This is a genomic window from Alkalibacterium sp. AK22, assembly GCF_000585255.1.
Classification (GTDB): Bacteria; Bacillota; Bacilli; order Lactobacillales; family Carnobacteriaceae_A; genus Alkalibacterium.
Window position 1 is genome coordinate 1 of record NZ_JANL01000034.1, and the last position, 43,146, is coordinate 43,146.

The 43,146-nt window shown below is 47.5% G+C and carries 35 protein-coding genes, 1 riboswitch and 1 other annotated feature; of the genes, 28 read left to right on the plus strand and 7 right to left on the minus strand.

What is annotated here, in order from left to right:
- The 6 genes from ADIAL_RS06995 to ADIAL_RS07025 all read left to right on the plus strand — a co-directional run.
- Positions 1-407: LysM peptidoglycan-binding domain-containing protein (locus tag ADIAL_RS06995; RefSeq protein WP_034301854.1), on the plus strand; the 407-nt coding region annotated here is incomplete at its 5' end.
- A 40-nt stretch (positions 408-447) separates the two neighbouring features.
- Positions 448-900, plus strand: a complete 453-nt coding sequence (locus ADIAL_RS07000; protein WP_081757738.1) for a LysM peptidoglycan-binding domain-containing protein — start codon at positions 448-450, stop codon at positions 898-900.
- Positions 901-1,010: 110 nt separating this feature from the next.
- Positions 1,011-1,227: a binding site (T-box leader), on the plus strand.
- A gap of 55 nt (positions 1,228-1,282) precedes the next feature.
- Entirely contained in the window at positions 1,283-3,700 is a 2,418-nt protein-coding gene (gene leuS / locus ADIAL_RS07010) for a leucine--tRNA ligase (RefSeq protein ID WP_034301856.1), read from the plus strand.
- 67 nt (positions 3,701-3,767) lie between these two features.
- On the plus strand, positions 3,768-5,531 hold the full coding sequence (locus tag ADIAL_RS07015; protein WP_081757740.1) for an ABC transporter ATP-binding protein: 1,764 nt from the start codon (positions 3,768-3,770) through the stop codon (positions 5,529-5,531).
- A gap of 189 nt (positions 5,532-5,720) precedes the next feature.
- Positions 5,721-7,382, plus strand: a complete 1,662-nt coding sequence (locus tag ADIAL_RS07020; protein ID WP_034301857.1) for a putative polysaccharide biosynthesis protein — start codon at positions 5,721-5,723, stop codon at positions 7,380-7,382.
- A gap of 84 nt (positions 7,383-7,466) precedes the next feature.
- A complete protein-coding gene (locus ADIAL_RS07025; protein ID WP_034301858.1) occupies positions 7,467-8,186 on the plus strand; it encodes a pseudouridine synthase in 720 nt (239 codons plus the stop codon).
- Positions 8,187-8,269: 83 nt separating this feature from the next.
- Here the strand turns inward: ADIAL_RS07025 and ADIAL_RS07030 are convergent, their stop codons facing one another.
- A complete protein-coding gene (locus tag ADIAL_RS07030; RefSeq protein WP_034301861.1) occupies positions 8,270-8,533 on the minus strand; it encodes a hypothetical protein in 264 nt (87 codons plus the stop codon).
- A 96-nt stretch (positions 8,534-8,629) separates the two neighbouring features.
- On the minus strand, positions 8,630-9,478 hold the full coding sequence (locus ADIAL_RS07035; protein ID WP_034301863.1) for an NAD(P)H-hydrate dehydratase: 849 nt from the start codon (positions 9,476-9,478) through the stop codon (positions 8,630-8,632).
- A 262-nt stretch (positions 9,479-9,740) separates the two neighbouring features.
- Here ADIAL_RS07035 and pepV point away from each other — a divergent pair, with 262 nt between their 5' ends.
- Positions 9,741-11,150 carry a dipeptidase PepV gene (gene pepV / locus ADIAL_RS07040; protein ID WP_034301865.1) on the plus strand — a complete coding sequence of 470 codons (1,410 nt, stop codon included), beginning with the start codon at positions 9,741-9,743 and terminating at the stop codon, positions 11,148-11,150.
- 528 nt (positions 11,151-11,678) lie between these two features.
- On the opposite strand, the gene ADIAL_RS07045 is transcribed toward pepV, so the two are convergent.
- Positions 11,679-12,872: an iron-containing alcohol dehydrogenase gene (locus ADIAL_RS07045; protein ID WP_034301868.1), complete on the minus strand. Its 1,194-nt coding sequence runs from the start codon at positions 12,870-12,872 to the stop codon at positions 11,679-11,681.
- 268 nt (positions 12,873-13,140) lie between these two features.
- Here ADIAL_RS07045 and gcvT point away from each other — a divergent pair, with 268 nt between their 5' ends.
- The 7 genes from gcvT (at position 13,141) to ADIAL_RS07080 (ending at position 21,910) form a co-directional block, all read left to right on the plus strand.
- Positions 13,141-14,253, plus strand: coding sequence for a glycine cleavage system aminomethyltransferase GcvT (gene gcvT, locus ADIAL_RS07050; RefSeq protein WP_231492118.1), 1,113 nt, complete (start codon positions 13,141-13,143; stop codon positions 14,251-14,253).
- Between the two features lie 68 nt (positions 14,254-14,321).
- Positions 14,322-14,708: a glycine cleavage system protein GcvH gene (gcvH, locus tag ADIAL_RS07055; protein WP_034301871.1), complete on the plus strand. Its 387-nt coding sequence runs from the start codon at positions 14,322-14,324 to the stop codon at positions 14,706-14,708.
- A gap of 83 nt (positions 14,709-14,791) precedes the next feature.
- Positions 14,792-16,147 (plus strand): aminomethyl-transferring glycine dehydrogenase subunit GcvPA, encoded by a 1,356-nt coding sequence (gcvPA, locus tag ADIAL_RS07060; RefSeq protein ID WP_034301912.1) that lies wholly within the window; start codon positions 14,792-14,794, stop codon positions 16,145-16,147.
- Positions 16,148-17,626: an aminomethyl-transferring glycine dehydrogenase subunit GcvPB gene (gene gcvPB, locus ADIAL_RS07065; RefSeq protein WP_034301873.1), complete on the plus strand. Its 1,479-nt coding sequence runs from the start codon at positions 16,148-16,150 to the stop codon at positions 17,624-17,626.
- A 169-nt stretch (positions 17,627-17,795) separates the two neighbouring features.
- Positions 17,796-18,581 (plus strand): SDR family oxidoreductase, encoded by a 786-nt coding sequence (locus ADIAL_RS07070; RefSeq protein WP_034301875.1) that lies wholly within the window; start codon positions 17,796-17,798, stop codon positions 18,579-18,581.
- A gap of 500 nt (positions 18,582-19,081) precedes the next feature.
- Positions 19,082-19,250, plus strand: a riboswitch (Lysine riboswitch).
- A gap of 75 nt (positions 19,251-19,325) precedes the next feature.
- Complete coding sequence (locus ADIAL_RS07075; protein ID WP_034301877.1) at positions 19,326-21,050, plus strand: Na+/H+ antiporter NhaC family protein; 1,725 nt, start codon at positions 19,326-19,328, stop codon at positions 21,048-21,050.
- Between the two features lie 344 nt (positions 21,051-21,394).
- Complete coding sequence (locus ADIAL_RS07080; RefSeq protein WP_034301879.1) at positions 21,395-21,910, plus strand: O-acetyl-ADP-ribose deacetylase; 516 nt, start codon at positions 21,395-21,397, stop codon at positions 21,908-21,910.
- A 65-nt stretch (positions 21,911-21,975) separates the two neighbouring features.
- Here ADIAL_RS07080 and ADIAL_RS07085 read toward each other — a convergent pair whose 3' ends face one another.
- From ADIAL_RS07085 to ADIAL_RS07095, 3 genes are all read right to left on the minus strand, one after another.
- A complete protein-coding gene (locus tag ADIAL_RS07085) occupies positions 21,976-22,917 on the minus strand; it encodes a DUF368 domain-containing protein (protein ID WP_051503797.1) in 942 nt (313 codons plus the stop codon).
- Between the two features lie 301 nt (positions 22,918-23,218).
- Positions 23,219-24,742, minus strand: coding sequence for a ClC family H(+)/Cl(-) exchange transporter (locus ADIAL_RS07090; RefSeq protein WP_034301881.1), 1,524 nt, complete (start codon positions 24,740-24,742; stop codon positions 23,219-23,221).
- Positions 24,743-24,771: 29 nt separating this feature from the next.
- The gene (locus ADIAL_RS07095) at positions 24,772-26,295 is read right to left on the minus strand and encodes a ClC family H(+)/Cl(-) exchange transporter (RefSeq protein WP_034301883.1); all 1,524 of its coding nucleotides are present in this window, start codon (positions 26,293-26,295) and stop codon (positions 24,772-24,774) included.
- A 251-nt stretch (positions 26,296-26,546) separates the two neighbouring features.
- Between ADIAL_RS07095 and ADIAL_RS07100 the strand changes: the two genes are divergently transcribed.
- The 7 genes from ADIAL_RS07100 (at position 26,547) to ADIAL_RS07130 (ending at position 33,351) form a co-directional block, all read left to right on the plus strand.
- Positions 26,547-26,828 (plus strand): DUF503 domain-containing protein, encoded by a 282-nt coding sequence (locus tag ADIAL_RS07100; protein WP_034301885.1) that lies wholly within the window; start codon positions 26,547-26,549, stop codon positions 26,826-26,828.
- Positions 26,829-26,956: 128 nt separating this feature from the next.
- Entirely contained in the window at positions 26,957-27,559 is a 603-nt protein-coding gene (locus ADIAL_RS07105) for a hypothetical protein (protein ID WP_034301887.1), read from the plus strand.
- 24 nt (positions 27,560-27,583) lie between these two features.
- Entirely contained in the window at positions 27,584-28,462 is an 879-nt protein-coding gene (locus ADIAL_RS07110) for a DegV family protein (protein WP_034301889.1), read from the plus strand.
- Between the two features lie 284 nt (positions 28,463-28,746).
- Positions 28,747-29,175, plus strand: coding sequence for a CopY/TcrY family copper transport repressor (locus ADIAL_RS07115; protein WP_034301892.1), 429 nt, complete (start codon positions 28,747-28,749; stop codon positions 29,173-29,175).
- 12 nt (positions 29,176-29,187) lie between these two features.
- Entirely contained in the window at positions 29,188-31,674 is a 2,487-nt protein-coding gene (locus tag ADIAL_RS07120) for a heavy metal translocating P-type ATPase (protein ID WP_034301894.1), read from the plus strand.
- Positions 31,675-31,701: 27 nt separating this feature from the next.
- Positions 31,702-31,806, plus strand: coding sequence for a heavy-metal-associated domain-containing protein (locus ADIAL_RS11240; RefSeq protein ID WP_081757747.1), 105 nt, complete (start codon positions 31,702-31,704; stop codon positions 31,804-31,806).
- A gap of 273 nt (positions 31,807-32,079) precedes the next feature.
- Positions 32,080-33,351, plus strand: a complete 1,272-nt coding sequence (locus ADIAL_RS07130) for a mechanosensitive ion channel (protein WP_051503798.1) — start codon at positions 32,080-32,082, stop codon at positions 33,349-33,351.
- Positions 33,352-33,463: 112 nt separating this feature from the next.
- On the opposite strand, the gene ADIAL_RS07135 is transcribed toward ADIAL_RS07130, so the two are convergent.
- Positions 33,464-34,792 (minus strand): sodium-dependent transporter, encoded by a 1,329-nt coding sequence (locus ADIAL_RS07135; protein ID WP_034301896.1) that lies wholly within the window; start codon positions 34,790-34,792, stop codon positions 33,464-33,466.
- A 614-nt stretch (positions 34,793-35,406) separates the two neighbouring features.
- On the opposite strand from ADIAL_RS07135, the gene ADIAL_RS07140 reads away from it, so the two are divergent.
- The 7 genes from ADIAL_RS07140 to ADIAL_RS07170 all read left to right on the plus strand — a co-directional run bounded on the left by ADIAL_RS07140 (position 35,407) and on the right by ADIAL_RS07170 (position 42,740).
- On the plus strand, positions 35,407-35,673 hold the full coding sequence (locus tag ADIAL_RS07140; protein WP_034301898.1) for a hypothetical protein: 267 nt from the start codon (positions 35,407-35,409) through the stop codon (positions 35,671-35,673).
- A 276-nt stretch (positions 35,674-35,949) separates the two neighbouring features.
- Positions 35,950-36,795 carry a metallophosphoesterase gene (locus tag ADIAL_RS07145; protein WP_034301900.1) on the plus strand — a complete coding sequence of 282 codons (846 nt, stop codon included), beginning with the start codon at positions 35,950-35,952 and terminating at the stop codon, positions 36,793-36,795.
- 105 nt (positions 36,796-36,900) lie between these two features.
- Positions 36,901-37,884: a Gfo/Idh/MocA family protein gene (locus ADIAL_RS07150; protein ID WP_034301902.1), complete on the plus strand. Its 984-nt coding sequence runs from the start codon at positions 36,901-36,903 to the stop codon at positions 37,882-37,884.
- 146 nt (positions 37,885-38,030) lie between these two features.
- Positions 38,031-38,348: a PTS sugar transporter subunit IIB gene (locus tag ADIAL_RS07155; protein ID WP_034301904.1), complete on the plus strand. Its 318-nt coding sequence runs from the start codon at positions 38,031-38,033 to the stop codon at positions 38,346-38,348.
- A 22-nt stretch (positions 38,349-38,370) separates the two neighbouring features.
- Positions 38,371-38,697 (plus strand): PTS lactose/cellobiose transporter subunit IIA, encoded by a 327-nt coding sequence (locus ADIAL_RS07160; protein WP_155849200.1) that lies wholly within the window; start codon positions 38,371-38,373, stop codon positions 38,695-38,697.
- 501 nt (positions 38,698-39,198) lie between these two features.
- Positions 39,199-40,983, plus strand: coding sequence for an ABC transporter ATP-binding protein (locus ADIAL_RS07165; protein WP_051503799.1), 1,785 nt, complete (start codon positions 39,199-39,201; stop codon positions 40,981-40,983).
- Positions 40,980-42,740 (plus strand): ABC transporter ATP-binding protein, encoded by a 1,761-nt coding sequence (locus ADIAL_RS07170; protein WP_034301906.1) that lies wholly within the window; start codon positions 40,980-40,982, stop codon positions 42,738-42,740. Before ADIAL_RS07165 ends, ADIAL_RS07170 begins: the two co-directional genes overlap by 4 nt.
- Positions 42,741-43,146: the final 406 nt, after the last annotated feature.

Here is a 43,146-nt window from a genome sequence, read left to right on the forward strand (position 1 = left end):
GCGACACGCTGAGTAGAATCGCCCGCGACAACGGAACAACCGTATCGAGCCTGCTGGCTTTGAACAACTTGAGCAGCGACCGGATCTTTATCGGCCAGTCATTGAAAGTTAACAGCACAGTTGCGGCGCCAGAAACAGGCCAGCCTGAAGTGAAAGAGTCGGTATATACCGTACGCTCCGGTGACACATTGAGTAGAATCGCCCGCGACAACGGAACAACCGTATCGAGCCTGTTGGCTTTAAACAACTTGAGCAGCGACCGGATTTTTATCGGCCAGTCATTGAAAGTTAACGGCACAGTTGCGGCGCCAGAAACAAGCCAGCCTGAAGTGAAAGAGTCGGTATATACCGTACGCTCCGGCGACACGCTGAGTAGAATCGCCCGCGACAACGGAACAACCGTATAGAGCCCGCGACAACGGAACAACCGTATCGAGCCTGCTGGCTTTGAACAACTTGAGCAGCGACCGGATCTTTATCGGCCAGTCATTGAAAGTTAATGGCACAGTTGCGGCGCCAGTAACAGGTAAACCAGTTCAGGAAGCGGTTAGACCTGTACAGCAGCCTGCCCAAGAGTCTAGAGCGTCCGCCTACACGGTTAAAGCTGGGGATACGCTAAGTGGTATAGCGCGTTCCCTGAGTGTGACAGTGAATGAACTGAAAGAGTGGAATCAGCTTTCCAGTGACATCATTTTCGTCAACCAGAGACTGAGTATTCAAAAAGCGGATCAAAAACCGGTTGATAATACAATAAAAGTAACCAGCTACACTGTTCAGCCCGGCGACACACTCTCTCATCTAGCCAGACGCTTCAACACGACAGCCCGTGAATTGATGACAGTGAATAGTTTGTCGACCGACCTGATATTTGTGAATCAGCAGCTGCAGCTCCCACAGTAAACAGAAGCAGTACAAAGGACCAAGGCTTTGCAGTAGTTGCTGATACGCTTTTGACTGCAGTATTGCAGAAGGGGTCTGGCTCTGGTAAAATGAACAAGAATAGAAGAAAAAACAATACAGTGCGCAGGAGTATTAGGTCAGACTTTTTTCTAGAGAGTGTATGGGTGGTGGAAATACACAAAAAGTTAGCTGAACTCGCCTGCAAGTTGCTTTCGGGAATTAAAGTACCGTTAGCCGTTCTCCACGTTAAAGAGAAGAGGCTGTCGCCTTTTTTTATGAAGGTCGGCAGTGAACTTAGGTGGTACCGCGATGAATAACGCCCTATGGACGACAGGAAACTGTTGTCTGTAGGGTTTTTTAATATAAAAGGAGTGTTAGGATAATGACGTTTGATCATAAAACAATAGAAAAAAAGTGGCAGGACTTCTGGGATAAACACCAGACGTTTAAAACGACAGAAGAGGAAGATAAGGAGTATTTTTATGCACTGGACATGTTTCCTTATCCATCCGGTCAAGGTCTGCACGTAGGTCATCCAGAAGGGTATACGGCAACAGATATCGTATCACGAATGAAACGGGCTCAAGGCTATAACGTCTTGCACCCGATGGGGTGGGATGCGTTTGGCTTGCCGGCTGAGCAGTATGCACTGGATACCGGGAACGATCCGGCAGAATTTACTGAGCAGAATATCCAGACATTTAAGCGTCAAATCAAATCGCTTGGTTTCAGTTATGACTGGGAAAAAGAAATTAATACAACGGACCCTGACTATTACAAATGGACTCAGTGGATTTTTACGAAGCTGGTAGAAAAGGACCTGGCATATGAAGCAGAAGTTCCAGTCAACTGGTGTCCGGCATTAGGCACAGTATTGGCTAATGAAGAAGTCATCGACGGGAAATCAGAGCGTGGCGGACATCCGGTCTACCGCAAGCCAATGAAACAGTGGATGCTGAAAATTACGGCTTACGCGGACCGCCTGCTTGATGACTTGGAAGAAGTCAACTGGCCTGAACATATCAAAGACATGCAAAGAAACTGGATCGGCAAATCAGAAGGAGCGGAAATTACCTTTAAGGTTAAAGATTCCGAGCACACCTTTGATGTCTTTACTACGCGTCCGGACACGCTGTTCGGCGCAACCTACGCCGTACTGGCGCCAGAATCCGATCTGGTCGATCAGATCACCACACCAGAGCAAGCAGAAGCAGTAGAAGCTTACCGCAAAGAAGCCAATCTGAAATCTGATCTGGAACGAACTGACTTAAACAAAAACAAAACCGGAGTCTTTACAGGCGCGTATGCAGTCAATCCTGTCACTGATGAAACAATGCCGATCTGGATTGCCGACTATGTTCTTGCTTCCTACGGTACGGGTTCAATCATGGCAGTGCCGGCGCATGACGAGCGCGACTATGAATTTGCCCAAAAATACGACCTTGAAATCCGCCCAGTCATCGAGGGGGGGGACACGGATGAGGAGGCCTACACAGGTGATGGTCTGCACATCAATTCAGATTTTATTAACGGTCTGAATCAAAAAGAAGCGACTGATAAAATTATTTCTTTCCTTGAAGAAAAGCAGCTTGGAAGTCAGAAGACAACTTACCGTTTGAGAGACTGGCTGTTTGCCAGACAGCGTTACTGGGGCGAACCAATCCCGGTTATTCACTGGGAAGACGGCACGACTTCGACCGTTCCGGAAGAGGAACTGCCGGTTACTCTGCCGAAAACAAAAGAAATCAAACCATCCGGCACTGGAGAATCACCACTGGCGATCATTGACGAATGGGTTAATGTCGTGGATGAAAAAACTGGCCTGAAAGGCAAGCGGGATACCAATACGATGCCACAGTGGGCAGGCAGCTCCTGGTACTTCCTGCGCTTTATCGATCCGCATAACCCTGATCAGTTGGCAGATCCGGAAAAAATCAAGAAATGGCTGCCGGTCGATCTGTATATCGGTGGAGCCGAACACGCTGTACTACATCTCTTGTATGCCCGTTTCTGGCATAAATTCCTGTACGATCTGGGAATCGTGCCGACAAAGGAACCGTTTGAAAAGCTTTATAATCAGGGCATGATCCTGGGCGAAAATAATGAGAAAATGTCCAAGTCCAAAGGCAATGTAGTTAATCCGGATGTGGTCGTGGAAGCTTACGGGGCGGATACTTTGCGTTTATATGAAATGTTTATGGGCCCGCTGGATGCGGCAATTGCCTGGAGCGAAGACGGCCTGGAAGGCTCGCGCAAGTTTTTGGACCGGGTATGGCGTCTGTTTATCGATGAAAACGGTCGGGTAAGAGACCGCATCACGACCTACAACGACAAGTCCTTGGAAGTCGTCTACCACCAGACCGTCAAAAAAGTGACGGAAGACTACGATAACCTGCAGTTTAATACAGCTATTTCGCAGCTGATGGTCTTTGTCAATGCAGCCTACAAGGCCGATGGACTGCCGCTGGAATACGTGAAAGGCTTTATCCAGCTGCTGGCCCCGATTGCCCCCCATGTATCTGAAGAATTGTGGAGTCTGATCATTCAGTCGGGACTGAGTTTGGCTTATGAAAGCTGGCCAACTTATGATGAAACCAAGCTGGTCACAGATGAAGTGGAGGTTGTTTTCCAGGTTAATGGCAAGGTTCGTGCCCGGGCTCAGGCATCCAAGTCCGTGTCAAAAGATGCGCTTCAGGAAATGGCTATGCAAGACGGCAAGATCCAGGAAATGTTGGAAGGAAAAACGGTCCGTAAAGTGATTGTGGTTCCCGGTAAGCTGGTCAATATTGTTGCCAATTAAATAGAGGATAGAAAAAGGGGAGGCCATGTTCTTCCCTTTTTTATCCAGCATAAAGTGAGGAAAAGAAATGAAAAAGCAGGAAGGCTTGAAAACACCGACTAAGCAGGACCTGAAGCAGTTTGTGGAACTGGTTTGGTCTACCAATATATCAAAAGCGCTGATTGCTGTAGGACTGACCGGCAGTCTGCTCACTACAGCGACACAACTGGCTATTCCGCTGATTACGCAGCGCTTCATTGACGGGATTGCATTCGACCAATTTACTCCCTGGATGGCCATACTGATTTTGGGCATATTTATCGTACAAGTCGTATTCAACGGCTTTTCAAATTATGTACTGCATAAAATCGGGCAGAAAGTTGTTGCGGGTCTCAGACGCTTTTTATGGGAAAAAGTTATCAGACTGCCAGTTGATTTCTTTGACCGGCACGCATCCGGAGAAGTTGTAAGCCGGATCACCAATGATACAACAATCGTCCAGAATTTGATCTCGTCCTTTTTCCCCCAGTTTATTAATGGGATCCTGTCCTTAAGCGGTATCGTCATTATCCTAGTTCTGATGGACTGGCAGATGACTGTGGTGATGCTGACGGCTGTCCCCCTGGCTTTCGCCCTGACACGCCCCTTGGGTAGACGAATCTCTTTGGTTTCGCGTGAAATGCAGGATGAAACGGCAGCATTTTCTGGTAAAATCCAACAGACCATTGCTGAGATCCGGTTGATGAAATCATCGACGGCTGAGCAGTTTGAAAAAGAACGGGGCGAGGAAGACATTGCCCGCTTGTACCGCCTGGGTCTTAGGGAAGGAAAATACATGGCCATTATTGGGCCGCTTATCTATTCCATGATGCTCGGGGTAATTGTCTTTGTGATTGGATACGGAGGGGTGAGGGTTGCGCAGGGAGAAATGTCGACTGGCCAGCTGGTTGCTTTTTTACTGTATCTGTTTCAGATCACTTTTCCCATCACAGTATTCATGAACTTCTTTATGCAGATGCAGAAGGCAGCCGGGGCAACTGACCGCATTTCTTCGATTCTTAAAGAAGAGGAGGAAGTCAAGCAGCAAGGTCAGGATGCATCCTTGTCCGGTCAACCGATTATATTTGACCAGGTCAGTTTCGGCTACGCAAAAAACCAGGAAGTGATCCGGAATATATCTTTTGAGGCAAGGCCAGGTGAAAAAGTGGCTTTTGCCGGTCCCAGTGGTGGGGGGAAATCTACCTTGTTTGCTCTGCTGGAACGTTTTTATACACCGGACAGCGGAGAGATTCGACTAGGGAATCAATCTATAGAAGGTATTGCTTTGTCTTCCTGGAGAAAGCAGATTGGTTATGTCTCGCAGGAAAATGCCATGATGTCGGGCACAATCCGTTCCAATATCTGCTATGGTTTGCCGGCGGCCGATAAGATACCGGATGAGCGACTATGGGAAGTATTGGAGATGGCTTATGCCAAAGAATTTGTTGCCGGCCTTCCCGATCAGCTGGATGAAGTGATTGGGGAACGTGGAGTAAAACTTTCTGGCGGTCAGCGGCAGCGAATCAATATCGCTAGGGCCTTTTTAAGAGACCCGAAAGTGTTGATGATGGATGAAGCAACAGCTAATCTGGACAGCCGTTCAGAGAAAAAAGTGTCTCAGGCACTGAATAATCTGATGGAGGGCCGGACGACCTTTGTCATTGCCCACCGTCTCAGCACGATTGTAGATGCGGACATTATTCTCTTTGTAGAACAAGGAAGACTGACCGGTAAAGGAACACACCAGGAACTGATGGATTCACATAACATTTACCGGTCATTTGCTAGTCAGCAGCTGTCGGACGAAGTATAAGACAGTAATTTGTCAATCCATAGACAATTGACAAATTATCCTGTGAAAAGATTGCACCAGGAAATATAAAGCAGTAAAATAGAGTCTGCGATAAAAGGAGCATCAGGCTCCTTTTTTCTGTGAAAATAAATTGAGCATTTTAGCCTGCAGCAACTAGTCAGTAGGCATCATGTGAAAAGAGGGTACAAAATGGACGTGGAATCACCAAAAACAATGACAGACAAACGGTCCCATGATCAGAAAATGGTCAGTGGGACGGCCTGGATGACAGCCGGTAGTATGGTGTCAAGGATTCTCGGCGCACTATACATCATCCCCTGGTTCGCCTGGATGGGAGGTCAGGGTCCGGGAGATGCCGCTAACGCGCTTTATCAGATGGGGTATACACCATATGGTTTCTTTCTAGCGCTGGCAACAGCAGGAGTGCCCAGCGCGATTTCCAAGCAAGTCAGCTATTATAATGCTTTGGGAGAGTATGAAGTATCCAAGTCGATTTACAAACAAGGTCTGAAAATCATGGCCTTCACTGGCGTCTTGTCAGCAGTGGTGATGTTCATCATCGCTCCGGTTCTGGCTGAAGCCAGTCCTTCAGCTAATGCCGGTGAAGCGGTGCTGGTCATGCGGGCGTTGACGCCGGCTTTGCTGATCATTCCGGCGCAAAGTGTGACCAGGGGCTTTATTCAGGGGCATAATACTATGGCGCCGTCCGCGATCTCCCAGATTTTGGAGCAGCTGTCGCGGATCATCTTCCTGCTTTCCACAGTGTACTTGATTCGTCAGGTATACGGGGGAGAAGTTGTTACAGCTGTAGCCTTTTCGACTTTTGCTGCCTTTATCGGAGCTGTCTTTTCCCTGATATACCTTGGCTATACACTGAAGAGAATGAAGACAGCATTTAATTTTGACCCATCTGAGAGCAAAGGCGAAGTGTCGGTATCGCCCAACGAACTGATTGTCAACATCATCAAGACATCGATCCCCTTTATTGTAATCGCAACAGGGATTATTGTGTTCCAGATTGTAGACCAGCTGACTTACGGTCCGCTGATGAATCTGTTTTCTGATATGGATGAGGGGATGATCGAGCAGACTTACGGGATCACTCAGGCCAATGCGCATAAGCTGATTATGGTGCTGACGTCCTTCGGGACAGCGATGTCGATTGCATCTGTTCCATTAATCAGTGACCTGATTGCCAAAAATAATATGAATGAAGTCAGAAGGCAGTTTTCCAAAGGCATTCAGCTGCTGCTGTTTGCTATGTTCCCAGCGGCGATTGGTATGGCCGTCGTAGCTGAACCGCTGTACACGATTTTTTACGGTCATAACCCGTTGGGTACAGGCATTACTCAGGTTTCGGCCATCATGAGTATTTTTGTGGCCTTGTATGCAGTCCTGGGTAATATGCTGCAGGCAGCGAATTTGACGCGGCCCGCTATCAAAGCTTTATTTATCGGTCTTATCGTTAAGCTAGTCACACAAGTTGTCTTTGTCGGGCTAACGGGTCCTTACGGTATGCTGCTGTCGGCCATTGCCGGCTTTGGCGTCAGCTGTTTCCTGATGATGCGAATCATGCATAAGCACACACACTATTCGGCAAAAAGGCTGTTTAGACGGTCGCTTCTGATTCTGATCCTGTCTTTGGTGATGGGGTTAGGAACCTTTGCTGCCAAGCTGGGTCTTGGGATGATATTCAATTTCCAGATCCCGTTGCATTCACTCATCAGTCTGATGATACTGGCAGCGGTAGGCATGGCTATTTACGGCTATTTATCTTTAAAAACGAAACTTGCTGACCGGTTGATCGGGTCTCAGGCCAATCGTGTCCGGCGAAAATTGAGAATGAGCTGATTCTTTTACTGACCGCCCTTTCAGTCCTGTTTGTGGCTGAAAAGGGCGGTTTTTACAAAAATATGTGTAATGAAAGGTGTTTGTATGAGATTAGATAAACTGCTCGCGCATAGCGGGCTGGGGACAAGAAAAGAAGTCAAGAAACTGATGAAGACTAAGATTGTAAAAGTCAATGGGGAAGTCGTGACGGATCCGAAGGTCCATGTTGAACCTGACCAGGATCAGGTCTCTGTTGGAGGAGAGCCTCTGGATTATCAGGAATTTGTTTATTTTATGATGAACAAGCCTCAGGGTGTCATCAGTGCAACTGAAGATCTGATGCACGAGACAGTCCTGGACTTGCTTGAAATGCAGGACAGTCTGCAGGAGCCGCACCCGGTCGGAAGACTCGATATCGATACGGAAGGACTTTTGATCCTGACTAATGACGGCAAGCTGACACACCGCCTGCTGTCTCCCAAAAAGCATGTCGACAAACTTTACTATGCCAAGGTTGAAGGAGTTGTAACAGAAGCAGACGTAGACGCTTTCAAAGAAGGCGTCACCCTCGATGACGACTATCACACACTGCCAGCTGACCTTGAAATCGTCAGCATCGATGAGGAAAGGCAGCTGTCTGAGATCAGACTGACAATCAGGGAAGGTAAATTTCATCAGGTCAAGCGAATGATGCAGTCAGTCGGCAAGGAAGTTGTCTACCTCAAGCGCCTGTCAATGGGACCGTTGGAACTGGATGATAAGCTGGAACTGGGAACTTATCGCGAATTAACTAAAGAAGAAATCAGGCAGCTGAAAGAAGCCTGAAGCCTCAGGAACTGATCATAGAGCCGCACATAAGCAAAAGAGTCTGAACGATTCCCTTGGGGAAAACGTTCAGACTCTTTTGCTTACATAAAGAAGGTACTCAGGATCAAGGCAGCAAAACCGGCAGCGATATAGGTAAATGCCAAAGCCATCGTCCAGCGCATTTTTTTCTTGTCCTGTTCATGTTCCTCATGAGTCACATGGGTGCTGGCCTGGGGCATCGACCAGATAGAGAAGAGGAAGAAGCCGGCAATGCCAAAAAAGTACAGCAGCTGCAGATCCATTATCATCAGTAAGAAGCCCAGCAGGAAGACCCAGAGGCAGTTGATCCAAATATTCGTTTTCATCGTTCACAGTCCTTCGCTTGTTACTTGCTATCCTTTATTGTACCGTGCCGTCTGCCGGATGACAACTCCTTTAAAACAGGATCAACTGAGCTGGTTCTAGATAAAACTCAGCCGGCTTGAGCGCCTGGTGAATTCCTTCATCGTAAAGGGAATCTGGCGGATGATGTCGGTAGGCAGGGTAACGTACTGATTCCTTGCCAGTTCATCGGCGATATAGCTGTGTAGGAAGACGGCGGACAAAACAGCATGCTTCTGATTGCTGAATTGCGCCAGGAAGCCGGCTGTCATACCTGCCAGGGTGTCTCCCATGCCACCGGTAGCCATGGCGGGATTACCGGCAGTATTCTGCCAGATTTCATCACCATAGTAAACTTCCGTACGGCTTTTTTTAAGAACCACAATCGCCTCCAGTTCTCGGGCTTTGGCATGATTGGTCTCCAGATACTGCTCATCTATGGACAGCCCGGTCAAAGTCCGCCACTCTCCCAGATGAGGTGTAAAGACTAGCTGAGCCTGGGGCTTGGGCAGATCCTCGTTTACATGAAGATATATGGCATCCCCGTCCAGAAGCAGGATCTGATCCTCTTCAACGGATGCATAGACAGCTTTCAGAACTTCAAGCGACCGCTCATCCCGTCCTAGTCCGGGACCTACTACGATGACATCCATCGTATCGACCGTTTCCTTCAGCTTCTTTAAATCGTGCATGGACAGAAACATGGCTTCCGGCAGACGGGCATGCAGAGCGGACTGGTTGCTAAGGTCAGTCGCCACAGTCACCAGACCGGCCCCGCTATACACACCGGCCGAGGCTGACAGGATGATCGCCCCGCCCATCTGCTGATTGCCTCCGACAAACAGCACCCGTCCATAAGTGCCTTTGTAGCTTTCTTTTTTCCGCTTGGGAATAAAGCCCTCGACTTTTTCCCGGGTAATCTTATCCATCGAAAACCCTCCTTTCACTCAGTTTACTCCTTCCCAAGAAAACAGTCACGCCATAACACCGTCTGGAAAAAAGGGCGGACTGGCTGCCTAGCGTGAGCCGGGGGATTAAAAGGGTCTGGGTGTATGAGTGGACAGAAGCAACGCTGTCGTCAGCTTGAATCAGGTGTCACAAAGCAGGAGCCGCCTTTCTTTGATTGGAGTTTAAAGCGATTAATGATAAAATAGATAAAGAGACACGACTTTGTTTAGGAGGAATTAGAAGATGACAGAACATAAGATTGACTGGAAAGCGGAAGCGGCGAAGCGCAAGGAAGATTTCCTGAGTGATTTGTTCGACCTGCTGAAAATCGACAGTGTGCGTGATGATGACAAGGCGACGGCGGATGCACCGGTGGGGCCGGGTCCGAAAGAGGCGCTGGAAGCTTTTCTCAAGATTGGCGACCGAGACGGCTTTGTGACTAAAAATGTCGACAACTGGGCCGGCCATATCGAATATGGTGATGGAGATGAACTGATGGGTGTGCTCGCTCACGTGGACGTTGTGCCGACTGGAACAGGCTGGGATACGGATCCTTTTGAACCGGTCATCAAGGACGGACGTCTGTATGCGCGCGGATCAAGTGACGACAAGGGTCCTGGAGTAGCCGCTTACTATGCAATTAAAATGATCAAGGAACTGGATCTGCCAGTATCGAAAAAGGTCCGCTTCATAATCGGAACGGATGAAGAAAGTGAATGGAAAGGCATCAAGCATTATCTGGAAACTGAACCTGAGCCGGATTTTGGCTTTTCACCGGATGCGACCTTCCCGATTATCAATGGAGAAAAAGGAAACACAACGGTCTTCATTGAAACGCAGGCTGACGGCAGCGGAGCTGACAATGAACTGGTTCAGTTTGAATCCGGCTTGAGAGCCAATATGGTACCTCAGGATGCGGTAGCTGTCGTTCAAAGCAGCCAGCCGGAAGTGATTCAAGGTGCCCTGGACAGCTTCCTGAATGGCCTGCCGGTCAAAGGGGTAGCAGCTGTTGACGGAAACAGAGTGACACTGGAATTCACCGGTCAGGCGGCTCACGGAAGCAAGCCGGCAAGTGGAGTCAACGCGGCCACTTATCTGGCACGCTTCCTGAGCGACTTCTCTTTCGGCAAGGATGCCAAAGCTTTCCTGGAAATCATTGCGCTGTACTTGCATGACGATCCGGAAGGCAAGAAAATGGGGGTTGACCATGTCGATGCAGTGATGGGCGAGCTGACCTCCAACCCGGGCGTCTTCTCCTACAAAGCGGGAGAAAGCGGCAAAATTACGGTCAATATGCGCTATCCTCAAGGAACGACAGAAGATGAAATTTTCAGCACTTTCGAGAAGAAACTGTCCCAGTACGCTGTGACCTTGTCCCGATCAGAAGGTAAGGAGCCGCATTATGTGCCGGCCAATGATCCGCTGGTCACAACTCTGCTTGACGTCTACCACCGTCAGACCGGGCTGGAGGCACACGAAATGGTCATCGGCGGCGGAACCTACGGCCGTCTAATGGAGCGTGGAGTGGCTTATGGCGCGATGTTCCCGGACAGCGTGGACACAATGCACCAGGCCAATGAATTCATGGCCGTAGACGACCTGATGAACGCGATGGCAATCTACGCCGAAGCGATTTATGAACTGATCAAGTAAAAGGTAAGAAGAATAGGGAAAGAAGAGTCCGCTGGCTCTTCTTTTTATTTTTGGAAGGCTATGAGAAGAGGTTAGGAAGAGGCAGCGAGCCAACTTAAGAGGTAAAAGGTAGGCAAGCTGGCCCGCTAACGTGCTAGTGAGCTGACTCAAGAGGAAAAAGGTTGTCGAGTTGGCCGGCTGGTGTGCTGGCACGTCAACTCAACAAAAGCAGAGAATTATAAACGGCAAACAGCAGTGAGGTCTAGTTTAAAGGCATCTTTAACTGAGTAGGCTGCAAAGTAAAAATCGCCATGAGACGATTCTCAATTCAATTCAAACATCAAGTAAACAAAAGAGAAAAACCGCCTACATCCGAGCAGGCGGTTTTTTACATCTATGGATTAATATTGTTAACTGTTTTTTAGAAGTGAAGTCAGTCGACAGAAGCGATACCATCATTTCTCAGTAGCATCCGGCTGATTTCCTGCATTTTTTCTACACCGGGATCCGCATCATTTATGTGTTCACTCCTATTTATCTTCAGTCAGATTAGTAAGCAGTGTGAAGCGCGTGCAAGTAGATTTCTCTGGAAACGTCGAGTGTCTGGTCTCCTCTTTCGGAAATACTTACATTACCATGTTTTTCGAGCTGGTTGATCAGCGTATCGATGTCTGCTTCTGTCACACCGATTTCTTTAAGGTTCACTGGCATGTCGATAGATTTGAAGAAGATAATCGTCTTCAGGATGGCTGCATCGATTTTTTCTTCTTCTGTTCCCTCAGTGATGCCCCAGACATTCTCAGCGTACTGAACCAGTTTGTCCCATTTTTTAAGCTTACGCACAGTCATAACTGACGGCATCAAAGCGGACAGGGTACGGGCATGGTCTGTTCCATTCAAAGCTGTGAGTTCGTGTCCCAGAGCATGTGTAGACCAGTCTCCCGGTACACCAACTGACAGCAGGCGATTCAAGGCCATAGTCGCCGTCCACATAAAGTTGGCCCTGAGGTTGTAATCCAGACGGCGTTCATCGGTCACATCAGGTCCAATCTTAATCAGTATGCGCAAGAGACCTTCTGCCATTTCATCCTGCACCATACCGCCCACTGGATACGTAAGGTACTGCTCCAGAATATGGGTAAAGGCATCCATGACTCCATTCGCTAGCTGGCGCTTGGGGAGGGAATAGGTCAGCTCAGGTTCCAGGATAGAGAACTGGGGATACACTTTTGGACTGCCGAAGCCGACTTTGGACTTTTTCTCTTTAAAGGAAATGACAGAGCCGGAGTTCATTTCTGAACCGGTGGCCGGCAGGGTCAAAATCGTTCCAAATGGAAGGGCGGACTCGATGGGCTTGCCGGCTCCGATACCTTTGCCGAAGATATCAATCGGGTCACCGTTAAATTCGGCAGCCGCCGCAATAAACTTGGCTGCATCAATAACCGAACCGCCTCCGACGGCCAGCAGGTAGTTATAGTCTTCTGCCTTGATTTTCTCAACAGCTTTCATGCATGTTTCAAATGTCGGATTAGCTTCAATACCACCAAATTCTCCGATCGAGCGGTCTTTCAAGGCATCTTTGACCCGGTCGAACGTACCGAAACGCTTGACACTTCCGCCTCCATATAAGATGAGAACTTTCTTATCGGAAGGGATATGTGTGCCTAATTGTTCGATTTTCTGTTTCCCGAAGACCACTTTGACGGGATTGTGAAAAGTAAAGTCTGAAATGTGAGTGTTCATGAAATTCCTCCTTAAGGGTTGTGCTTCAAGTATAGCATATGCGTCTTTGAATGAGAAAAATGACGCTGGAAAGAAAGGAAATGAATAAGGAGCGCTACCACACGAACGTTTTAACCTTAATATTATTAAATCATTCGTTATATAAAAATGTAAACGGATTCTTTGTGCGTTTTGATGATTTTAACTGTTTGATAACGAATTAAATCATGTTAGAATGTAGGGGAAACGTGCTGGTGAACAGTACAAAAGAAGCAGTGGAGGGATGGCATTGGCGAAAGAAACAGTACAACTAAAACGGACACCTCTGTTCGACTACTATACAGACAAAGGAGTCAAGCTCGTGGATTTTGGGTCCTGGGCCCTACCGATCCAGTTTACGAAACTGATAGAAGAGCACCATGCAGTTAGAGAACATGCAGGACTGTTTGATGTCTCTCATATGGGGGAAATCGACGTCAAAGGCGAGCAGGCAACCGGCTGGCTGAATCGTTTGATTACCAATGACTTGTCAGCCATCACAAACGGTCAGGCGCTTTATACGCTTATTACCAATGAAGCAGGAGGCATTTTGGATGATGTCATCATTTTCAAGCGCAGCGAACAAGACTTTTTAGTAACACCCAATGCATCCAATACAGGCAAAATCAGAGACTGGTTTTTAAAGCATCAGGATGGCTCGGTCGACATTTCGGACCAGTCACTGGAAACAGGGCTGATTGCTCTTCAAGGTCCTAAGGCTGAAGCTGTAGCGGCAGAAGTGTTTGGTGAGTCAATCAGAGAGCTGAAAAATTATCATTTTCAGGCAGAAATAAATACTGCTGATTTTAAAAATGTACTGGTTTCCCGTACAGGCTATACCGGAGAAGACGGCTTTGAGTGCTATATCAGTTGGGATCAGACTGAAAAACTCTGGCTGGCTCTGCTGAAAGCGGGAGAAGCTTATCAGATTCAGGAATGTGGTTTGGGTGCGCGGGATACCTTGCGTCTGGAAGCCGGCATGCCTCTTTATGGACATGATTTGAGCGAGTCAGTGACGCCACTGGAAGCGGGCCTGAGATTTGCAGTCAAATGGGACAAGGAAGTTCCTTTTGTCGGACAGAAAGCTTTGGAAAAACAAAAAGCAGTTGGTGTAGAATACCTCTCCAGAGGCTTTGAACTTACCGAGCGGGGGATTGCTAGGGAAGGTTACCCTGTTTTCAGCGAAGCTGGAGAAGAGATTGGTGTCGTTACGTCCGGGACCCAGTCTCCAACTTTAAGCAAGAGTATTGGCTTTTTGCGCATGAAAAAAGAGGCTGCTAGGCTGGGGGAGACTGTCTTGATTCAGGTCAGGAAAAAGCAAATCCCGGCTAAACTAGTTAAAAAAACGTTTCTCAAGGTCTGACATGTTTTAAGGCCGTCACTGACCAACCACATGACTAAAACAACTTAAAAGAGAAAGCAGGAAATGATATGACAGATAAAGCCAAGCTATATTTTACCGAAGAACACGAATGGGTTGAGATTGTCAATGATACACTCGTGCGCATCGGAATATCAGACTATGCCGTTGAGCAGCTAGGAGATATTGTTTTTGTGGAATTGCCGGAAGCAGACACGGACTTGGGAGCCGGCGACGAATTTGCGACTGTTGAATCCGTCAAGTCAACTTCAGAAATCTATGCTCCAGTAGGCGGGGCAGTAGCCAGAGTGAACGATGCCCTGGAAGATGAACCAGAAAAACTGAATGAATCCCCGTTTGAAGACGGCTGGCTGATTGAGCTGAACGTGTCAGCAGATATAGATGTTTCCGGTCTAATGGATGCCGGTGCCTACGACGACTACGTTTCCAGCCTGTAAACATATGCAGAAAGAAGCGTATGCTAATGATACGCTTCTTTCTGCTCTTTTTTGATACTATCCAAATAAAAGGAGTGGCCTTTTTGACTAAACAACACCGCTATCTACCGACTACTGAACAGGACCGCAGGGAGATGCTTGATACTATTGGTGTCTCATCAATCAAGGATCTCTTTAAGGATATACCTGAATCCACCCGTGCGACCAAGGACAAGGCGATTGCTCTGGAAGACCCCCTGAGTGAACAGGCGCTCGTCAGACAGATGAAAGAACTAGCCGGCCAGAATGTGACCACCGATTCCCATGCTTACTTTCTTGGGGCCGGTGTTTATGACCATTATGCACCGAGCATCGTTAACCACGTTATATTAAGATCAGAGTTCATGACGGCCTATACGCCTTACCAGCCGGAGGCCAGCCAGGGTGAACTCCAGGCTCTCTTTGAATTCCAGACGATGATGTGTGAGCTGACAGGCATGGATGTGGCCAACTCAAGCCTCTACGACGGTTTTACTTCACTGGGAGAAGCCTGCAACCTGGCTGTATCCGCTACAAAAAAACAGGAAATCCTTTATTCCAAAGCACTGCATCCGCAGGCTAAGGAAGTGATCGGGACCTATGCATACGGCATGGAATATTCAGTCAATGAAATTGGACTGAACGGGACCCGGACCGATATGGAGGCTTTAAAAGCCGGTATTTCAGACGAGACAGCAGCAGTCATTATCCAGTATCCAAATTTCTTTGGGACAGTAGAGGACCTTAAGGAGATAAATGCCCTTATGGAAGCATCCAAAGGTCTGCTGATCGTCATGTCCAATCCGCTGTCCCTGGGCGTGCTTGAATCTCCCGGGAAACTGGGTGCGGACATCGTGGTCGGCGATACCCAGCCGTTTGGCCTGCCGATGAGCTTTGGCGGCCCGCACTGCGGCTACTTTGCGGTGAAGAAAAAATACATGCGAAAGATCCCGAGCCGAATCGTCGGTCAGACGGTGGATGCAGACGGCCAGCGCGGCTTTGTCATGACTCTGCAGACCCGGGAACAGCACATCAGACGGGAGAAAGCAACGTCCAACATGAGTTCCAACCAGGCGCTCTTTGCCCTGGCCACCTCTGTTTTTCTGGCCGCACTTGGTAAAGTCGGTGTCCAGGAAATGGCGGCCCAGAACATTAGTCATGCTCATTACCTGAAAAATCAGCTGAAGCAAAAAGGACTGACGGTCCTGTCAGAAGATGACTTTTTCAATGAGTTTGTCGTCCAGCTTGACCGCCCGGTAGCGGAAATAACCGAACAGCTCCTTGAAGAAGGCATTGTAGCCGGCCTGGATGTCTCAGAAGAACTGGGCTGGACTAATGCGATGCTGCTGTGTGCAACTGAAAAACGGACCAAGGAAGAGATGGACAAGCTCGTCTCACTGCTGACAGGGGAGGACAAGTAAATGACAACATACAACAGCCTGCTTTTTGAAATTTCCAAGCCTGGGCGTAAAGGATACAGCCTGCCGGAAACCGAAGTAGATCAGACAGCCGTCGCTGATATCTTACCGGCTCATTTAGTCAGAGAAGAACCGGCCGAACTGCCGGAACTGTCTGAGCTGCAGATCATGCGTCACTATACCGGTTTGTCAAATAAAAATTTTGGGATCGAGACCGGCTTTTATCCGCTCGGATCCTGCACAATGAAGTATAATCCTAAAATTAACGAAGATATTGCCCGCTACAGTGGTTTTGCCCATATCCATCCACTCCAGCCTGAACAGACTGCGCAAGGAGCTTTTGAGCTAATGCACCGGCTGGAAGAGAACCTTAAAGAAGTCACAGGAATGGATGCCATCTCCCTCCAACCGGCAGCCGGTGCCCAAGGAGAATGGGCCGGTCTTTTAATCTTCAAGGCCTATCATCAAGCAAACGGTGAAGGCGATAAAAGGCGCAAGATTCTGGTGCCGGATTCTGCGCACGGAACCAACCCGGCTAGTGCCGTTGTGGCCGGCTATGATGTTGTAGAAATCAAATCCAATGAGCACGGACGGGTCGGAATAGAAGCCCTCAAGGCTGCCGTTGGCCCGGATACAGCCGGCCTGATGCTGACAAATCCTAACACACTGGGTCTATTTGAAGTCGATATCGTGGAAATTGCCGAAATCGTTCACGAAGCGGGCGGCCTGCTTTATTATGATGGCGCCAACGCCAATGCCATCCTTGGTAAATCGACACCTGGGGAAATGGGCTTTGACGTAGTGCACCTGAACCTGCACAAGTCCTTCAGCACCCCGCACGGTGGCGGGGGACCCGGCTCAGGACCGATCGGCGTGAAAGATTACCTGAAGGCTTTTCTCCCGTCACCGCGTATCGAAAAAACAGCTGAGGGCTTCACGGTCAGCCGTGACCATCCTCAGGCAATTGGAAGGGTCAAAGGCTACTTTGGTAACTTTGGAGTGAATGTCAGAGCCTATTCCTACATCCGTTCCATGGGAGCAGAAGGACTGCAGCAGGTATCAGAAGATGCCGTGCTGCACGCCAACTACCTCAAAGCTCGACTGGCTCCTTACTATGACACGCCGTATCAGGACCACTGTAAGCACGAGTTTGTTCTTAGCGGGATGCGTCAGAAAAAGCAGGGGGTCCGAACGCTCGACATTGCCAAGCGTTTGCTGGATTACGGCTTTTACGCTCCGACAGTCTACTTCCCGCTGATTGTCGAGGAATGTCTGATGATTGAACCGACCGAAACAGAGGCCAAGGAAGAACTCGATGCCTTTGCCGATGCCATGATCGAAATCGCTAAGGATGCTGAAAATGATCCGGAAATCGTTACCGGTGCGCCGTATACCAAAGCCGTCCGACGTCTGGATGAGGTCACTGCCGCCCGCAAGCCGGTCGTGACGTTTCAGCGCAACTCTGCTGAACTGAAGAGATAGGCTCCGGGCTGTAGATAACAAGTTCCTGGTTAAGTTCACAGAGCACTAGCCAAAAGGTCAAGGTCAGCATGAGTGGAACCCTTATGCTATACTGAGATGACTACCCATTAAATTGAAAGACAGGTCGTTAAATGAAAATTTAAGGCCTGTTTTTTGCAAGGAGGAAATTATGGATCTTCAATTAAATGACAAGACAGCACTAGTGCTGGCATCCAGCTCTGGCCTGGGAAAGGCCATTGCCAAAGAACTGGCTTTGGAAGGTGCCAATGTAATGCTGACCAGCCGCAACAAAGACAAGCTGGTACAGGCCAAGAAAGAAATCGAACAAATGGCCAAAGGAAAAGTCGACTACATGGTAGCTGACGTTACGGACGCGGGCAGCATCAATGACTTGGTGGACGTTACCCGAAAAACATTCGGCAAGATCGATATCCTGGTTAACAATACCGGCGGCCCGCAAGCTGGAAGCTTCGACGACATGTCTGACTCAGACTGGCAGAAAGCTTTTGAATTGACTTTGCTCAGCTATATCCGCGCAGTCCGTGCAGTCCTGCCGGATCTTAAGGAGAATGGAGGACATATCCTCAATAATACCTCCTCCTCAGTCAAGCAGCCCATCGACGGACTCCTGCTGTCCAACGTTTTCCGGATGGGTGTTCAGGGACTATCGAAGAGCTTGTCTCAGGAACTGGCAGCTGACGGTATTATGGTTAATACAATCGGAGCCGGAAGAATTGAAACAGATCGTCTAAAAGAACTGGACGCCAAGCGGGCTGAAAAGCAGGGCATTTCTGTTGAAGAAGCCCAGGAAGCAATCAAGAAGCAGATTCCGGCCGGCCGTTACGGTGAGCTGAAGGAATTCGCCAAGATGGCTGCTTTCCTGGTCTCCGGAGTGAATACTTACATCACGGGTCAGACCCTTCTTGTGGATGGCGGACTGACCAAAGCCTTTTAAAAATAAAGTGGAAAGCTGGGAAAGATTCCCAGCTTTTTTTCTACCTTGCGTCATTTTAAAGAACGTCTAGCCTGCTGGGACTATGTCAAATAAAGAATTGCGGATGAACTCAGGAGATAAAAAGCAGCGAGCTAGCCCGCTAGCCTGAAGCGAGACAACTCAAGCAGCAAAAGAGCGACGAGTGGTGCCGGAAATACTGTAGCGTGCAAACTCACGGAGGAAACAGCAGCGAGCTGGCCCGCCAAATCCATAGCGAGACCATTCAAGCAACAAAAGAGGGATGAGCTGACCCAACCCAACCCAACCCATCCGACAGCGACTCTATCCAGGCAAATAAAGGCGAAAAGCAGCATCGTCAGCCGGCTAAACCAATCAGGAAGGGTGCAGAAATAAAGCACACACTAACGAGATAAGCAGAAACCAAACTAACGGGCGGGATTTCCAATCCATACCTTGAAATCTGTCCGGAAAAGGTGTATGATGTAAAAAGTTGTGAAAATTTAACAGATAGAGGCGCGAAGAAAAAGAGTACCGGTTTCGAGGAGGACATCCGAAGACGAACCGGGAAAGGGTTCTTTGCCGAAGGGCGGTCCGTTGTCAGCGGACTGTTCTGGGCCCGTGTTTAAAAGGCATGGGACTGTCACGATTTCGTGGAGCACTATCCTGATCTATGTGTAAGCATCTGGGACTGTGTGTGTCTGGGTGCTTTTTTCTATACAAAAAAAGAGGAAATGGAGAATCATTATGCAAAGAAAACTACAATGGTTTCTGCTGATTGGACTGCTGACATTTATTCCCAGTCCGGCTTTCGCTGCAGGTTCCAACGGCAATTTATCATCAACACTGGGGCCGGTCACGCTGATCCCGCCACTGGTAGCCATCGTTTTGGCTTTTATCACAAAAAACGTGGTTTTGTCATTATTTATTGGTATTTTTTCAGGCACAATCATTGCTCAATATGCGCAAGGGGCCAATATTCTTGGCGGGCTGATATTCGGCTTTACAGACATCGTCGACTACATTCTAGAATCCCTGTCCGACCCCTGGAACGCCGGGATCATTCTCCAGGTCCTCGTTATTGGCGGACTGATTGCTTTGATCACAAGTTCCGGAGGCGCCCGTGCAATTGCAGAAGCTCTGGCCAAGCGAGCCAAAGGACCGGTTAGTACCCAGCTGGTGACGTGGGCTCTGGGGTTGCTGATCTTTTTTGATGACTATGCCAATGCGCTGATCGTCGGTCCCATCATGCGTCCCGTATCGGACAAGATGAAAATTTCTAGAGAACGACTGGCTTTTGTCATCGATGCAACGGCGGCTCCGATTGCTGGAATTGCTCTGATTTCGACCTGGATCGGCTATGAAGTCGGCCTGATTAATGACGCCTACCAGTCGATCGGACAAAACGTCAATGCCTACGGGGTCTTCTTGCAGACCATTCCTTACCGCTTTTACAATATTCTGATGCTGCTCTTTGTTGTTGTGACATCAATCACTTTGAGAGAATTCGGATCTATGAAAAAAGCTCAGGAACGGGCACGGGATACGCACCAGCTGATTGCCCACGGGTCTTCCGCTGAAAGCCAGGAAGAAGAGCTGGAAGTCATTGCCAAAGGTAAGCCGTCTGTCTGGAGTGCTCTGCTACCAATCGGCGCCCTGATTCTGTTCAGCTTTATTGGCTTCTATACCAACGGCCGTCAGGCCATCATGGCGGGCGACAACGACTCTCTGATTCAGGCTATCCAGGCTGCACCGTTCTCATTTGTGGCCCTGCGTGAAACCTTCGGCGCGTCGGATGCGTCGGTTGTGCTCTTCCAGTCTGCACTGGTCGCCAGCATTATTGCCTTGATTATGGGCGTCGTTCAGGGACACTTCACATTCGGTAAAGGGATAGACATTTGGGTCACAGGCATGAAAACCCTGATGATCACCGGTGTGATCCTGCTGCTAGCCTGGTCTCTGTCCGGAGTCATGGGTGAGCTGGGAACAGCAGATTACCTGGTCTCCCTCCTGAGTGACCGCATGCCGCCGATCCTGCTGCCGACAGTGATATTCCTGCTTGGAGCCGTTATTTCCTTTGCAACAGGTACATCCTACGGGACAATGGGGATCCTGATGCCCTTAGCCATCCCGCTGGCTGTAGCCATGCAGCCTGAAAATGCGGACTTTGTGGTCATGTCTGCGGGAGCTGTTCTAACGGGTGCAATCTTCGGGGACCACTCATCACCGATTTCTGATACAACAATCCTGTCATCGATGGGAGCCGGTTCCAACCTGCTGGATCACGTCAAGACCCAGCTGCCTTATGCCGTCGCCATAGCCATCGTATCGGTATTTTTCGGCTACTTGCCGACTGCCTTCGGTCTGAACGTCTTTATCGTACTGCCCCTAGCTTCAGTAGTCGTTATCGGAATCGTCTTTGTTTTTGGTAAAAAAGTGGATACCACCGAGCACCAGAAACCTGTGGAATAAACAGACAGGTTATCGGCCTCTCCGGTCAAAACGGAGAGGCTTTTTTTCTACTTTTTCAACAAGACTCCACGTTTTTTCGTTTCTCTTGTATACGCCTCACAAGACCAGTTTGCCTCCTTGTTCTTTTCTGAGGATTTGGTTCTTTGGTAATGAAGCCTATTTAAAACATTCACCGGCAGTTGAATGCTGTAGCCTTGAATACCTCAACAGGCCAGTGAATAAGGGCGACTTTGCTGTTCATAGGTGAAGACAAGGGGACAAGGAGCGTATTGATTGCTTAATGTTAGCCGGAAGCTTACCCTTAAAAGGAGAAAACACTTGAACAAAAAAAGGGGTGACTGAGGATGAAGATAGAAGTGGTTAAAGGAGATATTACTGAACTGGAGATCGATGTCATTGTTAATGCAGCCAACAAGAGCCTGATGGGAGGCGGAGGTGTTGACGGGGCAATCCACCGGGCAGCGGGACCTGAACTAAAGGAAGCGTGCAGAAAACTGAATGGGGCAGCAACGGGTGAAGCCAAGCTGACTAAAGGATTCGACCTACCGGCCAAATACGTTATCCACACGGTTGGACCGGTTTTCAAGGATGGCAGACAGGGTGAAGCAGACAAGTTAAGGGCATGCTACTGGAACAGTCTCCAACTTGCTCACAAGTATCAGCTGGAGTCGATTGCCTTTCCAGCCATCAGTACCGGCATTTACGGTTATCCTATGGAAGAAGCTGCTCGGATTGCGGTAAAGACGGCGCAGGCCTTCAAGGAAAATGGCCCGTCAACAATCAAGACCATTCTTTTTGTGGCCTATGATCATGAGACTGAAAAAGTCATCAGACGCCACTTGCAGCTAAATAAAAACTGAAAGCAGCTGTATATGTAAAGCTCCCCCTGACCGTCAACTGAAAAAACGGTCAGGGGGAGCTTTTTTTACTGATTAGAAATCGGCTTGGATTCTTGGGGAATGGCCTCTGTAGAATCTTTTGTACGCCCTAAACCATAAGTCATGGCGTAGCAGCCGACTGCGAGCAAGAGGGCAATCAACAACCGGATAATTCCAGCACCTGTTAGCTGAGTGTGAGCCAGGGCTTGAGTGTTGGAGATGACGGCAATGGGTGAGGCCATGACCAGCCCAAGGATCCCGGCATAAGTGTAGCCAGGCTGTGTTTTAAAGAAATAGTCAATCAGCTTGCTAATCAGGATGATGCCGACGACCATACCTGCGGCATATGCTATGAGCAGAATAGTAAAGGGAATTAAAGCATCCATATCAAAGGTCCGAAGCGACTCTGTGAAACCGTTGATTGTATATATCACGGCATGGTAGTAGCCGATGATCAGCATCAGCAGGGAGCCACTGACGCCTGGAATAACCATGGCTGCAGCAGCAATCACGCCGACCAGAAACAGGGCCATCAGAGGACCGGCACCAAGTGAGACAGTCTGAACGCCTCCGCCGGCCACTTCAGCTACCCCCATCCAGGCTACAATCAGGAAGAAGACTAAAGCCAGTCCGATATGTACCGGTCCGATTGTTTTGTTTTCGGCCTTTAAGCTTTTAGTAAATGCCTTGTTCAGTATCGGCAAGCCACCGAGGATCAGGCCGACAAAGGCAAAGGTGGTATATAAAGGATAGCTGTCGAGCAGCCATTCAATCACAATGGAAAAACCAGCGACTCCAGCCAATGCGCCGACAATCAGAGGGATCAGTATTTTGAGGCTGGCTTTCGGTTCTTTTCGTATATGTGTGAAGGCATGAATCACATCATCGTAAATACCAAAAGATACTGCCATGGTCCCCCCAGATACCCCGGGAATGATGTTAGAGATCCCAATAAAAATTCCTTTTACAGCCATCCAAAAATAATTCATTTCAAATCTCCTTTGCATAGTAAGCACCTATTGTGCATCTTTAAGACTGCTTAATTTTACCATATATGAGAATTAATGATAGCAAAAAATCTATAAGAACCGAGCTATTGGCTGGTTAAATACTAAAAGAGCCCTGTAGTGACACTGGAGTCAAGAGGCTATGCCAACTGCTCCTGAAATATACTGAAAAAATTAGGCACAGCGTTCGCTAAACGGGCAAGGAAAATACAGAAACTAAACAGCCTTTTGAAAAGTTGCGAGTGGCTACTCTTCAAAAGGCTGCTATCTACATTTGGCCAAATCAGTTCAGCTTATCGATATATTTTTTGACTTGCGCAACAAAGCCCTGATCACAGGCGATTTGTATTTCATCTCCTGGCAAAAGGACTGTATCACGGTGAGGCATAAATTCATTGCTGTGGCGCTTGACCCGGATGCACTTGGCGTTATAGGGAAGGGCTAGATGATTCATCAGCATGCCGTCTAGGTAGCTGTTTGGCTCGACAAAAATATCCATATGAATCAGCTTGCCTTCAAAAACAGTCGGGAAGCGGTTGGTTTTATTGTACAAAGTGATTTCATCAATCGGTTCCAGACCCAGCAGATCGGCAAAAATATAGGCCGTTAGACACACGACAGCAATTGGCATCATCTGAGTGATTGAACCGGTAATTTCCGTAATCAAAACAATGGCTGTCAGGGGAGCTTTGGAAATGGCAGTAAAAAAGCCACCCATAGAAAAAATAACAAAATTGCGGATAAATTCATCTTCCATCCCGGTACCGGCAAGGGCCAGATTACCGAAAATACCTCCAAGAATCGCTCCAATAGTTAGCATGGGAATCAGCATGCCGCCTGGAATACCCGTACCGTATGCTATATGAAACGTTACAAAGCGAAAGACAAGAATACCCAGCAGGAAGACCGTAGCTGTCCGCACAGATGCAATCTCGCTGATGACGCCTGTTCCTCCTCCAAGCATATCGCCCCAGAACAAGCCCGTCGGGATGACCAGCAGGAAGGGAATAAAACCGAGCAGGTAGGAAGGAATCGGCATCTTCGCATACAGTCTCGGCATGACGAAAAGCATTTTCTGAAAGATCCAACCGGTTAGGGCTAAAATGATACCGAGGATGACCAGATAAATATAATGTTCCAAAGGAAACTCAGCCATTCGGCCAAGTGCCAAGGCTGGCTGAGAGCCGAAAATGTAAAAAGCCAGAAAATTGGCTGTGACTGAAGCGGAAAAGACAGTCAGAATCAGGATACCTGAAAAGCGGTGGTGGACCTCCTCCAAAATAATGACCAGGCCGGACAGGGGCGCGTTAAAAGCCGCAGACAGGCCGGCAGCCGCACCACTGGAAATCAAAATGTTTTCCTGAGACTTGTTGCCTTTCAGCAGCTTGTTCAGTCCCTGACCAACTACTCCCCCAATCTGGATTGACGGGCCCTCACGACCGACAGGAATTCCGGTTCCTAAAACAAGTGTGCTCGCAATAAATTTACGCCAGAGGATCGACCACCAGTTTAGGCTGAGCGTTCCTTGCAGCTGACCTTTCAACTCAGCGACACCGTTTCCCTGAATGTCCGGGTCGTCCCGACCCATGAGGATCACCAGAAAGCCAATCAACAGCATCACGAAAGTCCAGCCCGCGATGCGCAGGGGACTGTCTGCAATAGACCGGTAGACTGCCGGCATGAGGTCCAGTGTGATATAAATAGACATTCTAAAGGCACTAACGACTGCACCGGCAACCGCCCCAACTAGGATTCCTTTTAGAACATAACTGATTTTTGACCAGTCAACAAATGGTTTCTGTTGCATACAGATCTCCTTATTAATACGAAAGTCAGTTAATTGATTTTATTTAAATACTTTTTAACCTCGGCTACAAAGCCACTGTCGGCTGTAAAGAAGAGTTCATCTCCAGCCCAGAACACGGTGTCCTGATGAGGAATAAACTCATTTTGATGACGCTTGACCTTGATCAGGCGCGACCCATAAGGCAAGTGCAAATAGCGTGCCATCATACCGTCCAGATCACTGTCCGGCTCGACTGACAGTTCAAACTCAGTTACTTCTCCTTCAAACACTTTCGGGATCTGGTGAACCTTCTGCTGGAGTAGCTCTTCATAAACAGGATCTGAACCGAGGAAGTCAGCCACGACATAGGATGTCAGACAGACAACAGCCAATGGCATCAGCTGTGTGACGTTACCAGTCATTTCAGTAATCAGCATCACGGCTGTCAGTGGCGCTTTAGTGACCGCTGTGAGCAGCCCGCCCATGGCGTAGATAATAAAGCTGCGAAGCAGGATATCGTCAATACCCGTTACCCAAAGAGCTCCGTTTCCGTAAATCGCTCCAAGCAGAGCTCCCAGGGAAAGTACAGGGATGAAAATTCCGCCAGGCAGGCCCGAACCGTAGGAAATGTGCGAGTAGATAAATCGGAAAACAAAAATACCAATCAGAATCCCCGTCGTATAGCCATTGGAACTGATATTGGTGATTATCGTTGTACCGCCTCCCATCAGGCTGGGTAGAAAGAGGCCGACCGGAATCAGCATAATAAAGGGGACAAAGCCGTTCAGGTAAGGTGGAATTGGCAGTTTCTTATATAAAACAGGCATGTACATAAGCGTTTCTTGATAAGCCCAGCCGCCTAAAGCAAGAAAGATTCCCAGAAAAACCAGGTGAGCATAATGCTCAAGCGGGAAGATAGCCATGGATCCCAAATCTAGAGCCGGCTGCACACCGAAAATTTGATAAGCAATAAAATTGGCGGTAATGGATGCGGAAAAGGCGGTAAGCAGAAGCACACCAGAAAACTTGTGATGGACCTCTTCCAGAATAAACATGATTCCTGAGACCGGTGCGTTGAATGCAGCCGACAAACCGGCACTTGCGCCCGCGGAGATCAGGATATTCTGCTGCGATTTGTTGCCTTTCATAAAATGATTGACACCCTGTCCGACAGCACCACCCAGCTGGATGGAGGGACCTTCACGTCCCAGAGCCAGTCCCGAACCGATACTGAGGACGCCACCGATAAATTTTCTCCAAAGAATGGAAAACCAGTCAAGCTTCAAAACACCATGCAGCTGGCCTTCGATATCCTGAATCCCTGACCCTCTGATATCTGGCTCATCTCTGACCATGATAGCAATAATGAAGGCCATCAGCAGGATCACAAAAACCCAGCCGATAAGCCAGATAGGTTCAGTACGCAAAAAAGCATACACATCCGCCATGGTTGTCGAGAGAATCTCGATTGACACTCTGAACAAACTGACGATGATGCCGACCAAGATACCAACTAGGATACCTTTGGCGACATAAGATATTTTTGACCATTCAAATAAATTTAGTTTCTTCATAAAAAGCTCCCACTTGTATCAATAATTAATGCATACATAAGTAATAAGATAACTAAACTGAGATTGAAAAGCAACACAACTGACCCGATTTACACAAGAATCTGGAAAGATTTAGAATAAAAGGAAAAAAATATCAAGAAAGAGCAGTAAGAGCTCAAAAAAGCAGGAAAAAAGCAAAAAAATAAACGCTTTATTGCATGCCGAGAGAAAGCATGCTACGATTTATGAAAGTTTAGTAGGAGGAGAACGGGATGGTCCTGATGGGGGTAGAACTGACTCTGTTAATTTTTGATACGTATTCCTTAAAGGAAAAACGGAGTACAGTGAAAAGTATTCTGCACCGAACTCAAAACCGTCACCACCTTTCTACAGCAGAGGTAGATGACTGGGATATCCACAACAAGACGGTTCTGGCTTTGGGTGTCGTGGGCAGTGACCGCACGGTTTGCAGAAAGCAGCTGGAAGCGGCAATGAAAGAGATAGAGGCTAACTATGAAGTGGACATTATCGATACATGCTGGCTGGAAGCTTGACAGATTGATTGGATTAGATAAGCTGCGACGTATGCAGGAAAGAGCGGCTGGATGCAGCCTATACAGAACCAGGAGACAAGAAGAAAGTAAGATAGTATCTAGTGATACCACACCGAAGGAGGATGTGCATGTCAGAAGAAACACTCTACACAATCAGGCTGCCCAAAGACGAAATCAGCTTAAACGCTTTGCTTAAGGGCTATACTAAAACGAAACTGAAGGCTATCGGGGAAGGCCATGGTCTAATGATTTCGAGTAGCTGGACAAAAGAAAAGCAGGTAGATAGGTTAACGCCAGCCATTATAAAACAGGCACAAACGATCTACCAGGAAGTGCTGGAAGAAGTGGTTAGGACCCTTGTGACAGGCGAGGAACGTATCTTTGAGCTTGAACATTTAGATGCAGTGAGAGGGTTGTTCCCTCTGTTCCAAAAAGGTTTCTTGTTTGCAGCTAAAACGAACAAAAGCGTTCTGTTGGTCATACCTGAAGAAGTTGCAGAAGCGGTGAAACATAAACAGCATCTGTCAGCTGAACCAAGAGCGGATGATTTAGACGGACAACATAAGCGGCAGGCAGAAATGCCCCCATCACATCAGCTGCTTCGGGAATGGAGAGACCGTCTCGTAAAAATTTATGGAACCTGTTCACCGGACCACTTGGAAAAGGTATGGAATCGATTCTACCCTGATAAACTGAGTGCAACTGAAGTTCAGGCGATACTGTCAGAATAAACGATGAAAAATGAGGAGAAATCAATGATAAGAGTACTGATTGATTCTGGAATAGACCAGAACGCTTATATGAAAGAGCACTATGACTATGGTTTTCTGCCGCTGAGTGTGATTATCGACGAAACCGATTATCTGGACCAGGTTGAAATTTCGCTGGAAAAGGTACATGACTATATGAAAGAAGGTGTACTTCCGAAAACCTCCCAAGTTTCTCCTAGGACGATTTTAGAAAATCTTGATGCCTGCCGAGAGCGGGGAGAAGACGTTATTTATATAACCATCTACAGTCAGTTTTCCGGTACATACCAGGTGGCCCAGTCTACAGTCGATACTTACAAGCAAGAACATCCGGACATGAATATTGCGGTTATCGACTCCAAAGGTGGGTCCGGTGGAGGCGCTTTGCTGGCTTTGCAGGCAATGGAAATGGCCAGCAGAAGTGAAGACTTTGATAGGATTGTGAGCCAGACAATCGACAATACCAAGCATATTCAATATCATTTCACGCTCAATAATTTAAAATGGCTCGTAAAAGGTGGGCGTCTGCCTAAAGCAGCGGGTGCAGCGGGGGATGCCTTAAACATCAAACCCTACTTGTCCGTGAACGATACAGGCATTTACTTGAAAAAACTTGTTCGGGGTCAGGACCGGATATACAAGCGAATCATCAAGGATGTCAAAAAAGGGGTGGGAAGCTTCAATGATCAGCTGATAACAATCAGTCATGTCAATGATCCTCAAACCGCCCGCATGCTTGAAGCCATGGTCAAAGAAGCATTGCCGGAGGTATCCACGCAGATTTTCGATATCGGAGCCGTACTCGCTGCCCATCTGGGTATCGGTGGGGTCGGTGTGTTCTATTTTGACCGCAAGCCAGACCGTTATATGTATATAGAAGACTAAATGGTACACTGTATCACCGGGTATAGAGTGATATTAACGAGTAATAAAACTAGCCGTCAAGCGGGAAAGGGACTTATGTCCTTTAAGTGCCACTGCTGATCAGCCTGTAACCGTAGATGAGCCTGTAAAAAGCTTTCTTCACTATGAAGAAAGCTTTATTTTGTTGGATAGAAATAAACAGCCTGTATCCCAAAAAAGAAAGGAAGGGTTGACTTATTACGATTACAGTTGTAAACTTAAATTAGAAATTACGATTACAATTGTAAACAAAAAGGAGTGAGAGCATGCAGGAAAAGCATATTTCAGAGGCTGAATGGGAAGTGATGCGTGTTGTATGGACCACGCACCCAATTACTAGCAAAGACATAGGAGCTGTTTTAGAAGATAAAAGGCAGTGGAAACTGGCAACAACCAAAACATTGCTTGGCCGGCTGGTAAAAAAAGGCATGCTGAAAACAGAATCCCGAGGCCGTCAATTCGACTACTATCCGGCGATCTCAGAAGAAAGCAGTGTAAAAGAGGCGGCAGATGCTCTTTTATCCCAAGTCTGCACAAAAAAAGTAGGCAGCACGATTAAAATGATGATGGAAGACAGTGTTCTCAGTCAAAGTGATTTAAGCGAACTGGAACAACTTATTAAAGAAAAGAAAAAAACAGCACCCACTGAAGTAGCATGTAACTGCACACCAGGGCAGTGTTCTTGTAGACATTAGGAGGAAGAGATGATGAGTAAGCAAACTTATCCAGTAGAGGGCATGACTTGTGCGTCCTGTTCGGCTATGGTTGAAAAAACGGCAAGCAAAGTAGAAGGCGTCAAGCAGGCGACTGTCAACTTGGCGGCAGAAAAACTGACCCTCGAAGTGGATGAAGCTGTATTCGACCCGCAAACACTTGAAAAACAGATGGATGCCACGGGCTATCAGCTAGTCATGCCGCAGATGGTCACAAAAACCTTTGATATTGAAGGAATGACCTGCGCATCCTGCTCGGCAACGGTTGAAAAAACAGCGGGCAAACTGAACGGAATGGAATCAGCTTCAGTTAATCTGGCCGCTGAGAAACTGACAGCCACCTATGATCCGCTGACTGTATCGGTCAGAGACATAGCGGATGCCATCAGCCAGACAGGCTACAAGGCTGTTCCACGTGGCGAGGGAAAATCGCAGACAGAAGAAGGCGTTCAAGAGCCGGAAGAATCGAAAGAAGACATAATTAAAAGACGGACTATTCTGATTGCTCTGTTCACCATCCCACTGTTCTATATTTCGATGGCCCCCATGGTGGGTATCGGCATACCCGCTGTTATTGATCATATGGTGTATCCGGTCCGCTATGCGGTAGCCCAGCTTCTGTTGACCTTGCCGGTTATGTGGCACGGGCGGCCATACTTTCAGCAAGGATTCAAGACCCTATCCAAAGGTCATCCAAATATGAACTCGCTTATTTCTCTAGGGACTGTAGCAGCCTTTATGTACAGCCTGGGAGCGACTTACGCCATCATGTTCAACGGTGCAGATCTGGCTATGATGCTCTACTATGAGACAGCGGCGGTGATTTTGGCTTTTCATACCCTGGGCAAATACCTCGAAGAACGGTCCAAAGGCCGGATGTCAGAAGCCATTCAGAAACTGATGGATTTGGCCCCTAAAACAGCGCGAATCGTGCATAAGGGCAAAGAGGAAGAAGTAGGCATTGAAGAAGTTGCCCCGGGAGATATTGTCCGTGTGCGGCCGGGAGAAAAGATGCCAGTGGATGGGGTAATCATCAAAGGACGGACAGCTGTAGACGAAGCCATGCTGACTGGAGAAAGCATGCCGGTTGAAAAGGCAGAAGGAGACAGTATCATTGGAGCCAGCATAAATAAAAACGGCTCGATTGACTACAGGGCGACGAAAGTAGGCAAGGACACCACCTTATCTCAAATCATTCAGCTCGTAGAAGAAGCCCAGGGATCAAAGGCACCGATTGCCAAGCTGGCAGATATTATCACCGGTTACTTTGTACCGATCGTCATGGCCCTGGCGTTCATTTCCGGAGTGGTCTGGCTGATTGCCGGACAGAGTTTCGTCTTTGCGCTGACTATTCTGATATCTGTTCTCGTGATTGCCTGTCCTTGTGCACTGGGACTGGCCACTCCGACGGCCATTATGGTCGGGACCGGAAAGGGAGCGGAACATGGCGTCCTCATCAAAAGTGGGGATGCACTGGAAAGCATTCATAATATCCAGACGGTCGTGTTTGACAAGACAGGAACACTGACTGAAGGCAAACCAGTAGTGACCGACACCGTTTTATCTCAGCAAGCAACAGTTTCAGAAAATAGGCTGCTCAAAATCGCGGCTTCTGCTGAAAAGGGAAGTGAACACCCGCTTGGAGAGGCCATTGTCAAAGAAGCGGAAGACAAAGGGATCGATGCGCAAGAGGCTTCTGACTTTGAAGCGATTCCAGGCCAGGGATTGAAAGCTGTTGTTGAGGCCAAGACAATTTTCTTTGGAAACAAAAAGCTGATGACCGAACAGAAACTAGACTATCACTCCCTAAAAGAGCAAGCGGACCGCTTGGCAGATGAAGGAAAAACTCCGATGTATCTGGCGATTGACGGGAAGGTTGAAGGACTGATAGCTGTGGCCGACACGCTCAAGGAAAACAGCAAGGAAACCATTCAAGCCTTGCAGAAGCGGGGCATAGAGGTGGCGATGATCACAGGAGACAACACACGGACCGCCAAGGCTGTGGCTGAATTAGCAGGGATTGACCGTGTGTTGAGCGACGTTCTTCCTGAGGACAAAGCAAATGAAGTTAAGAAACTTCAGGCAGAAGGCAAGAAAGTCGCCATGGTCGGTGACGGCATCAATGATGCGCCGGCACTGGCTCAGTCAGACATTGGGATTGCAATCGGCTCCGGTACCGATGTCGCTGTTGAATCGGCAGATGTTGTACTGATGAGAAGCGATGTCAAGGAAGTGCTGACAGCGATTGAACTGAGTGAAGATACCTTGAAAAATATCAAGCAGAACCTGTTTTGGGCCTTTGCCTATAATATTATCGGTATACCCATCGCCATGGGTCTGCTGTTTTTGTTAGGCGGACCCCTATTGAATCCCGTCTTTGCAGCAGCAGCGATGAGTTTCAGTTCCGTATCGGTTCTGCTGAATGCCCTGCGTCTGAAAAATTTTCAGCCCACTTCGGCAGAGACAGCTGTAGCCAGCTGATCGCAATTGATAGAGGAGAGTGTTTATATGAAAGACACAGCCATCGTTGAGGGCATGAGCTGCCAGGGATGTGCAAACGCAGTCAAAGCAGCATTTACTCAAGTAAAAGGTGTTGAGAAAGTAGAGGTATAGCTGGATGCCAAAGAAGTGACCGTGACGTCTCAAGTAGGACTATCCGAAGCGGAATTAAGCCAGGCTCTCGAAGATACAAGGTATACGCTAATCTCACTAAACTAATAATATTGACAAGTAAAGAACATTCCTCAAGGGGGAATGTTCTTTACTTATATGATTAGCTAGAGAATTCATTTATATATTTACAGCACTGATGCATATCATTTGTCCTTTTTTAACCCTACTACTATACTTGGAGAGTAAGAATAAAAGAAAAAGGAGAGAATGTGTATGAACAATGTTGGAGATTCCTTCCAGCGCGGACTGGACAGTTTTTTAGAGTTTCTTCCACGACTGGTCATGGGAATATTACTTATCGTCGCAGCGTGGGTCGTAGCGACTTTGGTAATGAAAGCAATCAGTAAAGGACTGAAGGCTGCTGGTGTAGCAAGTCGCCTGCAGAAATGGGGGGCAGCCAATACAGAAGAACAGGGACACGCCCTCATCAATGCGTTAGGTAAAGTCGGCTATTTCTTAGTCTGGGTCCTCTTTTTACCAGGCATTTTTTATACATTTGGTCTAGAAGCCATAGGTCAGCCCATCCAGAACATGCTGGATAATGCCCTGTCCTTCCTGCCGAATATCATCTCAGCAGCTGTAATCTTATTCCTCGGTTTCTTTGCTGCCAGACTGGTTAAAAATCTGATTTACAATTTAGCTGTAGCTGCTAATCTTGACCGTTTTCTGGATAAAATTTCCGGAGTCGATACCGAAGCAGTAGAAGAAAACAAGGGCACACTGGCGTCCGTATTAGCCAATATCGTGTACTTTATTATCATCGTACCAATCATTCTGGTTGCTCTGGATGTACTGAATATTGACACAATCGCTCAGCCTGTCAGTGATGTACTGAACACCATTCTACAGGCGATTCCAAACATCCTGGTTGCCATTGTTCTATTGACAATCGGTATTGTCCTGGCAAAATTTGCCAAGGATATCATAACCGATCTGCTCAGAGGCACTGGCTTCAACCGGTATTCTTCTTACCTGAAAAAATCAGGAAACGTGAATATCGACCTGGCTAAAATTGCTGGACAGCTAGTCAGCCTGCTGATTGTTCTGTTTTTCCTCGTTGAAGCACTAAATGTCTTGAATCTGGCTATGCTCAATACAATCGTAGCAGCGTTCATTGCTTACTTGCCAAACGTTCTGTTTGCCGCCATAATTATTGCGGTGGCTTTCGTTGGAGGACAGGCGCTTGCTTCAGGTATTAAAAATGCAACAGGTAGCCCATTTGCCGGCCTTACAGTCAAGTATATTCTAATTGTATTTGCTGTCTTTATGGCTCTGGATCAGCTTGAGTTTGGTTCAAATATCGTAACCTTTGCCTTCCTGTTTATTATTGGAGGACTGTCCGTTGCCTTTGCTATTTCTTTTGGCCTAGGTGGCCGCGATTTCGCCAGAAAACAGCTGGAACGCGCAGACCAAAAAATAGATAAAGAAACAGCCAAGAATGATGCGCATGCAAGTATCGAAGCAAATGATCCACTGGATCAGTAAAGTGAAAGCCTGCTGAAGTTGACTGAAACAAGTTGATGAAGCAATTAAAAACAGGAAAAAGGTACCCCGTCTGCATTATAGACGGGGTACCTTTTTCTATGATTGTTGCTTCTTACCAGTTGATCATGCCAATAATCAATACAAGCAGGATAGCGACGGGAGCAACAAATTTTGCAGTCAGGACATAAAGCGGTCCCCAGGACTGATCGGCGACGTCACCGTGATCAAGAATTTCTTTCTTCGTCCAAGTCCAGCCCACAAACAGGACCATGATAAGTCCACCGAGTGGCAGAACTAAATTACCAGTAAAGGCATCCATAAAGTCAAGGAAAGAGTCACCTAAAATAGTGATGTCCATCGCTCCCTGACTTAATGAAGACGGTACGCCCAGAAGAAAAATCACTAGGCCGACAACGAGTGTCATTGCTTTACGCGACGCATTCAGACGTCGCATAAAATAAGCGACAGCGACTTCCAGAAGCGAGATAGCAGAAGACAAGGCAGCCATTGAAAGAAGAACAAAGAAAACAACTCCGGCGAGCGTACCGATGCCTCCCAGGGCTTCAAAGATATTAGGAAGAACCATGAAGACCAGACCAGCACCTTCTGAAGGATCCAGACCAAAAGCGAACAGGGCTGGGAATATAACCAGACCTGACACAAGAGCAAACAGCGTATCCAGTACAATAATGATGGCTGCAGAAGAGGTCAGGCGTTCTTCAGGATCCAGATAGCTCGCATAAGTCAGCATAGCACCCATTCCCAGGCTTAAAGTAAAGAACGCCTGTCCCATCGCTGAAATATAGACACTCGGATCAGTGAAAGCGTCCCAGTCAGGCTGGAACATGAAAGCGAAGGCTTCCTCTGCTCCACCTAGTGTCAGGCTGTAAGCAGCCAGTCCGATTAAAAGGATACTCAGTACCGGCATCATGACTTTGCTGGATAATTCGATTCCTTTTTGAACCCCTAAAAAGACGATACCGACGGTAAGAGCCATAAAGACAAACTGCCAGAAAACAGGAGATGCAGGGTCACTGATAAAGCCAACAAAAAAGTCCTGAGGGTCACCCGTGATTCCACCGGTCATATATTCAAACATATAGCGAAGAGACCAGCCGCCAATAACACCATAAAAAGACAGAATCAGAAAAGCAGCCAGGACGCCGAGTCCGCCGGCAACCAGCCAGCCTGATTTGGGTGCGAGCTTCTTGAAAGCATCGACCGCATCAGTCTGTGTTCGTCGTCCAATCGAAAATTCAATCAGCATGACAGGGAAGCCGATAACTAACACACTTACTAGGTAAATGATCAGGAAAGCTGAACCTCCACCTTCACCCATGGCATATGAAAATCGCCAGATATTACCTAAACCAACGGCAGACCCCATGGCTGCCAGAATAAATCCCCAGCGGGAACCCCACTGTTCTCTTTTTTGTTGCATATAAATCCTCTCCTCCAAAATATACCCGCTTAAATTAAAAATAAGTGAGAAAATGTGATGTCTCTCATTCTAATTGACATAACTCTAAAATACAACAGTTATTTTGGAATAAAATCAAAGAAAACGTTTTTATTTTTTGAAGAACTTTTTCAGACGGATACTCACCTATTCAGGTGATAAAATAACTGACGGGACGTCTCGTGATCGTTTATCTAACGGTTCAGAACGGTGTCAGTCTTAATTGGGAATAACTAAGAAAGCGGTAAGCTGGATAACTGATTATTTGTTAAAATAAAATCAGTTATCCAGCTAGCCTGCGCTTTTGAGCAAGGGAAATACTACGGCAAACATAACTAAGATTAAAATTTCACAATGGTGGGGTAAGTATACAGTAACAGCAAATGAACTGGATGATAATTGAAGAGTAAAATCCATCTTAAACCGGATGGAATTCCCGGATTATGTCATAAATATGGCTAAAATCCTTCTTAAAATCGCCTTAATTCAGACACAGACATGGCAGAATGAGTCTTGTATAATCAGGGTATAGCAATGATAGGAAGCACACGAATGGCCCTATTAATAGAAAGTGTACTTAAGGAAGTAGGGATGACATGAGCAAGCTGAAAAGGCGATTCGTCTACGTGATTGACACGCCGACGGAATCTAGGGAACTGCTGATCAGGGACAATGAACTGATTGAAAATGCTGACGGGGAACTGGACTGTCCGCTAGATCTAATCCTTAACCGCTATCACATGCAATGGGATGATTTGTTTCAAATGAACACGGCTTCTGTTTCGCTTGTGGAGGAGGATCCCGGGGAAAGAAAAATGATTCGGTCCATTTCATTTGAACATTTACGCTATTACAAAAACTGACAGAGAAGCCAGGAAGACTGTGAAGATCTTCTGGCTTCTTTTTTGCCGGCCAATACGCACAAGCTCACAAACAAGCTGAGTAGGGATTCATCTTGCTTTTAGTCTGATCAGCAGGGCAAAGGTTGAGGCCAAAAGAGCGGCTAAGCACTCAGTAAGGGGTCATATCAGGTGGGCAGAATTATTTCTTCTCCATGCAAGCTGAGAGAGTCTTTCCGCTCTTGTTCTATGATACAATAGTGTTACCATTTAAAACGTACAGTAGCGGGAGGAAGAAATATGATATGGATTGTTGTGTCACTACTGATTACAGCTTGTGTTTATCTTTATGTCCAAAATTACCTGATTGAGGTGTCCGAATATGAAATCACTGTGCCAAAGCTTGCCGCGGCCATTAAAGGGAAAAGAATCGTTCACCTGACAGATCTGCACTTACGCAGCAAAACGAACAAAAGTTATGTTGAAACAGTGATTTCAAAAACAAAAGCGCAGCAGCCGGATATGATCCTGCTTACTGGAGACCTGGTACAGGCCGGTATGAAAGATCTAAACGATACGCTTTTAAAGCATTTTGCAGAGCTGTGCAGTCAAATCGCACCGACCTATGCAGTAACAGGCAATCACGATATCGGCAGCGGCAAACAGGATCAGTTTAAAGAGATTCTGACCAAGGCAGGAGTTCGTCTTCTAGATAATGAGGCGGAAGTGCTTAGGGGAACAGACGGAAAGGAAAGTCTGGTACTCATGGGTTTGTCGGAAAGCAGAAATCGGACCAATCTACCCAAGCCTGCCTTGAAACACATCGAACTGTCTGCTGACATGGAAAGGCTGCCTAAGATTCTGCTGGCTCACCGTCCGGAATACTTTGAAGAGTATATGGACGACCGGACTAAGGCACCGGCTCTGGTCCTGAGCGGACATACTCACGCAGGTCAAGTTAGGGTCCCTTATTTTGGGGGACTGTTTGCACCTGGCCAAGGCTTGCTGCCTCAGTATGACTACGGTGTGTTTGTGTACAAGACAGATCGGCTGCGCAAAATGGTGGTATCGAGAGGTCTGGGTAATTCTACTTTTCCTGTTCGGGTAAATAACCGGCCGGAAATTGTTTCAATCACACTCAAATAATAAACAGATTCAGTTATTTGAATAAGCGCTGCAGACTTAGAGCGTAACGGTCAGACAAGTGACTGGAAAAAGAATGCAGTACCAACAGGTAGAGGAGAATGGCACATGGCAGCATTGAGGTTAGCAACAATTGGAACAAGCATGATCACTAAACAGTTTATCGAAGCGGCGATTGAAAGCGGCCGCTATACACTCGAGGCAGTATATTCACGTTCACAAGTTAAAGCGGAAGAATTCAAGAAAGCGTACCGTTCGAAAAAGGCTTATACTGATTTGACACAGATGCTGGAAGATTCAGAAATCGATGTCGTGTATATTGCTTCGCCCAACAGTCTGCATTATCCTCAAGCGGTCGAAGTGCTGAAGCATGAGAAGCATGCCATAGTGGAAAAACCAATGGTGACAAGGTCAAAAGACTGGGATCAGCTGATAAAGCTGGCAGAGAAGCAGGGGAAAGTAGTCGTGGAAGCTGCCCGGCATATCTACGAACCAAACTTTATCCATATCACTCAGGTGATTCGTACAATACCTGAAGTCCTGGGTGCTTCCCTGACCTACAGCAAATACTCTTCCCGGTATGATCAGGTCAAAAGCGGGGAAGAGCCACCCATCTTTTCTCCACGCTTTGCAGGAGGTGCCGCCAATGATCTGGGGATTTACGTCATCTATGCGGCCGTGGCCTGGTTTGGAGAGCCCAAGTCGGTTCATGCTTTCTCGCAGCAGATCAAAACAGGAGTAGACGGAAAAGGAACGGTTGTCTTACGCTACGACAGTTTTGACGTGACCCTTCATTATGGGAAAATTAACACGTCAATGCATTCGGTGGAAGTGTACGGGGAAGACCGGACGCTAATTCTTGACGCTGTTACCGGCTTGTCCAAAGCCAGCTGGCTCGATGCGTGCTCGAAACAAGTAACGCCAGTAGAGCTGGACTCTGCTGCCCCGAACCCGCTAAAATGGGAAGCCAAGGCCTTTGCTGATTTAATAGAAGAGCCGTCTGCACCGGACAACCACAGTCTGAAAGTTAGGAATCAGGAGCTGTCCCGGACAGTGCACCAGATACTGGAGGACATCAGGCAGCAGCACTAACGGCTTCCATGCGCACCGTGTTGCTTTAAAAAAAGTGACAAAATAGGGCACAGTGGACAAGGTTTTCTGATAGGTGTATGATGAAATACAGGAAGGACAGGTCTGGAGCGTTCAGTCTGTTCAATCATAGTATAGGGGGAATTGTGATGGCAACGAAAGGAATCATGCTGGTGTGTTCAGCAGGGATGTCTACAAGCATGCTGGTTTCCAAAATGAAAAAAGCGGCAGAAGAAAAGGGAATTGATGCAGATATTTTTGCTGTTTCTGCCAGTGAAGCGGAAACCAAGCTAGAAACAAGACCGGTGGATATCATGCTGTTGGGCCCGCAGGTCCGTTATATGAAAGACAAGTTCCGTCAGAAAGCAGCAAAGTATGATATTGCAATCGACATCATTAATATGAAGGATTATGGCACCATGAATGGGGAAAATGTCCTGGACAGTGCGCTGGCACTGCTTGACTGATCAGTGAAGCGGGAGGTGCAAAATGAGCGAAGGCAAAAGTAGCAAGGAAAACAGTATGGAAACGGTCATGACGTTGATTATGCATGGCGGGGATGCGCGCAGCAGTGCGATGGAAGCTGTTCAGGCGGCTAAAAAGGGCAGATTTGAACAGTCTCAGCAAAAGCTGAAGCAGGCTGATGCTTCCATCAGCAAAGCGCATCAAGTGCAGATGAGCCTTCTAAGCAGGGAAGCGTCGGGTGAGTCTGTGGAACTGAATCTGCTGATGGTGCATGCACAGGATCATCTGATGAACGCCATGACTTACCGCGATTTGGCTGAAGAGCTGATCGAGCTGTATGAGCGGGTCTAAGCTATTCACCATGACGGGCCACCTTTGGCATGTAGGAAGTGAAAGCACAGTATGGTCTGTTTAACAGCATAAAGGCCGGACATAAAGCAGGGTTATGACAGCTTGCTATAAAAATGGTCAGAAGATACAGCAGCACAGCGATACTTACTGTTTGATACAGGGGATGAAAGCCTGTTCAAACAATAGGCATCGCTTTTTTGCGATATATATGCTAACTTTGTTCTATTTGTCTTGTAAAGGCATTTATTTAGGTGTATAGTTTAAAAGACAAAAAGATGTCAGAAATTGACAAAGAGAAAGGGGCTGTGCATCATGCAGGCATTAATCAATGATTCATACGACACCAACTGCATAGCGGCAAGATTCAGCTTTAAGACTGCTGTCTAAGCCGCCTCTTCTCATCTACAATAGAACATGTTCCTGACAGTGAGGCAAATAAATTTCTGGACAGTCTATTCTCTATTGGGGTAGACTGTCTTTTTTTGTGAAAGGTTTGATTGAATGTTTGAAGTACTAATAAAGTTAAAATTTTTCTTTAAAGAAAACAAGTGGCAGTATATTATTTCTTTTATCGCTTTAGCCGTATCCAATATCTTTGCGGTGATTATTCCTTATATTATTGGCCGGTTTATTGACGCCATCATAACCGGGGAAATGAACCGCGACCTGCTGATGACATACAGCCTGCAGTTCGGGGCTCTAGTCTTTATTACCTATGCTCTGGATTTTCTTTGGGGCTACGGCCTTTTTTCCGGAGCCTACAAGCTGCAGAAGCAGATGCGCAGCAAACTAATGCACCACTTCCTTAGAATGCGGGCCCCTTATTTTGAAAAGTTCCGTACAGGCGATCTGATGGCCCGGTCAACTCAGGATACGAGTGCACTAGCTGATACAGCTGGCTACGGTATGCTTGTTCTGATGAGTGCCACGGGCTTCACCGCGACCCTGGTCATCATGATGGGGGTGTCGGTCAACTGGGGTCTGACTTTGGCAGCCGTTTTGCCGTTGGCACCAATGGCCTACGTCATTAAGGTAAAAGGAGCCCAAGTGGATAAGGCCTACGAAATTGCCCAGAAATCTTTCTCGTCAGTGAATGATGATGTGCTAGAGATGATTGACGGTATGCGCGTAATCCGCGCCTATGTCAAGGAAGAACATTTTATAGACAAATTCAAAGATCAAACGAGCGGTCTACTGAAGAAAAATAACCGCGTATCAGAAATTGCAGCGATTTTTTCGCCTACCGTAAAAGCTTTTGAGGGACTCAGCATTATGATTGCGCTCAGTTACGGCGCTGTTCTTGTTGCTCAAGGGGTCTTGTCTGTCGGCGATATTGTCGCTTTTCAGATGTATTTAGGCATGATGATTTGGCCGATTATTTCCGTTTCAGAACTGGTTCTGATCCTCAGACAAGGCAGTGCATCGATGCGCCGGATTGAGGATATCTCGCTGACGACCGATGACCTGGATTTCAAAGGACAGGTCGAAGCAAAGGCCGTCGACGATTTCCACTTTGACCAGTTTACTTTCCGTTATGGTGGCAGCGAAACAATCAATCTGGATGACATCGACTTGTCTCTGGATAAAGGCAAGACGCTGGGGATTGTGGGCAAGACGGGTTCAGGCAAGACCACCCTGATTCGCCAGTTGCTGAACCAATTCCCAATGGGATCAGGAACCTTTGACATGGGTTCGCGGGCGTATGCCGAATACCAGGATCCGTCTTTAAGAAAACTGATTGGCTATGTTCCACAGGACCATGTTCTGTTCAGTCGCAGTGTCCGTGATAACATCGCCTTTGGGAAAGAAGGCGCCTCGGATAATGACATACTGGAGAGTATCCGTCTGGCCGCTTTTGAAGCAGATCTGGACAAGATGGCCAAAGGTCTGGATACGATGATTGGCGAAAAAGGGGTATCGATTTCGGGCGGTCAGAAGCAGCGTATATCCATTGCCCGGGCCTTGCTGAAAGATCCGCAAATTCTGATACTTGATGATTCATTGTCCGCAGTAGACGCCAAGACAGAGCAGTCAATTATTCACAATATCCAGCAGGTGCGCGCGGGCAAGACCACCATCATCTCCACGCACCGGCTCTCAGCAGTCAAGGAAGCCGATGAAATCATCGTTTTGGAAAACGGCAGAATCATTGAGCGCGGAACACATGACGAACTGATCCGACTTAACGGCTGGTATTTTGAACAGTTCAGTAAGCAAGAAATAAAGGAATACACGGATGACCATAAAATAGAAAAAACTGATCCATACAAAAGGAGGGACCACTGATGAGAACCGTCAAACGGCTACTATCCTACATGAAATACTTTAAACTTCATTTTGCGATTGGGATCGGTCTGGTTATGCTGTCCATGGTCACTGACTTGGGAGCACCCATCATTGCCCAGCGAGTGATTGACCAAGTGATTACGCCTGCTGCCGCTGAAGGTGAAGCGGTTACGGAGGTGCTGGTCTGGCTGATTGCGATCTACTTCGGTTTGATGGTCTCGACCGTCATTACCCGCTATATATCCGCTCTTTACCGTATGCGGGCAGCTAATGGAATTATTAAGATCTTGAGAGATCAGCTTTACCGGCACGTTCAGGAGCTGCCGATCAGCTATTTTGACGACCAACCGGCCGGAAAAATCGTAGCCCGCATTACTAATGATACAGAAAGTCTGAGACAGCAGTTTTATGTTGCCACCGTTGGACAGATTCTAATCAACGTTTTTTATGTCATTGGGGCCTATACAGCTATTGCCATTTTTCATCAGGGACTGGCTCTGGCGCTTTTAGTGCTGATTCCGCTGATGTATTTCTGGAACAAATTTTATACCAAGTACGCGCGGGCCTTTCACCGCAAGGAGCGTGAGCTGAACTCGGACATCAATGGCAAGCTGAACGAATCGATTCAGGGGATGCAGATTGTCCAAGCGTTCGGACAGGAAGACCGGATCAGTGGAGAATTCGAAGAAATCAACGAAAAGTGGTACGAGGTGATGCGCAAGTATGTCATTTTGGATTCCGCCTTTCAGTGGACTTTTGCCGACTTCCTGCGCCGTCTGTCCTTGCTGCTTTTGATGGTCTACTTCAGTACCCAGTACATCAACGGGATGCTGGGAGTATCCGTAGGGATGCTGTTTTTGTTTGGCGACTATATTAGCCGACTCTATGAGCCAATTAAAGGTATCATCCAGCAGATGGCTTTCGTCCAGCAGGCCATTGCTGCCGGGGATCGGGTCTTTGAACTGATGGACATGAACAAGGAAGACAATCCCAAGGCTGAATTATCCGTCAAGGAAGGCCGGGTCCGCTTTGATCAGGTCACTTTCGGTTACACGGAAGAAAAAGATGTGCTGAAGCGTATTGACTTTGAAGCTGAGCCAGGTCAGACCATTGCTCTTGTCGGGCATACCGGTTCTGGTAAAAGTTCAATCATGAATCTGCTCTTCCGCTTCTATGATCCGCAGACGGGAAAAATTACTGTTGACGGGCAAAACACTAAGCATTATTCCAGACAGTCTGTGCGGGAAGAAATGGGTATTGTTCTTCAAGATCCTTTCTTGTTCACCGGCTCGATTTATTCAAACATCACCATGGACAATCCCGCAATCACCAAAAAGGAAGCAACCAAAGCTCTCAAGGATGTGGGAGGAGAAGACTTGCTTGACAAATTTGAGAAAGGCATTGATGAACCGGTTGTTGAAAAAGGGAGTACGCTTAGTTCCGGTCAGCGTCAGCTAATCTCCTTTGCCCGGGCGCTGGCTTTTAATCCCAAGATTTTGATCCTGGATGAAGCCACCTCCTCAATCGATACTGAAACAGAAGAAATCATCCAGCATGCCATGAATGTGCTTAAAGAAGGACGTACAACGTTCATTATCGCACACCGCCTGTCAACGATTCAGCATGCCGACCAGATTCTTGTTCTAGATCAAGGGGAAATCGTTGAGCGCGGCACCCACGAGCGCCTGCTCGATCAGAACGGCGCTTATGCCGAAATGTACGAGATGCAAAAAAAAGGTCAGGCTCTTGCTTCCTGAAAGCAGCCAAGAGACTATTAAAAAAGCGGAAAAGAGGACTTCGGTCCTCTTTTTTCTTTGTACAAAAACAGTGAGCTTGCTAACAGAAGTCACTGGATATGATGCGATGGTTTAAACAGAAAGAGGTGAGGCAGCTGTACAGCTGCCTTCCTTTAACCGCTCTGGTTGAATGGCTGAACAATTGGGAATTTTAGAAGCTGCGGCGCAAGTGGGGGAGAAGGTGGGCGGAGTTGCCGCGGAAACTTGATTTGCGGCGCAAGTGGGGGAGAAGGTGGGTGGAGTTGCCGCGGAAACTGGATTTGCGGCGCAAGTGGAGGAGAAGGTGGATGGAGTTGCCGCGGAAAATGGATTTGCGGCGCAAGTGGGAGAGAAGGTGGATGGAGTTGCCGCGGAAAGTGGATTTGCG

Excerpts from the sequence above, each read along its gene's own strand:
- ADIAL_RS07150 (WP_034301902.1), top strand. The coding sequence starts at position 36,901 with ATGGCAGCATTGAGGTTAGCAACAATTGGAACAAGCATGATCACTAAA.
- ADIAL_RS07115 (WP_034301892.1), top strand. The coding sequence starts at position 28,747 with ATGCAGGAAAAGCATATTTCAGAGGCTGAATGGGAAGTGATGCGTGTT.
- ADIAL_RS07105 (WP_034301887.1), top strand. The coding sequence starts at position 26,957 with ATGTCAGAAGAAACACTCTACACAATCAGGCTGCCCAAAGACGAAATC.
- ADIAL_RS07130 (WP_051503798.1), top strand. The coding sequence starts at position 32,080 with ATGAACAATGTTGGAGATTCCTTCCAGCGCGGACTGGACAGTTTTTTA.
- ADIAL_RS07035 (WP_034301863.1), bottom strand. The coding sequence starts at position 9,478 with ATGGATAAGATTACCCGGGAAAAAGTCGAGGGCTTTATTCCCAAGCGG.
- ADIAL_RS07080 (WP_034301879.1), top strand. The coding sequence starts at position 21,395 with ATGAAGATAGAAGTGGTTAAAGGAGATATTACTGAACTGGAGATCGAT.
- leuS (WP_034301856.1), top strand. The coding sequence starts at position 1,283 with ATGACGTTTGATCATAAAACAATAGAAAAAAAGTGGCAGGACTTCTGG.
- ADIAL_RS07140 (WP_034301898.1), top strand. The coding sequence starts at position 35,407 with ATGAGCAAGCTGAAAAGGCGATTCGTCTACGTGATTGACACGCCGACG.
- ADIAL_RS07165 (WP_051503799.1), top strand. The coding sequence starts at position 39,199 with ATGTTTGAAGTACTAATAAAGTTAAAATTTTTCTTTAAAGAAAACAAG.
- ADIAL_RS07110 (WP_034301889.1), top strand. The coding sequence starts at position 27,584 with ATGATAAGAGTACTGATTGATTCTGGAATAGACCAGAACGCTTATATG.
- gcvPB (WP_034301873.1), top strand. The coding sequence starts at position 16,148 with ATGACAACATACAACAGCCTGCTTTTTGAAATTTCCAAGCCTGGGCGT.
- ADIAL_RS07135 (WP_034301896.1), bottom strand. The coding sequence starts at position 34,792 with ATGCAACAAAAAAGAGAACAGTGGGGTTCCCGCTGGGGATTTATTCTG.
- ADIAL_RS11240 (WP_081757747.1), top strand. The coding sequence starts at position 31,702 with ATGAAAGACACAGCCATCGTTGAGGGCATGAGCTGCCAGGGATGTGCA.
- ADIAL_RS07145 (WP_034301900.1), top strand. The coding sequence starts at position 35,950 with ATGATATGGATTGTTGTGTCACTACTGATTACAGCTTGTGTTTATCTT.
- ADIAL_RS07015 (WP_081757740.1), top strand. The coding sequence starts at position 3,768 with ATGAAAAAGCAGGAAGGCTTGAAAACACCGACTAAGCAGGACCTGAAG.
- ADIAL_RS07100 (WP_034301885.1), top strand. The coding sequence starts at position 26,547 with ATGGTCCTGATGGGGGTAGAACTGACTCTGTTAATTTTTGATACGTAT.
- ADIAL_RS07095 (WP_034301883.1), bottom strand. The coding sequence starts at position 26,295 with ATGAAGAAACTAAATTTATTTGAATGGTCAAAAATATCTTATGTCGCC.
- ADIAL_RS07160 (WP_155849200.1), top strand. The coding sequence starts at position 38,371 with ATGAGCGAAGGCAAAAGTAGCAAGGAAAACAGTATGGAAACGGTCATG.
- ADIAL_RS07155 (WP_034301904.1), top strand. The coding sequence starts at position 38,031 with ATGGCAACGAAAGGAATCATGCTGGTGTGTTCAGCAGGGATGTCTACA.
- ADIAL_RS07090 (WP_034301881.1), bottom strand. The coding sequence starts at position 24,742 with ATGCAACAGAAACCATTTGTTGACTGGTCAAAAATCAGTTATGTTCTA.
- ADIAL_RS07045 (WP_034301868.1), bottom strand. The coding sequence starts at position 12,872 with ATGAACACTCACATTTCAGACTTTACTTTTCACAATCCCGTCAAAGTG.
- pepV (WP_034301865.1), top strand. The coding sequence starts at position 9,741 with ATGACAGAACATAAGATTGACTGGAAAGCGGAAGCGGCGAAGCGCAAG.
- ADIAL_RS07085 (WP_051503797.1), bottom strand. The coding sequence starts at position 22,917 with ATGAATTATTTTTGGATGGCTGTAAAAGGAATTTTTATTGGGATCTCT.
- gcvH (WP_034301871.1), top strand. The coding sequence starts at position 14,322 with ATGACAGATAAAGCCAAGCTATATTTTACCGAAGAACACGAATGGGTT.
- ADIAL_RS07120 (WP_034301894.1), top strand. The coding sequence starts at position 29,188 with ATGAGTAAGCAAACTTATCCAGTAGAGGGCATGACTTGTGCGTCCTGT.
- ADIAL_RS07075 (WP_034301877.1), top strand. The coding sequence starts at position 19,326 with ATGCAAAGAAAACTACAATGGTTTCTGCTGATTGGACTGCTGACATTT.
- ADIAL_RS07025 (WP_034301858.1), top strand. The coding sequence starts at position 7,467 with ATGAGATTAGATAAACTGCTCGCGCATAGCGGGCTGGGGACAAGAAAA.
- ADIAL_RS07020 (WP_034301857.1), top strand. The coding sequence starts at position 5,721 with ATGGACGTGGAATCACCAAAAACAATGACAGACAAACGGTCCCATGAT.
- ADIAL_RS07030 (WP_034301861.1), bottom strand. The coding sequence starts at position 8,533 with ATGAAAACGAATATTTGGATCAACTGCCTCTGGGTCTTCCTGCTGGGC.
- ADIAL_RS07070 (WP_034301875.1), top strand. The coding sequence starts at position 17,796 with ATGGATCTTCAATTAAATGACAAGACAGCACTAGTGCTGGCATCCAGC.